The sequence below is a fragment of the Azospirillum sp. OGB3 genome, assembly GCF_014192915.1.
Lineage (GTDB): Bacteria > Pseudomonadota > Alphaproteobacteria > Azospirillales > Azospirillaceae > Azospirillum.
Genome location: NZ_JACHYN010000018.1, coordinates 8,261 through 58,992 on the forward strand (window position 1 = coordinate 8,261; position 50,732 = coordinate 58,992).

Annotated in this window: 77 protein-coding genes and 3 pseudogenes; 58 read left to right on the top strand and 22 right to left on the bottom strand. The window is 63.3% G+C overall.

From position 1 onward, the window contains the following. Positions 1-1,393: 1,393 nt before the first annotated feature. Positions 1,394-1,822 carry a transposase gene (locus FHW79_RS33370; protein ID WP_282184032.1) on the bottom strand — a complete coding sequence of 143 codons (429 nt, stop codon included), beginning with the start codon at positions 1,820-1,822 and terminating at the stop codon, positions 1,394-1,396. Between the two features lie 53 nt (positions 1,823-1,875). Between FHW79_RS33370 and FHW79_RS26280 the strand changes: the two genes are divergently transcribed. The 9 genes and pseudogenes from FHW79_RS26280 to FHW79_RS26320 form a co-directional block, all read left to right on the top strand. After that, on the top strand, positions 1,876-2,190 hold the full coding sequence (locus FHW79_RS26280; RefSeq protein ID WP_282184033.1) for a transposase: 315 nt from the start codon (positions 1,876-1,878) through the stop codon (positions 2,188-2,190). A 621-nt stretch (positions 2,191-2,811) separates the two neighbouring features. After that, a pseudogene (locus tag FHW79_RS26285) lies at positions 2,812-3,043 on the top strand (transposase domain-containing protein); the annotation flags it as partial. A gap of 998 nt (positions 3,044-4,041) precedes the next feature. After that, a complete protein-coding gene (locus tag FHW79_RS26290) occupies positions 4,042-4,581 on the top strand; it encodes a transglycosylase SLT domain-containing protein (RefSeq protein ID WP_183181639.1) in 540 nt (179 codons plus the stop codon). Between the two features lie 3 nt (positions 4,582-4,584). Continuing rightward, positions 4,585-4,872 carry a flagellar transcriptional regulator FlhD gene (locus tag FHW79_RS26295; protein ID WP_183181640.1) on the top strand — a complete coding sequence of 96 codons (288 nt, stop codon included), beginning with the start codon at positions 4,585-4,587 and terminating at the stop codon, positions 4,870-4,872. Between the two features lie 11 nt (positions 4,873-4,883). Further along, positions 4,884-5,531, top strand: a complete 648-nt coding sequence (locus FHW79_RS26300) for a FlhC family transcriptional regulator (RefSeq protein ID WP_183181641.1) — start codon at positions 4,884-4,886, stop codon at positions 5,529-5,531. Between the two features lie 157 nt (positions 5,532-5,688). Further along, a complete protein-coding gene (locus FHW79_RS26305; protein WP_348984279.1) occupies positions 5,689-6,096 on the top strand; it encodes a transposase in 408 nt (135 codons plus the stop codon). Beyond that, positions 6,093-6,257 carry an IS66 family insertion sequence element accessory protein TnpB gene (tnpB, locus tag FHW79_RS26310; protein WP_348984280.1) on the top strand — a complete coding sequence of 55 codons (165 nt, stop codon included), beginning with the start codon at positions 6,093-6,095 and terminating at the stop codon, positions 6,255-6,257. Before FHW79_RS26305 ends, tnpB begins: the two co-directional genes overlap by 4 nt. A gap of 111 nt (positions 6,258-6,368) precedes the next feature. Then, positions 6,369-6,705: pseudogene (locus tag FHW79_RS26315) on the top strand (IS21 family transposase); the annotation flags it as partial. Positions 6,706-6,715: 10 nt separating this feature from the next. Further along, positions 6,716-7,156: pseudogene (locus FHW79_RS26320) on the top strand (ATP-binding protein); the annotation flags it as partial. 719 nt (positions 7,157-7,875) lie between these two features. Here the strand turns inward: FHW79_RS26320 and FHW79_RS26325 are convergent. Continuing rightward, positions 7,876-8,871 (bottom strand): ParM/StbA family protein, encoded by a 996-nt coding sequence (locus FHW79_RS26325; RefSeq protein WP_183181643.1) that lies wholly within the window; start codon positions 8,869-8,871, stop codon positions 7,876-7,878. A gap of 814 nt (positions 8,872-9,685) precedes the next feature. Here FHW79_RS26325 and mobI point away from each other — a divergent pair. From mobI to FHW79_RS26420, 19 genes are all read left to right on the top strand, one after another. Further along, on the top strand, positions 9,686-10,195 hold the full coding sequence (mobI, locus tag FHW79_RS26330) for a conjugative transfer protein MobI(A/C) (protein WP_183181644.1): 510 nt from the start codon (positions 9,686-9,688) through the stop codon (positions 10,193-10,195). A 101-nt stretch (positions 10,196-10,296) separates the two neighbouring features. Then, entirely contained in the window at positions 10,297-10,593 is a 297-nt protein-coding gene (locus tag FHW79_RS26335; protein WP_183181645.1) for a hypothetical protein, read from the top strand. A 39-nt stretch (positions 10,594-10,632) separates the two neighbouring features. Then, positions 10,633-11,103 carry a hypothetical protein gene (locus tag FHW79_RS26340; protein ID WP_183181646.1) on the top strand — a complete coding sequence of 157 codons (471 nt, stop codon included), beginning with the start codon at positions 10,633-10,635 and terminating at the stop codon, positions 11,101-11,103. A gap of 119 nt (positions 11,104-11,222) precedes the next feature. Beyond that, on the top strand, positions 11,223-11,474 hold the full coding sequence (locus FHW79_RS26345; protein WP_183181647.1) for a hypothetical protein: 252 nt from the start codon (positions 11,223-11,225) through the stop codon (positions 11,472-11,474). A gap of 265 nt (positions 11,475-11,739) precedes the next feature. Further along, a complete protein-coding gene (locus FHW79_RS26350; RefSeq protein ID WP_183181648.1) occupies positions 11,740-12,306 on the top strand; it encodes a hypothetical protein in 567 nt (188 codons plus the stop codon). A gap of 73 nt (positions 12,307-12,379) precedes the next feature. Beyond that, positions 12,380-13,372 carry a hypothetical protein gene (locus tag FHW79_RS26355; RefSeq protein ID WP_183181649.1) on the top strand — a complete coding sequence of 331 codons (993 nt, stop codon included), beginning with the start codon at positions 12,380-12,382 and terminating at the stop codon, positions 13,370-13,372. An 866-nt stretch (positions 13,373-14,238) separates the two neighbouring features. Next, a complete protein-coding gene (locus FHW79_RS26360) occupies positions 14,239-14,964 on the top strand; it encodes a hypothetical protein (protein WP_183181650.1) in 726 nt (241 codons plus the stop codon). Between the two features lie 86 nt (positions 14,965-15,050). Next, on the top strand, positions 15,051-15,857 hold the full coding sequence (locus FHW79_RS26365) for a hypothetical protein (protein ID WP_183181651.1): 807 nt from the start codon (positions 15,051-15,053) through the stop codon (positions 15,855-15,857). A 98-nt stretch (positions 15,858-15,955) separates the two neighbouring features. Further along, a complete protein-coding gene (locus FHW79_RS26370; protein ID WP_183181652.1) occupies positions 15,956-16,327 on the top strand; it encodes a hypothetical protein in 372 nt (123 codons plus the stop codon). 438 nt (positions 16,328-16,765) lie between these two features. Beyond that, positions 16,766-17,050 (top strand): ribbon-helix-helix domain-containing protein, encoded by a 285-nt coding sequence (locus FHW79_RS26375; protein ID WP_183181653.1) that lies wholly within the window; start codon positions 16,766-16,768, stop codon positions 17,048-17,050. 239 nt (positions 17,051-17,289) lie between these two features. Beyond that, positions 17,290-17,967 (top strand): VWA domain-containing protein, encoded by a 678-nt coding sequence (locus FHW79_RS26380; protein WP_183181654.1) that lies wholly within the window; start codon positions 17,290-17,292, stop codon positions 17,965-17,967. A 5-nt stretch (positions 17,968-17,972) separates the two neighbouring features. Then, positions 17,973-18,767: a PP2C family serine/threonine-protein phosphatase gene (locus FHW79_RS26385; protein ID WP_183181655.1), complete on the top strand. Its 795-nt coding sequence runs from the start codon at positions 17,973-17,975 to the stop codon at positions 18,765-18,767. Beyond that, on the top strand, positions 18,767-20,668 hold the full coding sequence (locus FHW79_RS26390; protein WP_183181656.1) for a hypothetical protein: 1,902 nt from the start codon (positions 18,767-18,769) through the stop codon (positions 20,666-20,668). Before FHW79_RS26385 ends, FHW79_RS26390 begins: the two co-directional genes overlap by 1 nt. Before the next feature lie 363 nt (positions 20,669-21,031). Further along, positions 21,032-22,543 (top strand): DNA cytosine methyltransferase, encoded by a 1,512-nt coding sequence (locus tag FHW79_RS26395; protein ID WP_183181657.1) that lies wholly within the window; start codon positions 21,032-21,034, stop codon positions 22,541-22,543. A gap of 11 nt (positions 22,544-22,554) precedes the next feature. Further along, positions 22,555-23,064: a hypothetical protein gene (locus FHW79_RS26400; protein ID WP_183181658.1), complete on the top strand. Its 510-nt coding sequence runs from the start codon at positions 22,555-22,557 to the stop codon at positions 23,062-23,064. Positions 23,065-23,075: 11 nt separating this feature from the next. Next, the gene (locus FHW79_RS26405) at positions 23,076-24,275 is read left to right on the top strand and encodes a site-specific DNA-methyltransferase (RefSeq protein WP_183181659.1); all 1,200 of its coding nucleotides are present in this window, start codon (positions 23,076-23,078) and stop codon (positions 24,273-24,275) included. A gap of 230 nt (positions 24,276-24,505) precedes the next feature. Continuing rightward, a complete protein-coding gene (locus tag FHW79_RS26410; protein WP_183181660.1) occupies positions 24,506-24,925 on the top strand; it encodes a DUF4258 domain-containing protein in 420 nt (139 codons plus the stop codon). A gap of 134 nt (positions 24,926-25,059) precedes the next feature. After that, entirely contained in the window at positions 25,060-25,692 is a 633-nt protein-coding gene (locus FHW79_RS26415) for an HD domain-containing phosphohydrolase (RefSeq protein ID WP_183181661.1), read from the top strand. 88 nt (positions 25,693-25,780) lie between these two features. Continuing rightward, the gene (locus FHW79_RS26420) at positions 25,781-26,560 is read left to right on the top strand and encodes a hypothetical protein (protein WP_183181662.1); all 780 of its coding nucleotides are present in this window, start codon (positions 25,781-25,783) and stop codon (positions 26,558-26,560) included. Positions 26,561-26,939: 379 nt separating this feature from the next. Here FHW79_RS26420 and FHW79_RS26425 read toward each other — a convergent pair whose 3' ends face one another. From FHW79_RS26425 to FHW79_RS26510, 18 genes are all read right to left on the bottom strand, one after another. After that, positions 26,940-27,134, bottom strand: a complete 195-nt coding sequence (locus FHW79_RS26425; protein ID WP_183181663.1) for a hypothetical protein — start codon at positions 27,132-27,134, stop codon at positions 26,940-26,942. 34 nt (positions 27,135-27,168) lie between these two features. Continuing rightward, a complete protein-coding gene (locus FHW79_RS26430; RefSeq protein ID WP_183181664.1) occupies positions 27,169-27,378 on the bottom strand; it encodes a hypothetical protein in 210 nt (69 codons plus the stop codon). Continuing rightward, positions 27,375-27,899, bottom strand: a complete 525-nt coding sequence (locus tag FHW79_RS26435; RefSeq protein WP_183181665.1) for a hypothetical protein — start codon at positions 27,897-27,899, stop codon at positions 27,375-27,377. Before FHW79_RS26435 ends, FHW79_RS26430 begins: the two co-directional genes overlap by 4 nt. An 88-nt stretch (positions 27,900-27,987) precedes the next feature. Then, complete coding sequence (locus FHW79_RS26440) at positions 27,988-28,623, bottom strand: hypothetical protein (RefSeq protein ID WP_183181666.1); 636 nt, start codon at positions 28,621-28,623, stop codon at positions 27,988-27,990. A gap of 26 nt (positions 28,624-28,649) precedes the next feature. Beyond that, positions 28,650-28,904 carry a hypothetical protein gene (locus FHW79_RS26445; RefSeq protein ID WP_183181667.1) on the bottom strand — a complete coding sequence of 85 codons (255 nt, stop codon included), beginning with the start codon at positions 28,902-28,904 and terminating at the stop codon, positions 28,650-28,652. Between the two features lie 37 nt (positions 28,905-28,941). Continuing rightward, on the bottom strand, positions 28,942-30,021 hold the full coding sequence (locus tag FHW79_RS26450; RefSeq protein ID WP_183181668.1) for a hypothetical protein: 1,080 nt from the start codon (positions 30,019-30,021) through the stop codon (positions 28,942-28,944). Between the two features lie 144 nt (positions 30,022-30,165). Beyond that, positions 30,166-30,885: a hypothetical protein gene (locus FHW79_RS26455; RefSeq protein WP_183181669.1), complete on the bottom strand. Its 720-nt coding sequence runs from the start codon at positions 30,883-30,885 to the stop codon at positions 30,166-30,168. A 42-nt stretch (positions 30,886-30,927) separates the two neighbouring features. Beyond that, positions 30,928-31,188: a hypothetical protein gene (locus FHW79_RS26460; RefSeq protein WP_183181670.1), complete on the bottom strand. Its 261-nt coding sequence runs from the start codon at positions 31,186-31,188 to the stop codon at positions 30,928-30,930. Between the two features lie 52 nt (positions 31,189-31,240). Next, positions 31,241-31,480: a hypothetical protein gene (locus tag FHW79_RS26465; protein WP_183181671.1), complete on the bottom strand. Its 240-nt coding sequence runs from the start codon at positions 31,478-31,480 to the stop codon at positions 31,241-31,243. Between the two features lie 23 nt (positions 31,481-31,503). Then, on the bottom strand, positions 31,504-31,821 hold the full coding sequence (locus FHW79_RS26470) for a hypothetical protein (protein WP_183181672.1): 318 nt from the start codon (positions 31,819-31,821) through the stop codon (positions 31,504-31,506). Between the two features lie 40 nt (positions 31,822-31,861). After that, a complete protein-coding gene (locus FHW79_RS26475) occupies positions 31,862-32,083 on the bottom strand; it encodes a hypothetical protein (RefSeq protein WP_183181673.1) in 222 nt (73 codons plus the stop codon). A 100-nt stretch (positions 32,084-32,183) separates the two neighbouring features. Beyond that, the gene (locus FHW79_RS26480; protein ID WP_183181674.1) at positions 32,184-32,456 is read right to left on the bottom strand and encodes a hypothetical protein; all 273 of its coding nucleotides are present in this window, start codon (positions 32,454-32,456) and stop codon (positions 32,184-32,186) included. 39 nt (positions 32,457-32,495) lie between these two features. Then, positions 32,496-32,777 (bottom strand): hypothetical protein, encoded by a 282-nt coding sequence (locus tag FHW79_RS26485; RefSeq protein ID WP_183181675.1) that lies wholly within the window; start codon positions 32,775-32,777, stop codon positions 32,496-32,498. 33 nt (positions 32,778-32,810) lie between these two features. Continuing rightward, on the bottom strand, positions 32,811-33,305 hold the full coding sequence (locus FHW79_RS26490) for a hypothetical protein (RefSeq protein ID WP_183181676.1): 495 nt from the start codon (positions 33,303-33,305) through the stop codon (positions 32,811-32,813). A gap of 38 nt (positions 33,306-33,343) precedes the next feature. Next, positions 33,344-33,544, bottom strand: coding sequence for a hypothetical protein (locus tag FHW79_RS26495; protein ID WP_183181677.1), 201 nt, complete (start codon positions 33,542-33,544; stop codon positions 33,344-33,346). A 44-nt stretch (positions 33,545-33,588) separates the two neighbouring features. Continuing rightward, the gene (locus tag FHW79_RS26500) at positions 33,589-34,008 is read right to left on the bottom strand and encodes a hypothetical protein (protein ID WP_183181678.1); all 420 of its coding nucleotides are present in this window, start codon (positions 34,006-34,008) and stop codon (positions 33,589-33,591) included. 40 nt (positions 34,009-34,048) lie between these two features. After that, positions 34,049-34,228 (bottom strand): hypothetical protein, encoded by a 180-nt coding sequence (locus FHW79_RS26505; protein WP_183181679.1) that lies wholly within the window; start codon positions 34,226-34,228, stop codon positions 34,049-34,051. A gap of 22 nt (positions 34,229-34,250) precedes the next feature. Then, the gene (locus FHW79_RS26510) at positions 34,251-34,397 is read right to left on the bottom strand and encodes a hypothetical protein (protein WP_183181680.1); all 147 of its coding nucleotides are present in this window, start codon (positions 34,395-34,397) and stop codon (positions 34,251-34,253) included. A 196-nt stretch (positions 34,398-34,593) separates the two neighbouring features. Here FHW79_RS26510 and FHW79_RS26515 point away from each other — a divergent pair, with 196 nt between their 5' ends. The 5 genes from FHW79_RS26515 to FHW79_RS26535 are packed head-to-tail and all read left to right on the top strand — an operon-like array spanning position 34,594 to position 36,579. Then, positions 34,594-35,151, top strand: coding sequence for a hypothetical protein (locus FHW79_RS26515; protein WP_183181681.1), 558 nt, complete (start codon positions 34,594-34,596; stop codon positions 35,149-35,151). Between the two features lie 12 nt (positions 35,152-35,163). After that, positions 35,164-35,442: a hypothetical protein gene (locus FHW79_RS26520; RefSeq protein ID WP_183181682.1), complete on the top strand. Its 279-nt coding sequence runs from the start codon at positions 35,164-35,166 to the stop codon at positions 35,440-35,442. A 24-nt stretch (positions 35,443-35,466) separates the two neighbouring features. Beyond that, positions 35,467-35,742: a hypothetical protein gene (locus FHW79_RS26525; protein WP_183181683.1), complete on the top strand. Its 276-nt coding sequence runs from the start codon at positions 35,467-35,469 to the stop codon at positions 35,740-35,742. Positions 35,743-35,754: 12 nt separating this feature from the next. Continuing rightward, a complete protein-coding gene (locus FHW79_RS26530) occupies positions 35,755-36,174 on the top strand; it encodes a hypothetical protein (protein ID WP_183181684.1) in 420 nt (139 codons plus the stop codon). Positions 36,175-36,195: 21 nt separating this feature from the next. Further along, entirely contained in the window at positions 36,196-36,579 is a 384-nt protein-coding gene (locus tag FHW79_RS26535; protein WP_183181685.1) for a hypothetical protein, read from the top strand. On the opposite strand, the gene FHW79_RS26540 is transcribed toward FHW79_RS26535, so the two are convergent. Next, positions 36,533-36,814, bottom strand: coding sequence for a hypothetical protein (locus FHW79_RS26540; protein WP_183181686.1), 282 nt, complete (start codon positions 36,812-36,814; stop codon positions 36,533-36,535). The two genes, FHW79_RS26535 and FHW79_RS26540, sit on opposite strands and share 47 nt — an antisense overlap. Before the next feature lie 17 nt (positions 36,815-36,831). Between FHW79_RS26540 and FHW79_RS26545 the strand changes: the two genes are divergently transcribed. The 25 genes from FHW79_RS26545 (at position 36,832) to FHW79_RS26670 (ending at position 49,965) form a co-directional block, all read left to right on the top strand. Continuing rightward, the gene (locus FHW79_RS26545) at positions 36,832-37,110 is read left to right on the top strand and encodes a hypothetical protein (protein WP_183181687.1); all 279 of its coding nucleotides are present in this window, start codon (positions 36,832-36,834) and stop codon (positions 37,108-37,110) included. Between the two features lie 27 nt (positions 37,111-37,137). Next, a complete protein-coding gene (locus FHW79_RS26550) occupies positions 37,138-37,509 on the top strand; it encodes a hypothetical protein (protein WP_183181688.1) in 372 nt (123 codons plus the stop codon). A 16-nt stretch (positions 37,510-37,525) separates the two neighbouring features. Next, positions 37,526-37,777 carry a hypothetical protein gene (locus tag FHW79_RS26555; RefSeq protein ID WP_183181689.1) on the top strand — a complete coding sequence of 84 codons (252 nt, stop codon included), beginning with the start codon at positions 37,526-37,528 and terminating at the stop codon, positions 37,775-37,777. A gap of 93 nt (positions 37,778-37,870) precedes the next feature. After that, positions 37,871-38,197 carry a hypothetical protein gene (locus FHW79_RS26560; RefSeq protein WP_183181690.1) on the top strand — a complete coding sequence of 109 codons (327 nt, stop codon included), beginning with the start codon at positions 37,871-37,873 and terminating at the stop codon, positions 38,195-38,197. A 30-nt stretch (positions 38,198-38,227) separates the two neighbouring features. Continuing rightward, positions 38,228-38,647, top strand: a complete 420-nt coding sequence (locus FHW79_RS26565) for a hypothetical protein (protein WP_183181691.1) — start codon at positions 38,228-38,230, stop codon at positions 38,645-38,647. 62 nt (positions 38,648-38,709) lie between these two features. After that, a complete protein-coding gene (locus tag FHW79_RS26570; RefSeq protein WP_183181692.1) occupies positions 38,710-38,961 on the top strand; it encodes a hypothetical protein in 252 nt (83 codons plus the stop codon). A 51-nt stretch (positions 38,962-39,012) separates the two neighbouring features. Continuing rightward, complete coding sequence (locus FHW79_RS26575) at positions 39,013-39,201, top strand: hypothetical protein (RefSeq protein WP_183181693.1); 189 nt, start codon at positions 39,013-39,015, stop codon at positions 39,199-39,201. Positions 39,202-39,206: 5 nt separating this feature from the next. Beyond that, on the top strand, positions 39,207-39,527 hold the full coding sequence (locus tag FHW79_RS26580) for a hypothetical protein (protein ID WP_183181694.1): 321 nt from the start codon (positions 39,207-39,209) through the stop codon (positions 39,525-39,527). 43 nt (positions 39,528-39,570) lie between these two features. Next, positions 39,571-39,825 carry a hypothetical protein gene (locus FHW79_RS26585; protein WP_183181695.1) on the top strand — a complete coding sequence of 85 codons (255 nt, stop codon included), beginning with the start codon at positions 39,571-39,573 and terminating at the stop codon, positions 39,823-39,825. A gap of 16 nt (positions 39,826-39,841) precedes the next feature. Continuing rightward, a complete protein-coding gene (locus FHW79_RS26590; protein WP_183181696.1) occupies positions 39,842-40,243 on the top strand; it encodes a hypothetical protein in 402 nt (133 codons plus the stop codon). A gap of 22 nt (positions 40,244-40,265) precedes the next feature. Then, the gene (locus tag FHW79_RS26595) at positions 40,266-40,520 is read left to right on the top strand and encodes a hypothetical protein (protein ID WP_183181697.1); all 255 of its coding nucleotides are present in this window, start codon (positions 40,266-40,268) and stop codon (positions 40,518-40,520) included. Positions 40,521-40,851: 331 nt separating this feature from the next. Beyond that, entirely contained in the window at positions 40,852-41,298 is a 447-nt protein-coding gene (locus FHW79_RS26600; RefSeq protein ID WP_183181698.1) for a hypothetical protein, read from the top strand. A gap of 26 nt (positions 41,299-41,324) precedes the next feature. Then, positions 41,325-41,861 (top strand): hypothetical protein, encoded by a 537-nt coding sequence (locus tag FHW79_RS26605; protein WP_183181699.1) that lies wholly within the window; start codon positions 41,325-41,327, stop codon positions 41,859-41,861. Positions 41,862-42,861: 1,000 nt separating this feature from the next. Then, positions 42,862-43,677 carry an EcsC family protein gene (locus FHW79_RS26615; RefSeq protein ID WP_183181701.1) on the top strand — a complete coding sequence of 272 codons (816 nt, stop codon included), beginning with the start codon at positions 42,862-42,864 and terminating at the stop codon, positions 43,675-43,677. Between the two features lie 295 nt (positions 43,678-43,972). Beyond that, positions 43,973-44,284: a hypothetical protein gene (locus FHW79_RS26620; RefSeq protein WP_183181702.1), complete on the top strand. Its 312-nt coding sequence runs from the start codon at positions 43,973-43,975 to the stop codon at positions 44,282-44,284. A gap of 331 nt (positions 44,285-44,615) precedes the next feature. After that, complete coding sequence (locus FHW79_RS26625) at positions 44,616-45,092, top strand: hypothetical protein (RefSeq protein ID WP_183181703.1); 477 nt, start codon at positions 44,616-44,618, stop codon at positions 45,090-45,092. 112 nt (positions 45,093-45,204) lie between these two features. Beyond that, a complete protein-coding gene (locus FHW79_RS26630) occupies positions 45,205-45,783 on the top strand; it encodes a hypothetical protein (RefSeq protein WP_183181704.1) in 579 nt (192 codons plus the stop codon). Positions 45,784-45,860: 77 nt separating this feature from the next. Beyond that, positions 45,861-46,487: a hypothetical protein gene (locus tag FHW79_RS26635; RefSeq protein ID WP_183181705.1), complete on the top strand. Its 627-nt coding sequence runs from the start codon at positions 45,861-45,863 to the stop codon at positions 46,485-46,487. Further along, a complete protein-coding gene (locus tag FHW79_RS26640) occupies positions 46,471-46,731 on the top strand; it encodes a hypothetical protein (RefSeq protein ID WP_183181706.1) in 261 nt (86 codons plus the stop codon). Before FHW79_RS26635 ends, FHW79_RS26640 begins: the two co-directional genes overlap by 17 nt. Positions 46,732-46,827: 96 nt before the next feature. After that, the gene (locus tag FHW79_RS26645; protein WP_183181707.1) at positions 46,828-47,715 is read left to right on the top strand and encodes a hypothetical protein; all 888 of its coding nucleotides are present in this window, start codon (positions 46,828-46,830) and stop codon (positions 47,713-47,715) included. A gap of 93 nt (positions 47,716-47,808) precedes the next feature. Next, on the top strand, positions 47,809-48,306 hold the full coding sequence (locus FHW79_RS26650) for a hypothetical protein (RefSeq protein WP_183181708.1): 498 nt from the start codon (positions 47,809-47,811) through the stop codon (positions 48,304-48,306). An 81-nt stretch (positions 48,307-48,387) separates the two neighbouring features. After that, on the top strand, positions 48,388-48,579 hold the full coding sequence (locus tag FHW79_RS26655; protein WP_183181709.1) for a hypothetical protein: 192 nt from the start codon (positions 48,388-48,390) through the stop codon (positions 48,577-48,579). Positions 48,580-48,594: 15 nt separating this feature from the next. Beyond that, the gene (locus tag FHW79_RS26660; RefSeq protein ID WP_183181763.1) at positions 48,595-48,987 is read left to right on the top strand and encodes a zinc-finger-containing protein; all 393 of its coding nucleotides are present in this window, start codon (positions 48,595-48,597) and stop codon (positions 48,985-48,987) included. An 84-nt stretch (positions 48,988-49,071) separates the two neighbouring features. Beyond that, positions 49,072-49,338, top strand: coding sequence for a hypothetical protein (locus FHW79_RS26665; RefSeq protein ID WP_183181710.1), 267 nt, complete (start codon positions 49,072-49,074; stop codon positions 49,336-49,338). Between the two features lie 78 nt (positions 49,339-49,416). Further along, complete coding sequence (locus FHW79_RS26670) at positions 49,417-49,965, top strand: hypothetical protein (protein ID WP_183181711.1); 549 nt, start codon at positions 49,417-49,419, stop codon at positions 49,963-49,965. Between the two features lie 19 nt (positions 49,966-49,984). Here the strand turns inward: FHW79_RS26670 and FHW79_RS26675 are convergent, their stop codons facing one another. Then, positions 49,985-50,719, bottom strand: a complete 735-nt coding sequence (locus FHW79_RS26675; RefSeq protein ID WP_183181712.1) for a Crp/Fnr family transcriptional regulator — start codon at positions 50,717-50,719, stop codon at positions 49,985-49,987. Positions 50,720-50,732 lie beyond the last annotated feature (13 nt).

A 50,732-nucleotide genomic window follows, 5' to 3' on the forward strand; every position in this document is an offset into this window, starting at 1 on the left:
GGCTGCGGCCGCAGCGCCAGTTGAGCCGGTTCGCGGCGCACCTGCGCCTGTGGCATCGCGCCCGATCGACAACCTGACGCAGGGGAACGGCGCCTTCGTTCCGGCGGCGGCTTCCGTCACGGCTGGTCATCCGGCACAAGGCGGTGCTGCGGCCGCAGCGCCAGTTGAGCCGGTTCGCGGCGCACCTGCGCCTGTGGCATCGCGCCCGATCGACAACCTGACGCAGGGGAACGGCGCCTTTGTCCCGGAGGCGGCTTCCGTCACGGCCGGTCATCCAGCGCAAGGCGATGCTGGAGCCGCGCCGCTGCGCGAGCCGATCAGCTTGACGGTCACGCCTGCGGCATCTCTCCCAGCTGACATCCTGACACAGGGGGGTGGCGCCGATGTTCCGCCAGCGGCTCCCCTCACAGCCGGCAATCCGGCACAAAGCGATGCGGGAACCGCGCCGCTGGGTGAGCCTGTCAGCTTTACGGCTACGCCTGCGGCGTCCCTGTCGGTTGACATCCTGACACAGGGCCGCGGCGCCGATGTTCCGCCGGTAGGCCCACTCACGTGCGGTAATCAGGCGCAGGGTGGCGGCGCAACGGTTCCGACGCTTGATCCTTTCATGTTTGACAGCCAGACGCAGAGTGGCGGCGGAGCGAAAGATCTTTCTGAGTCGTCTCGGGCAGTTCCAAGTGCGCGGACGCCGGCCAGCCTCATTCAAGGTCCGCGACGCTGACCAAAATGCTATTCATGCCCGGCGTCGCGTTGCGACTGCCGGGCGCTTCTTGAAAAACTATGACGAGGCGGAAAAAGTAATGGTAACTCTGGTCATTCGCAGACGCTGCACAGCAGAGAGCGTCGCTTTTGGACGCGGGGAGGGGTTGCGTTCTCGACTTCTTGATGTAGGGTTGTCTTAGGCCGACATGATCGGCCCCTCGCTGTAGTACTCGGACGATAACTATGATGGATTTTTTAAGCAATATCAGACCCCTAGAGGTGCTCGTGCTGGGCCACTTCGCGGTAGCCATTGTTATGAGTGTAGCCTCCTGGTTCCGGCGCGGACGTAAGGCTCGTTCCCATAGCAAGGCTGAGTTTGCGAGCCAGATGCCGGTGGGCATAGACCACGCCTCTCCGTTGCCGACGGAGAATTTTGGCTATCAAGCCACGGGTGGTCGTCTGAGCCGTAGCCTTCTGGATTGAGCTACGGCCTGAGACCAACCTGCCCAAAGCCTAGCGCAAGGGCTGTTTGACGCAGGCGCACCGGACCTCTGCTCTGGCCGGCGCGCCAGAATCGCCCTTGTCAGGCGCGCTTGCCATGTCGGTCAGCAGCGACACGCCACTTCGGTTGGTCTGTGCTGTCAGTGCCGGTTGAATACTGGTTCTCCCGCACTTTGCATGAAGGCAGCGTTCACGCTGCATCGAGTGTACGGCTGCGCAGGAGCTCGAAGCCGGCTCGGCCGTACATAGTGCGCTTGACGGTCTTCAGTCGGTTGATCCTCCCTTCGATCGGGCCGGCCGACCAGGGCGTCTCCAGCGCCGCCCGCACGGCCGCCAAGTCCTTCTGGAGCCCTGAGGCGAAGCCCTCCAGCCATGTCCTGGCGGTGGCCGCCATCCAATCATCAAGAGTGCCCGTCCCCTGCTTGCGCACCAGCGCGGCGAAGCGGCGCGCGAGATCACGCATGGCCAGCAGTGTGTCCACGAACACCCAGTCAGCCTCCGCTAGCTCCGTCCGGTCGGCCTGCAGAAGGCGCGCCACGCCCCAGATGGACGTACGGCTCCGGTGAGAGCCGCCCTGGCGAGGTAGGGATCGGCGTCTGAGATTTGTGTGGCGCGTCATCGCGCGGACGCAAACGAGTTGTAAAAGTCACGGCTTCTCAGCGGGTCGAGGTTTTGACGGGGACGGAGCGGCGGCAGAGTTACACGCCGGCGGAGAAGGAGCAGATGATCGAGGAGGCTTTCCGCCCCGGCGTGTTGGTGACGGAGGTGGTGCGACGGCTGGGCGTGCACGAAAGCCTGCTGTATCGCTGGCTGGGGCTGATGAAGGCCACGGGAATCGCCGGAGCCGAACCGTCCAGCTTCGTCGCGGTGACCATCACGCCGGAGCCGACTGAAACCGAAACGCCGGTCGCGGAGCCCCCTGGACCATTGCCTCCTCCGGTCCGGAGGCGTCCGGCGCTGGCTCGTGGCCTACGCACGCACCGATGATCGGCGGCCGGCGAAACCCGGGCTGCCAATCTCGCGCCACAGCGCGGTGGCGTTTCGCTGACCGTCGCCCCAGCGGTGCTCCAGGTGCCGGGGCAGCCGTCGCGCAGCCACGCCCGCACCGTCTTGCGATTCAGGGCGCAGTTCCGGGCGATCGCGATGAACGTAGCGCCAGCGTCCGCCAGCCGTCCGACCTCCGCGTAGTGGGCGTAACAGGGAGCATGCGTGGCCGCCTTCCTCACATCCCGTGCCGACGGCTTCGCAGGCGTTAAGGCGAACGTCGGCCCGATCGCAAACAATCACCTCCACCCCAGGATGCGAGCAGCGATGCGGCGAAATTGGAGACGTTCCGATCCGGTAGCAGTTCCACCACGATGCCACGCTTGAGGTCGACCAGGGTGGTCCCGTAGCGATAGCCCTTGCGCCACGCCCACTCGTCCACCCTCAGTGCCGGGCGACGATGCGCTGCTCCACGGTAGCGAGCCGCAGGAGGGTGTCGGCAGAGACCGGCATGGCGAGTCGCTGAACGATCCGCTCGCCGGCTTCGCCGCCCTGGGCGAGAGCAATGTGGCGCCGGTCAGGGAATGGGCGTCCGGACTGCGCCGCAGCCGACAGACGACGCTTAACAATGCAGCCGAACGCGGCCTGCGCGGGATCGCACTTGGGAAAGGCGTGGCTGCTCTGTGGCTCTGATCGTGGCGGCCCGCGGTCCGCCATCTTATGCGGCCTGATCACCACGACAAAGCTCAACGACATCGATCCCCAGGCATGGCTCGCCGACCTGTTTGCCCGTGTCGCCGACATGCCGCAGAACCACCTGCCCGAGTTGCTGCCCTGGAACTGGAAGGCAGCCTGACCGCAGTACTCACCGGGTGCTTACGCCGGGCAATCCGACAACGCGGCTTTTCCGGTCAGTCTCACCTCGTGCGCGATCGGGTTCAGGTCTCGCACGAGAACACGCCGGCGGCCCACTCGGCAGCGAAATCGACATGGAGGGGCCCTTCAGAGTGATTGGCTCCCCGTAGTCCGCTCGCCGTGTGCCGCCCGGTTCCGCTGCATCGGATTTTCTGAAGGGCCAGTATGCAAGCGACGCTCACACGAGGACCACAATCCTCATGGGCAGTGATGACGGTCAGCACATGTCCAAGCAGCCAGGGTATTCGTTGTGAGAGAAGTGACGGCTAGTGACACGGCAGAGCAACATTGCCGCGACCAACCCAAGATTCGTCGGCTAGGGGAGGGCGAATCCACAAGGTCACAGCACCGCCAGTGCAACGCGCCGCATCCAGAAGATGGAAATCGAGCCCCATCGTCGATGGGAGAAGATGGGCTGTTTAATGATCACTAGGACAGAAATCGCCTCTCCTGCGGGACATTGACCACGTCCAGATGACGCCATTGTTGGCGGCCCCGAGCCTGAGCGATCTGAGTGCGTTAACGCGGAATTAAGCAAAAGCCGCCCCAAGAACACGCAATCGGACATACTGGAGTGTGCATAAGGAAGCATGCGTCAAGAGATGAATGCCCGGCTGCAGTCACGATGCGATCATATGTCGCTATGATTTTCCACCTTGTCGGCCGACGCACGAGAATTCGCCTTCTCTCATGAGCGGCGTCTTGGGCTTCTTGTTCAATGTCGTACTCGGACGCTGGAGAAAACTTAGAAGTTGAAATTAATACTTGCGTAGTGCCGAAAGATGCCTGATAACGCAATCGTTCGAGGTATCGAGCGAATCCAAAAGGCGTAGCGAAACAATGTTGCTGGTTGAGCATCATGACACGACGCCCAGCGAACCGGTTTCCCGGAGTGGAAGTCGGCGCCTGAAGATGGCCGTCGCTGGGATCGCTACCGTTATGATGGTTGCGATCAGTTCACCGGCTGCTGCTTTCAGCCTTTCCGGCACCGCCTGGGAGAAGGCTGCGGCAGCCGAGGGGATTGATCCCTACCTGCTGTTTTCAGTTGCGCTGGTCGAAAGCGCCAAACACGAAAATCGCTTCGTCCGTCCTTGGCCGTGGGCGCTCACGAGCCCGAAGGGTAACTTTTATGGTGGCGACCGTCGTGAGGCGGAGCGCCATCTTCGTCGCATGGATGCGTCCGAGCTTCAGCGCACCGCAATTGGCCTGATGCAGATATATGTAGGCGCGCATGGAAAGCGCGTTTCCGATCCTGCGGAGCTTCTTGACCCGGCTTTGAATTTGCGGATGGGGGCAAGGATCCTGCGCGAGAGTATTGCGTCCAAGCCAGGGGACCTTGCCTTTGGCATCGGACGCTACAACGCGTGGCAAAATGAACCAGCGGCCCGGATGTACGGGCAGCGCGTGCTCGCCGTCTACCAGCGACTTAAGCAACTGACCGGAAGCGGTCTTTCCATTTCCTCGCTCTGGATCGATTGAACCATGTCCGACAAGCACGCTAACGACTTTCGTGATCTGAACAGGCACATGCTGCTGCTGCTTCAGAGAGTTTCTCAAGATGACTTGGGTGAAGCGACAGCCCGCTTCGGCGTTACGCGTGCTGAGGCCGAATACATCCGAGATTTGAGCATCCGCGAGCTACAGGAACTTGCCTCGAAGTCCCTGTTCCTCTTCCAGCCGCGAGCCATCCTGTCTGACGTGCTTCAACAAGGCGAAGCACCGGCCAAGTCCATTGCGCTGCTGCGCTCCATTTCCATCAACCAAGCCTGAGGGCTACGATCATGAGCCGTCTGTCCCAACACGCTCAGATAAGCCTGGCGATCGATCTGATCTTGTTTGGCGTTCGCACCTCGATCGTCCAACTTCATACAGGCATCTCGGCGCCAATTCTTCGCGCACTTTATCGCGAGATCTACAACGGCGAAGCGCCGGTGTCAGGGCAGATGGCCGAATCCGACGGAGTGGTATGCACTCGTCAGGACGTGATTGAGGCCAGCCTGTTCTTAAATCTATACGTCCACATCGGGACCGCCCGGGTGTATCGAACGATCAACATCGAGGCTCTGATCCGCTCCTATAAACTGTTCCTGGAACTCCGCGCAGAGGCCGGCTTCGTTTGCCCCCCAAAGATTGGCCCCACAGAGGCATGGATCCTCGTCCGTGATCTCCGCATTCGCGACGTTGTATCCTTGCGCTCTTGCCCGTGCGGCTGCACCTACTCGGTGGTTCTCAAGCAGCGCTTGCTACCCCGTTGTCCAGCATGCGGCGCTGATAATGAGCCAACCATCAACTCCTCAGAAAGCCTGTCCCGGATCGGGCGCTCCAGCAGCACGGTTTCTCCTTCTCTCATCAGCTTCGCCGAGGAAGATGATATGCCTCTGAAGCCTCAAAGAACCAGATCGGCCAGCGGAGCCGCAAACCCATCATGATACTTGCCGAGTTCTGAACAGGCCGTGTGGGCCTGTTCGTAAGCGTCGTCTGTGGGCTGCCTTGCGGGAGGAGTGGGCCGCGTGCTGAAAGCTGGGCGTCGGCGGCATCGGATGGTGCGGCCGGCTCGGCATCGTGGCAAGCAGCGCGGTTTGCACCGTGGCGGTTCAGCGTATCGAGGTCAGCGCCGGCGGGTGGCGGACTTATTCGCCCGAGGAGAGGATCCGCTTGGTGGGCGAAGCCCAAGGCGGGCGCTCCACCGTCGCCGCGGTGGTGGGCCGCCACGGCGTATGCACCAGCCTGATCTATCGCTGGCGCCGGCAGCTCAAGAGTGGGGAACTGTCCGCCGAGGCGCCGGGCTCCGTGCCGGTTCATGTCCTGGAGGCGACACCCGCCGGCTTGCCATCTCCTGTGATGACACCGTCGGCGCCGGATCCGGCGCCCTCAGCCGAGCGCCGTTCCGCCCTGGTCGAAGTGGTGCTTTCCATCGGTTGCGTACTGCGGGTCGCTGAGGACATCGCCCCCGCCACGCTGCGCCGGCTGGTCGGCGCGTTGGATGCCCCATGATCTCGGTTCCCGCCGGCGTGCGGGTCTATTTGGCGATGGGCGCCACCGACATGCGCAAGGGCATGGACGGGTTGGCCATGCTCGCCCAGCAGGTTCTCCAGCAGGACCCCTTCGCCGGCCATTTGTTCGTCGTCCGCGGCCGGCATGGTCTCTCCGCCTAGGTCAGCGCCTGCCCGAGCTGTGGGCTGACCCAGCCGTCAACCGTGAGCACCGGAAGGCGCTGCTGCGTTGCCTGATTGAGATACTGGTGCTGAGGCGGACCGGCCGGGACCAAGCCCGCCAACCACCGGACCGTCGCCCGCTTCACCCCCCGACGCCATCCAGGCCGACTTGGCCGCCATCGGCCCGGCCGCCGCGTTGCTGTTCGCGCGCATTCTGGCCGGCGCCGATTATCCCGAACAGGCGGTGCGGGCCGGGATCGGCCTGATCCGCCTGGCGGCCACCCATGGCACCGACCGGCTGGGGCAAGCCTGCCAAGCGGCCCTGGAGGCCAAAGTCGGATCCTACCGCTACGTCCAGCGCTGGTTGGCGGCGCCCCCCGTCACGTCGGCGGACCCGGCCGGTGCCGGCGAGCACGCCAATCTGCGCGGCCCTTCCTACTATCACTGACGAAGATACGATGATGAAGCACGTCAACCACGAGCGGTTGCGCCAGTTGCGTCTGTACGGCATGGCCAAGGGGCTGGAGGCGTTGGAGCCCCTGCCAGACCGCGGCCAATTGGCCTTCGACGAGAGTTGGGCACCTTGATCGAACGCGAGGCGGCGGAGCGGGGCCAACACCGCGCTCGCCAGCCGGCTGAAACGCGCCCGGCTGCGTCAGACTGTCTGTCTGGAGGATCTCGACCTGCACACCCCGCGAGGACTCGATCGCGGTATTGTGCGCGAGATGGCCACCGGGCGTGGGGTGAAGGAGAACCGGCCGGTTCTGATCACCGGCCCGACCGGGATCGGCAAGACCTGGCTGGCCTGTGCACTCGGCAACCAGGCGGCGCGGGAAGGCCACAGCGTACTCTACACCCGGCTGACCCGCCTGCTGGACGATCTGGCCACCGCCCGCCTCACTTATGAGACTGCTTCGGAAACCAACTCGCGATTAGGGCGAAGACCGCGGCGGCAGTACCCCAACCCACTGCGCTAACCAACGTGCCAGTTAGCAAGTGGTGGAAGGCGTCCGGATCATCGAAGGGCGTCGGGACCGGCGCGGTACTCAGGAGATATGCGGCTTTGCAAAGCATCGCGGTGCAAATGGCAACACCGATGTGGAGTGCACACCGGATCGCCGAGGACATCCTTCGCATGCACGGGGGGCGCACAACGGAGGTCATGTTCGAGGTCCCTCATTTCTGCGTCTGAGGCGGATGCAAGCCATTCGGAAACTCGAGCGACTGGGGCATGCGTCCATTGTTTCGTGGATGCTCACTCCGAGGATGGTCCCACCCGTCGCCGGACTGGGACCTAACCAGGGGGAGGGGAGCGGATCATCTCAGCCGCGACACAGCCATTCGCGCGGGGCTGCTTTTCCAAATCAATCATTTTCCAAGCTCGCCAGAGCCTTGCTCTTCAAACGCCGCAGGTTCCGATCTGGTGCCGGGTCCGGTGTAGTGTGCTGGATCGGGATGGCCGGAACTCCAGCGCCCGCCAAGCCCGCGTTAATCTCACGACGTCGATATAGGCCTTGCATGGCCAGACTGCGGAGATACTCGGCGCGTTCTCTGGGAGGCACACGCTCAAGCTCCTCACCAAGCTCGGCGCAAGCGCGAGTGATGATCATGACGACTCTCATGACACTGCCGCGCTCCAGAAGCCTCGGGCGTTCGCTAAAACTGGCGCTTCGGGCAGCACGGGCCGGCTCTTGGGGAAGACGTCGCGGGCCGCCTCTTCATAGGCCTTCGCACCGCCGCCGACGATCAGCACGATGTCCACGGCTCGGTCATTGGCTCGGAGTTGCTGCTTCATTTCTTTCAGGGCTTCAACCGCTACGCGCTGTCCCGCCTTCTCCAAGTACGGCGCGAGCTCGACCGGAGTACCAAACACCGGAATCGTTGGCTTTCCCTGGCGCACTGCCTGTTCCAGCCGGTCCATGCCAGCGCTGCCACCATGGTCCTCCTGGATAAGGCCATTCATGGTTTCAATCAGGACCGACATTGCGCGCTTGGAAGTGCCGCTGCTCGCCTTGCGGATCTCGCCTTCTTCGATGGCGATCCAGTCCACGGAAAAGAAGCCGGGATCGATCACCATGATCCTCGACTCTTCGAGCGCCGCGGCGTCCTCGTAGGTGTTCAACAGGTCCAAATAGGCGCCGAAGGGCTGAGGGACGACCAGCGTTCTTTTGACCGTGATGGTCCGGCCGGCGGTGACCTGGTGCTCGCCCGTCAGACGATCCGAAAGGCGCGCTCTGAGGTCTTTGTCGAGGAACTGACTGACGGGAAGGCCAGTGATGAGCTGATCCACCGTGTCGTGCTCGCCCAGGAGAAGAGCCGCGTGGAACAGTGCGCGATAGGCATCGGAGGCCGGATAATCAGCGTGCAACTCGCGCACTGAGGTCTCGAGCCGGGCTTGGTCCACGCCGGCGACCCACTTTTCGCCGTTGACGTTGACGACCAGCGCGTCGGTGTCTCCGTCCGCTTTGCCCATCCGCAAAGGCAGATCGGACAGGCGCCCCGCACCGGCGGGCAGCACCTGCGTGACGGCCGGCTTGGGGAGACCGCTGTCCGGCACCTCTCCGTAAGCCAGCTTTAGATTGGAATAGCCAATATCAAGACCGATGGCGAACATGATGACGCAATCCTGCTGGTTGCTCTGGCAGTCCACTGTGTGAACCGGGAGAGACACGTTACCAATCTCGACCGGGGCACCGCGCCACCGAAAGGCGATGATTTTCGTCGTCTTTCGCATGTATCAGGCAGCCAATGTCACTGGCGGGCGACTGGCGGTGCACACAGCATCGGAGGCTGCTGCCTGCCGTCATGGGTATCAGGCATCCAATGTCACTGGCGGACGACTGGCGGTGCACACTCAGCATCGGAGGCTGCTGCCTGCCGTCATGGGCTTCCGTAGCGGCTGCTCGGCAGGCCCGCTCACTCTCCGGCGGGGCCACAAGCGAGGCAAGAGGACCTGGTTCCATCAACTTCACCATGGCCCCGACGGGGGTGGTCAGGGCAGTCATTACATGCCCCAACCCCCCTTTACAGGGCCATGAATCGCATCGATAGAAGCATTACCATCCATCAACTTCACCATGGCCCTGACGGGGGTGGTCGGGGCAGTCTTTATATGCCCCGACCACCCTTTATGTGTCCCACCCCCCATTACAGGGCCAGGAATCGCTTCGATAGAAGCACTACCATGGCCCTGACGGGAGGGGTCGGGGCCATCTTTATATGCCCCGACCCCCCTTTACAGGACCGTGACCATACTGGTAGAAGCATCATCGTGGCCCTGACGGGGGGGGTCGGGGCCATCTTTATATGCCCCGACCCCGCTAAGAAGATCCTTCAAGTCGCGGCGGAAAGCCTGGATTTCTTCTATGGCACAGGGGGGGTGGTCGGGGCATATGGTTAGATATATGCCCTGACGGGGGGGGGTAAAAATGGAGCTTCACGAAGAGATGGACGCACTGAGAGAGCGTTCCGGAGCATCGTTTCGTGACCTGTTGAGTGCGGTGATCGCATCGGAAGCAAAGCGGGTGGAAGCAGAAGCCCAAGCCCTGGCGGAAGAGTTCTACAAGGAGAGTGCCGACGTCCGGGCGACCATGCCGCCATCGCAGCACGCTCGCTACAGCGTGCGCGTGGAGCGGCGGGCGGCGGGAGTTTCGATCCGATGGATACTGATCCGATTTTTCGGGCCAAAGACGGATCGCAAGCGATTCGACAAAACGGTGCCTCGAGGCGGGGGCGCGACGTATCCAATGACCTCCTTCACCGAAGCACAAAGCTGGGAGAGGGCAGTCATTTCGTCGCTCGAGAAATGGTTTGGGCCGCTGCGCTCCCGGAGCAAGATGCTTGCGCAGATATCCGTGCTGGGGGCCAATTATCAGCAGACCGAGGAGAAAGCCCGGCGGGATCGGGAAGAATTTGACGCCTCTCTCCCGGATTTCTGAACACCGCCAGGGGGCACTTGCGTTCCCGGAAAAATCCGTAAGCTGGAGATAGGAGGCCGCCGCGCCTCCTGGATGGGCACTGCACGCCACAGGGGGAACGCATGTTGGACGCAGAGTTGGAGTTGTACGGCGACCTGTTCGTGGCGTGTCGCTTCCACGAGGCGGGGCTGACGTTCGAGCAGTTCCTGCGCCACCCCATGAAAGCGATTGCTTCGTTGGAGAATAGCCCCGCAGTGCAGCGGTGGGCTCGGATGCGGGCGGTGTCCGCGACCAAGCTGGCCAAGAGTGCCTGCGGCGGTCCGCCTCCGGCACTAGCCAACGAGGCTCGTCGTCAAGCGGGCATCGCAGAGCACGAACGGTTCGATGCTGAGGTGCGCCGCTTCCTCGCAGCGGGCTAGCGCCCCCTTGGATAGGTCCCCCTGGATAGGAGAGCCGCGATGGTACGCTTGGAGGTTGGTAAGGTACGGGACCGGGTGCGGGAGCGTGAGGACGCGGACCGCCTGCTGTGGCTCCGTCGCGAGAACATGCCCGCTGAGTTGGCCCGTGGCCGCTTGGTCCTATCGGAGGAGGAGGTCCGCACCAACCTCCCCGTGCCGCTGCTCGGGCGGCCCGATCAGGTGTTCATGTCGGACGCGGGTCTTCTGGTGCCGGTAGACACGAAGACCCGGCGGCTGCCACGGGTGTTCCTGTCGGACATTGTGCAGCTGTCGGTCTACGGGACGATCCTGAACTTCACGACAGACCCACGGGTCGCGGGCCAGGATGTGGCCGCCTATGGCTACATCCGGATGCCGACGCTCTATGGTGTGGTCTGGGCGCGTGTGGCATTGTTGAAGCCATCGGCGGTGGTCGAGCTTTGGGCGGACCACTGGCGGCGCAACGAGGCCCCAACGGCTCAAGCAGCTTGACGCCGTGAGCGGGTCCAACAACCTCCCTCCGTTCCGGTTCTGGGGCGCTGGGTGCGGAGGAGCGTGTGCTGGGCCTATTTGACAACTTTCCCCGTCTCCGCCGTTTAGCCCAGACAACGATGTTGGTGATCGGCGTGATCGGCGTGTGCGGTTTCGGGCTGCGGATTGCGCAGCAGGCGGGCATCGTCACGATCAATCTCGACACCGATCAGAAAACCGCCGACTGCGTTCTTCTGGAGCAGGCCTTCGAAGCGGCACGGGTGGACGCTCTCGAGTTCATTATGGCTGGCTGCCCGTCGGCGCGCTTGCGCGAGGTGCTGGTGCGTCGCGTTCAGGCTGGCCAACAGACGGTGCAGCACAGACTGCCCTGACCGAGCGCTTTGGCGCTGCTTTTGTCCGTTCGACTGTGACGGTGAGCGCTCCCGCGGATAAGTCCTTGTTCGTTATCGACAGCCTGTGCTTTATGTCCTTGGCTGCTTCGGCATCGAAGGATATGCAAAGGATTACCGCGTTGTAACGTATTCCCTCTCCCTGTTTCCGGGCGTTGGGTGTAGTGTTTTGCCAAGCCCGCTGTTTTCGCGAAGCTCTAACGGTTCAGCAACCAGCGGCGGCGCATGGGCGCACGAAGGCAACCCATTGACTAAAGACGACGAGATGCTCAAGGAGTTCCGGAAAGCGACCAGCTCTGATGCCTCTAAGGGCGTCAGAGAGATACTCGACTTGGTGAAGATGGACTGGCCTGGGGCGGCGAAGGCGATGGACCGATTGGGTAAGTTCCTGGGCGGTACCGTGACGGTCCCCGGCACCGAGGGCGAGAAGCCCTTGGCCTTCGCCGCTTACGAAAAGGCACTGACTGCCTATCAGGAAGCGCTGGGACAAGACGATCCGGTTCGGCTGGCGGCCCTCGTCGAAACCTTGCTCGCCGAGGCGGCCGAGGGGCTGACGAAGGTTGAAGTCGTCGATGCGATGGGCCGGGTGTGGAATCCGACTGAAGGCAAGTCGGTGTCCGAGTGGAACAAGGACGGAAGCAAGGTCGAGGTGCGAGAGGGCACTCAGCCGATGTCGAAGGAGGACCTCTACGACATCCTGATGACCGTGACGACCGATGGCACGACCCGGCAGACCATCGCCGAAGCCAAGACCTGCTATCCCGACGAAACGGTGCCGGCCCCCTTTCCAAAGGCGCCGACCTCCCTGCACTGAGCCCGGCGCACCAACCATCCTTCCGCGGCCGGAGCCTTCAGGCTTCCGGCCTTCTTTATGCCTGGAGTTCGGCATGAGCCACCGTGCGTCCTGCGGCTTTGTCTACCTGCTCGCGGAGGCTGGTGACGTCCTCCCGGCAGCCGTGAAGATTGGCAAGGCGTGGTGGCAGCGCGGCGAGAGGAGGGCCTTGGCCAGCGGACGCACCAACGCTGCTCTGGCACCACTGGCGCGCCGGCACTCATGCCTCCAGTCGTGCAATCCGCGCCGTCTGGTGCTGCTTGGCGCCTGGACGTCCAGTGACGAGCTGGTGGACCATCTGGCAGCAACAGCCGCGGCATCGTTGGTGAGAACCGTCGAGCGGCTTCAGAAGAGGCCCAATGGCAAGGCTGCGGACCGTGAAGCCCTTCGGCGCGAGGCGGCGAACACACTCTGGGAGGCGGATATCCACGCCATTCTGACGCCCCACCGGGAGACGGCCCTGGACGCCGGGGAGTGCATCGGCGGGAGCGAGTGGTTTCCCGGTCCCGGCTCACCCTCGTGTCCGGTATCCCTGTTCGACATCGAGGCGGCCATCTCGCGGTTGCCGGGGGTTGCGCGGCTGCCTGGGGTGGAAGGGACGCTGGCGGAGAAGGGCGGCTACGAGACCGAGCCCGGTCTGTCATCGTGGAAGACCGGTGGCTCCTTCGATCTCTTCCTCCTCCTGGATGGGCCATTCTGCAAGATGGTTGGCACCGCGTATGATTACCGGGCCGACGCAGTGGCTGGCTGGTACAACACCGGCAATCCGCGTCGGGTGACCGCGAGGCGTTTCCGCCTGCCCGGCGCGGATCGTTCCGCTGCCTACGCCCGAGCGGCGGCGCTGATCGAGGATCTGCGTACCCACTTCTGTGACGCCGGGCTCGCCTATACGGACAAGCCGTTTTCAGGCAGTGGTCGTCGGACATGGACGCCATGGCTGGAGCGTGACGCCGACATTATGGCGGCGCGGCTGACCGATACCGGGTTCGTCGAGATGATGGAGGCTCCCGCGCATCGCAGAGCGCGGACTTCGCGCTGGGGCGGATGAGCACTCCAGCCGGACGCGGTGCATCCGGCCTTCCTCGACCGCCAGTCCCTGGCGCGGTATGGAGCGCGATCCCCTTATGCGATTGGCTCCTCTGGCGACCGTCCTACAGCGGCTTGGCCGCCGATCTCCTGTCCGATCCGGCACGCCCCAAGAGCGGGCGGTCTCACCGGGTGTTCCACGATCGTCTCGTCTCGTCTCGTCGCGGCCCGTGCTCCGCTGGACGCAATCCTCATGCTTCGCCACGCTTGGACGGAGCACGTCGCCTCCAGGCCGGTGACGGTCGAGGATCTGGCGCGCGTCGCCCTCGGCTGCGTTGGGCTGCAGGTGGTCATGAGCTGGGGATCTCGCTTCTTCTGCGCCACGAGCCAGTTGGTGGATTCGCTGGTGGCTTGCTCACGCGGTCGCGGTGGGAGACGGTCAGGAGGTGGGCGGGGAGCCGCACCTCCGCGCTGGGACAGCCAGCCGCCTTGACGCCCCGCGTCCGCCTTGAACGCTGCGGGCAGCTCAATTAGAGTTGGCTCACTTCTGATGCCCCGCGCGTCATAGTGGACCGTCTGCGTGATGCGGCGGTTCTTCGAGCGGCAAGGTTCGCCTGGTCGCTCGCTCCGGCGTTCAGCCGGCAGGATGAGCTTTGGTCCTGGCCCATGTGGGTGAAGCAGCCTTGGCCTTCGGGCCTCGTCGTGGTGTTGGGCTTTGCCCTACCACACCATGCCGTAGGGTTCAGCCCTGCGGCCACGTCCAGCCCGGCGGACTTTAGCCGAGCGCGACACCCTCATCTTGCTCAGATCAACCCCGCTGGGGAAGGCCTCCTTCCCCTCAGGGGAGGTGTGTCTTCTGCCAGCCTATTTGCGATAGGAGTTCACACCATGGCTGACGCCAAGACCTACACCGCCGAGTGCAGCAGCTCGAACGAGCATGCCGCCATTCCTGCGGTGGTCGCTTTCAGCATCGACGAGGCCAAGGCGCGCGAGATCATCAATCTGGCCGGCTTGGTCAAGGAGCACGATCTGCTCCGGGTGAAGAAGTTTGATTACGCCGCCGACTGGCTCAAGACTGATCCTGCGGAGTCTGACGAGGACGCCAAGGACAGCGATGAAACCAGTGACGACGATGACGACGGGCCTCGCACCGAGTGCGATTGCCTCAATGTGTCGGAAGACGGTTTCTGGTTCAGCTGCATCCTGAAGCACACGGACACGGAAGTCTGTGGCGCCCAGCTGTCGATCCGGGAGCTGGCCGAGCACTTCGGCCTGGAGTTCTCGCCGCAATCTCAGCCCAACCGGATTGAGGCGCTGTGGCAGAACCACACGATGGTGGCCGACTTCGTCAACAGCTACTGCTGTGGCGCGGCCCCGGCTGGCATCGTACTGGCCGCCGACAAGGCGCTGATCATCGCCACGGAGGATCGCCGGGTGTTCTACCGGGTGTCCGAGGTGAACGGTGACGTGTGCGCCACGAAGACCCATGACCTGATCAACCTCGCCGATCCGGAAGCGGAGAGCGAATTGGTCGGGACTTACAGTGGGGAAGATGCGGCCGTTCAGGCGTTCTCGGCGATCTGCCGGGCGCAAGGCTGGACCGCGGTCCTCTAACTAATAACCACCCCTTGGGGAGCACGTCTCCCCATCAGGGGGCGTGTCTCCGCCAAGGGCATCATGCTCAATGTCGGAGACGAACAATGACCTACATTTCCAGAAGCCACGGTGTTTTGATCCCCGGAACGGGATTTGTCGCCGGTGGCGGGTTCAGCGGCATTACCCGCGATCTCGACGAGCTGGTCGAGGAGGCGGCGGCGCTGCTGCAAGATGCCTACGGCGCCGTGACCATTCGCTTCAACAGCGACCGCCGTTCCGGCGGGGCCTGGCTGGTCACCAGCACTGGTGGCGGCATTGGCTCGGATGCGGACATCGGCATCAGCGTGTCGCTGTTCAGCGTCACGCGCCTTACCCAGACCTTCATCAAGCTCTGGGGCGAGGCGGAGGGCCGCAGTAAGGTCCGCCAGCACATCATCGACAACCTCGGTGGTGATCCTGACGGGCCGGACGAGTTCACGGCCATCTACGCGCACATCGGCAACAGCGCTCTGCGCTCGCTGTCGGACGCGAACAACAGAACGGACGATCCGTGGCGGTGCTACCTGCACAAGCGCATGGGGTTGATCCGCGAGGCGCTGGACTTCGTTTGGGAGCACGCCCTGCACCCGCGCGAGTTCCCGCAGGCCTCGTTCAGCGAGCCCATGACCATCGGCAAGCACGAATGGCGCCTGCGGTTCGAACCCGGCGGCACCATCGCATACGAATGGCGCCGCCTCGGCAATGCCGATTGGCAGGGTCAGCGGCAGTGGCCGTCGTACGACCTGAACAACGGTTTGACGTTGGGGCTGCCTGCCAGCCTGAAGAAGCTGTGGGAGCGCGAGCGTGAGCGCGTCGCTGCCCACAAGAACCGCACCCCGCTGACCAGCGGGCAGGTGCCGCTGCTGGCGTAACCGTCGGCGATCACTCTCATCCCTGGCGGGGAGCACACCTCCCTAGCAGGGGAGCGTGGCGTCCTCGTCCAGACGAACAACTGGAAAAGGAATGACCGATGTCCAAGCGGCCGACCACCATCACGCTGACCTGGCGCGATGAGAACTACGGCTCCATCCACAGAGCCTCGGCGTTTCGCGTCGCGGCGGAACCGGTTCTCACCGGCGCCGCCCGAAAGAAGCTCGTGCAGATGTTTCAGCAGCACTTCTTCTCGTTCCACACCCGCCGCAACGCCTGGATCGCGGAAGGCTGCCCGGACAATGCTCCAGGTGACCTTTCCGGTGCGCTGGCTGCGGCCGGATACACGGTGGCCCACGCTGGATGCGTCCCACCCCCAGACCTTCGTCATGAACATGGCCATCCACACCTCCCTGCCTGGCTTGATTTTGCCCAGCTTGCCGCAGCCTCGGCAGGGATGACCAGCAGCTGAAGATGCGCCGTCGGGAGATCAGGCAGGCGGCTCAACACCAAAGGAGAACGATTGAAGAACAAGCGCTCATCGGTTTATATTCCCAGCCTTGCGAAACGGGCGTCGGAGACAGACGGTGGGGAGCAAAAGGCTGGACTGTCTCGGCAATTATGCCCGTCATTCATGGCCGGTGATCGTGGCCTGCCGGCGCTGCCACCATCATGCGGATCTGGATGCGGCGAAGCTGCTTATGCGCCATGGCTGGGGAGCACGTCCGGAAGATCTCCGGTTTCGGTGTGCATCCTGTGGCGCTGGCGGTCGCGATATCGCCGTCGGGCGAGAGGCTCTGCACCTCGCCTTGGACAGGAAGATTCCACCCTGAATCGGCTGTGAACCGGTTCACATGGTGGGGATTTCATATCGGGGTATTTTCCGGCAGCTCATCACCGGAGAACATCAATGCCAGCACCCACCGTGTTCATCGTGAACGGCCGGCGCACATCGTTGAGCCTTGAAGCGCCATTCCTCGATGCCCTGCGCGACATCGCCTGTCGGCAGGAACTCTCCGATGAAGCTCTGGTGTCGGCCATCGAAACGGCGAACCTGAAAGCTGGTAAGCCATTCAACCTGTGCAGCGCGGTACGGGTTTTTGTTACCTGCTACTACCGCGACGCGATGATGAATGCTGAACGCCGGCGGCGCCCGCCCCAGCTCCGCCTGGTCCACTCAGCACGCTTTGGCTAACCCGCTTCCAGCTTTGACGCTGGGGGAGAATGTCGAAGTGCGATGCCGCTCCACGGCACCATCACCGTTGCGCCCTGAACACCCAGCCACACCCCTCCACTCGCGAGCCAGTCATACCCGCGAAAGACGATGATTTTCATCGTCTTTCGGAGGCGCGTCCAAAAAGCCGACCACGCTATGGTCTCCCCGAAGCGCGCCGCACCTTGCATCCCAGGCGGTCCGCACTCTGGAGAAATGGCATGACCGGCATTCCCGGACTTGAGGCTCAGCTCGAGGAAAACACGTCTCAGCGCACCCCCTGCGTCCTTGTTCTGGATGCATCCAGCTCCATGGACGGAAAGCGGATTCAGTCGCTGAACGAAGGGCTTCAGGCGTTCGAGGAGGCTCTGAAGGCAGACCCGGTGGCGCGTAACCGGGTTGCCGTCAGCGTCATCTGCATCGGACGCGACAACCTCGCCCAGGTGATGACGCCGTGGACCGACGCCATGCACTTCCAAGCTCCGACCATCTACGCAAACGGCTCGACCCCGCTGGGGGCCGGCGCCCGCTTGGCCCTTTCCGAACTGGAGAGCTACAAGTCCAGCCTCCGGAACATGGGCATTCCGTACACCCGGCCATGGGTGCTGATCGTGTCCGACGGTGAGCCGACCGACGCGGATTGGGAAGACGCCGCGGCAGAGATGCGGCAAGCCGCCGTGGATAAGAAAGCCATCGTGTTCCCCCTCGCCGTCGAGGGTGCCAGCACAGGAACACTCGCGGCCTTCAACGCCCCGGACAAGGGCGTTTTGCGGCTGCACGGCCTCGCCTTCCGCGAACTGTTCGTCTGGCTGTCGGCGAGCGTCAGCAGCGCAAGCCAAGCCGCTGCAGGCACCAGGATGCAGATCGAAGCGCCCCGCATGATCTCCATCGAGACCTGACCACGATGGCCAGCCCCACACCGGCCCATCGGGTCACCGGGACGGAGAGGCCACCTTGGCGCGTCGTTGGCGCCTCGGTGGTCGGGCCGTCCCATGTCCATTCCGGACTCCCGAACCAGGACGCCTATGCGTTCGAGATCGTGGACGGATCGCTGGCCGTCGTGGTCTGCGACGGAGCCGGCAGCGCCGCAGCAGCCGAGGTGGGGGCGGGGCTCATGGCTCACGCCCTGCTGGACAACTTGCGGAGCATGTCCAAGCCGGCCGGCGGGGCGCCGGCGATGCGGGCGGCTAAAGCCGTTCGTGACGCGCGGCGACGCCTGGAGATCGAAGCAGCCTGTGCTGGGCGGCCCCTCGCCGATTATCACACCACCGTCGTCGCGGTCATCCTCAACCCTGAGGGCGAGGGCTTTGCGCTCCACATCGGCGATGGCGCTCTCGCCGCCAGCACGGGCCTCGCCGTCGACGGCGCCGCGGAGTGGAGGGGTGCGTCCGTTTCGGGACCAGAAAACGGGGAGTTCGCCAACGAGACGTTTTTCGTCACCCAAGACGTCTGGGCCGATCATCTGCGTGTGACGGCGCTGAGCGGCGTCACCAGCATCCTACTCATGACCGATGGTGCGGCCGGCTTCGCCCTTCATGCGGACGGGAGCCTGAAGGCGGGCTTCTGCGAAGTGGTGGATCGTCACCTGCGCGAGGTCACTCCCACCGACGGGGCTCAAGCGCTGGCGGTTTCTCTGTCCTCGGAAAAGGCAACCCTGAATCCAGACGATAAGACGCTGGTTTGGGCGCGGAGGTCCTGATGCAGCTGTTTCTCCATGACGGCTCTGGATCTCCCCAGCAGCCCGTCACGGTGCAGACCGGCCAGATCGGGGCGGGCGGCGCTGGGAGCGTCCGTCGTGTCGTCGGCGACGATCGCCATGTCGTCAAGCTCTATCACAAGCCGAACGACGAGATTGCGGGCAAAGTCGCCGCGATGCTAGACGCGGCGCCAAAGCAGGCCGTCGTACAGCACAACGGCGCCGATGTAGTGGAGCTGGCCTGGCCCAACGCCCTTGTGAGAGACAGTGCAGGGCGGTTCGTTGGCTACCGTATGCGCCGTGTGGACTTGGCCAGCGCCACCACGCTCGAAGAGCTTCTCACCCGTGCGGCGCGCAACCAAGCCGGCCACCGCGATGACCTTGGCTTCCGGCTTTTCGTTGCCCGTAACCTCGCTTCCGTCGCCGCCGAGATCCATGCCGCCGGCCACGCCATCATCGACCTGAAGCCGCCCAACGTCCTGGTCTATCGCGACAGCGGGTTCATCGGCTTGATCGATTGCGACGGATTTTCCATCCGCAGCCGCACCGACACCTATCCCGCCGAGATGTTCACCATCGAATATCTCGCACCGGAGGGACATTCATCCACACCCGGGCGGCTCGGTGTCGAGCAGGATGCATTCGCGTTCGCCGTGATCGCGTTCCAGCTCCTGAACGAAGGCATCCACCCGTTCCAGGGCAGACCGGGACCCGCGGCGCGTGAGAGCGACCCGACCGACATCGCCGGGGCCATTGTCGCCGGAATCTACCCGTACCGGAACGATCATCCCGAAACCCGGAAGGTGCCCACCGTCCAGAGCATACACCGGGGGTTTCCGCCAGCGCTTCAAGCCGCCTTCGACAGAGCCTTCATCAAGCGGTCGACGGACCGACCGAGCATGGCCGAATGGAGCGACTTGCTCGACGCGCTCACCAGTCAGGTGAAGACCTGCTCCGTCAATCCGGAACATCAATACCTTGGCGACAACTGCGCCTACTGCGCGCGGGAGCGGGAACGCACGGCCGAGAAGTCACGGCAACGCGCCGCTCCGCCCCCACCGGTCAGCAAGCCATCCAAACCGCCGCGCCCCCAGCCCGCAGTCCAACCAGCATCCGTCTTCGCAGCGCCGACCGGCGGCGCGGCCCGGACACGTCCGGGCACGAACCCCAGGCCATTCGTCGTGGTGAGCAACCAGACGCCACCCGCCACGGGGTCCATCAGCGCATTGATTGTGCTGGGTGGCGCGGGCATGTTCGTTCTTTTCGGGCTTGGATTTTATTATGCTTCTACTGATCGCTCCTCACCCTCCAACGACACGCATGTTCCGCGCTCCCGGCAGGTCATGACGGCGTTTGGAGGAGCGACGGTCCATTCGCCCGACAGCGGCGAGGTGCTGAGCACGCTATCCGGGGGAAAGCTCGTCCCTATCGCCGATGGCCGGTTCTGCGGCCTTCCGGCTGACAAGCCGGTGGGCATCCGGCTTCCTGATGGACGCGTGGGCGTCGTCTCGCTGGACTCGTTGTCCACCCGGGACGCCCGGCGACTGACCAGCTATTGCCTCAACTCTCCGACCGACGCGCGGCGCTCCCCGAAGAATATGCAATCGGCCGACATGGTTGAGAACGAAGCTGCCCCTGCAAAGCCCGCCCAGGAACGACGGCGTGGCATGCAGGTTCTGGTCGAGGCCGGAGTGGCCCCGGTCTTTGATGCGAACCGCCAGACCGTGATAGCGCGCCTGCCAGGGAACACCTTGGTGGACTTGGCCGATGAGAAGGCTTGCGGATACAGATGGAGCTCGTCCGTCTCGGTCGCCAAGGTACGGCTGGCCGACGGGCGAGAGGGCTTCCTGTCTTATGACTCGATGTCGTCCCGCGACCGATCCCGCCTGTCCACTTGCACCTGACAACGCGGCGGGGCGGAAGCAGGGCAGGCGACCACCTTTTATGCCCCACAAGGCATCGGTGCTGCATGCCGTGATCTCGCAGATTCGGTCCAGTGAGACCAGATAGGCCCAGGCAAACCGCCGCGGCGCGACGCGACCACAGGCGGCTCCTCCAAATCGTCACGTGCGATCTGGTGGCTCAGGCCACCATAGCCAAGATCGTCATGGTGAGGACCCGGTGCCGTCCTGACGAGGGCAGCGCGCCGGTGCCTTTGGCAACACACTCTTCGTCATGCTTCGACATCAAGGAGTACAGCAAGGCAATCCGAAAACATGCGCCCTGTACGATATTAAGTGTTGATGCGCCCTGTACGATATGACAGGATGGGAAGCATCCCCACACTGCATCGGTTCCCCAACATGCACATCGCCCACGCCCGCATAGGCATCACCAAGGGTAAGCCCCGGCTTTGGCTTGAAGGACCGCGCCTGTCGCTCGTCGCCTTTGAACCCGGTTCCCGTTTTCACCTCCGCACCGACGCCGCAGCCCGCAAACTCATCCTCGAACTGCGTCCGGATGGGGAGCGCACGGTCAGCAGCCGCACCCGTCGCTTCGGCGGCGTCATCCGACCCATCATTGACCTTGCCGGGGCCATTCTGGACCGTGTGTTCGGCGGCGCGGAGAAGGTGCGCGTCATCTACCGCGAGCGCGAGATCGAGGTGACACTGCCGCCGCTTGCGGTGGCTCAGGCCGAGCGTGAACAGGATCTGCGCGAGCGCCTGAGCGCTGGCCGCCCGCTGTCCGTCGGGACCCTGTGCATCGGTGCCGGCATCATCGACCATGCCATCCACACCGGTCTGCACGAGGCGGGCATCGCGACCGAAACGGCGCTGGCCGTGGACATCGACCCCGAAGGCCTCGACGTGGCCGTCACCGCCAACCCGGCGACCAGGGGCTGCCGGATGAGCATTGAAGCGAGCCTCGACGAGATCGAGCCCGAGATCATGCCGAAGCTTTCCGTCCTCCTGGCCGGGCTGCCTTGCACAGCGGCGAGTGTCGCCGGACGGGCGCGCAAGCGCCTTACCATGCCGGAAGCGGACGAGCAGGCAGGGCACCTTTGCCACGCATACCTCACGCTTCTGCGCGCATCCGCTGCCGCGGTCACCGCGATCGAGAATGTGCCGCAATACTCCTCCACCGCTTCCGCCGCGATTATCCGCACGCAGCTTAAGCGCCTGGGGTACCGGGTTTTTGAAGTCCCGCTTTTCGGGCTGGATTTTGGAGCCATCGAAGCCCGTCGGCGTTGGACGCTGATCGGCATCAGTGAGGGGCTGGCGCCGGAGGCCTTCGTGGTGCCGGCGGAACCCGGTCCGGCCCGCCGGCTGGGGGACATCCTTGAAGATGTGCCCCCAGGCGACCCGCGCTGGCAGGATCATGCCTATCTGGACCGGCACGCCGAGGCACAGGCCGCCAAGGGGAACAGCTTCAAACGCAACATCGTGACCGTCGACAATGCCACCGTCGGTACGATCGGGCGGTCATACTGGAAACACAGAACCAGCGAACCGTCCATCCGAGCACCTCACGACCCGGCGCTGTCCCGATTGCTCACCCCGGCGGAGCACGCTGCGGTCAAGTCCATCCCCGACGATCTCGCCGCCGCCATCATCGAGGGCCGCTCCGCCACCGCCGCTCACGAACTGCTGGGGCAGGGCGCCGTTTGGAGTTGCTTCCGCGCTCTTGGCCGGGCTCTCGGAAAGGTGCTCGCACCGCTGGCCACGGCCAACTTAGTGCCTCTCACGCCCAGGCTCCAGGCGCCGCGCTCACCGCTTCGCCGCACGGCTCGCCCCACCAAGCCGGCTGCCGACTGCGGCCAGCTTGCGCTCGCTCTGTGAGGGAGAGGATCATGCCGTTTTCTCCGAATTCCATCTCCGACGCCGGCTGGAAGACCGTTGAAGAAGCCCGGGCAAAGCTCGGGCTCCCCGACGCCGACGCGCTCTACAAGCAACTCGAGCGCTCCGTGCACCGCCTTCAGGCGCTGCTTGACGGCGCCGGCGGGCGCCGCTTCACCCTCACCCTTCCATGGCCGGGGGAAAGTCGCTGGTACATCTTCATGGGCTTCTGCGACCCAATGGTGCCCGCAAGCGAGATGGTGTCGGTGACGCTGGACGATTTGCTGGAGCCGCGCACCAAACTCGTCGAGCACCTTGTGGCTCTTGGCGAAGCCATCCTGCAGGCCACTCAGGTCGCTCCGGCTTCTCAGACATCCATCCCGCCGGCCAAAGCCGCATCCGCGCCCCAGAGGGCCTCGCAGCGCGCGCAAGCCAACATCAAGCCGGTGTCGCGTCCGATCGCTGCGGTGGAGCCTTCCGTGGCGTCGATGATGAACACCAGCCAGTTCGCTCTTGCTCTGTGAGGAATCGACCCATGAAAAGCCGCACCACGCAGAGCCAGCTTTTGCTTCCCCTGCTTGAAGTCCTTGAGGATGCCCCCAGAGGCATGACCGCGGCACAGGCCGTGAGCGCTGTCGCCGACCATCTGAACCTGTCCGAGGAGCGCCGCCGGGAAACCATCGAACTGCCCTCCGGCACCTACCGCTCGCTCGACCGGGATATCCGATGGTGCCGTCAGAAGGCCGTCCTCGCCGGGCACGTGGACGGGTCGGTCAGGAACCTCTGGCGTCTCACGCCGAAGGGCAAACGAGACCTTCGCTTCGCCATGCCCGGCATCGTGGTCACGGTCTTCGAAACGGCGAATGGCGCGGCGGTCTGGGCACAGGCCGAAAGCGCGTTCGGCCACATCGAGGATCGATCCCTCAATTTGATCTGTACGAGCCCACCGTATCCGATCCGCACGGTCAAGGACTACCAGACGGTAGACGATGTCGGCTCGTATCTGGATTGGCTGACCGGGCTTGCCCGCGAGTTCCATCGCTGCCTCACACCCGATGGCTCGCTGATCCTGAACCTCGGGGATGCATGGCAACCGGGTAGGCCGACGCTCAGCCTTTATCAGGAGCGCCTCATCCTGAAGCTAGTGGACGATCTCGGCTTCCACGTCGCCCAGCGCTGCCATTGGCATAACCCGGCGGCCCTGCCATCGCCAGCGCAGTGGGTCACGGTCAAGCGGGTCCGGCTGGCGCAGAAGGTGGAAAGCCTCTGGTGGCTGTCCCGGTCGGACTCCCCGAAGGCCAACAACCGACACTGCCTCCAGCCGTACAGCGAAGCCATGCAGAACCGCTTGGCGAAGGGGGGCGAGAAGGGAGCCGCGCGGCCGTCCGGGCACGTCCTGGCTCAAGGCGCCTTCGGGGCCGACAACGGGGGAAGCATCATGTCAAACCTCGTCATCGCCCCCAACACCGCCTCGAACAGCCCCTACCAGCGCTACTGCCGCGACCATGGGCTGCCCGCTCATCCTGCGCGCTTCCCCGACGCGATCGTCGAGCCGTTCATCAAGCTCACCACGGATCCAGGGGACACGGTGTGCGACCCCTTTGCGGGCAGCCTCACGACGGCGGCCGTCGCAGAGCGCCTGCAGCGCCGGTGGATCGCCATCGAGCAGAGCCTGACCTACCTGCGGGGTGGCGCTGGCCGGTTCGAGCCCGATGGGCTCCACGTCGCCGCATGATACGGAGGGAACCATGAAGGCCCGTGGCATTCTCAACGGTCCGCGCTCTCGAGTGTCTGTTTCTGACGCCGGAGCGCAATGTCCCTCCTTCCCATGGCGTCTAACCTGCACCGGCTTTGGCGGGAACTTGAAGCGCCGCTTTGCCAATCCCGTCGCCGCGGTGGAGCGCGCCCGCCGAGTGGCGCGCACCCTGCGTGCCGATGGTGCCTCTGTCCTCGTGGAGATCGCCGATGCTGCCCGCTCGTAACGTCCACTCCCAGACGACCGCAACCAGCTTCGTTCCGCCGCAGCCGCCGCAGCCGTCGGCGCTGGCGCAGGTCCTCCCATTCCGCCGACCGATCCGCTGGTCTGCGCCGCGCCTTGACGATCTTGCCCGCCTCGCCCTCGATCTGGCCCGGGAGGACAAGGTAACCTTCACCGCCCACGCCTTCAGTGACCGCATGTCGGAGCGCGACATCGGTGAAGTCGAGGCTCTGGAGATCATCCTCAGGGGCACTCCCTACAAGTTTGAGGCCGGCGCCGCCGCCGGCGAATGGCGGGTGAACTTCAGCCGCCGGGTCGGTGGCCGCGACGCCGCGGTGGCTGTGAGCCTGGCGCAGGGACGTCTTCAAGCCAAGGTGGTCACAGTCATGTGGCTCGACCGCCGATAGCCCACCCCCTGGTTAGGCCATTCCGCGCCCGATCGCGGTGACGCACCGAAAGACGGTGAAAAGCATTGCCTTTCAGCGGCGCGGCGGCGGAGGCGACGCTGCTAGATTCCCCCCGGAAAACAGACGGGGGCTCCATGCGTTCGGGATCAACACTCCGCAGCGTCGACGTCGCAGAGCGGGCATTTCCGACGGACCTGCGGCAGACGATCGCCGAGGCGGAGGAGCGCTTCGGAAAGGACACCGCGGACGTGGGGGCCTACACCGAGCGCGTCGGCATGCTGGTCGAGGCCTTCGGCGTTCATGCCGGATTGGATCATGCGACGGTCACCCGTTGGGCCCACGCTGCATGTCTGCATGACGTCGGCAAGCTGTGGCTTCCTGCCGATATCCTCCTGAAGACCGGCCCTTTGTCGGAGGGTGAGCGCCAGGTGCTTCAGCACCACACCATGCTGGGCTATCTGCGGCTCCGCCGTGTGAGTGATCTGGCCGCCTCCATGGCGCTGACACACCATGAGAACTTCGACGGCAGCGGTTACCCTCGGCACCTCGCCGGCTCGGACATCCCGCTGGCCGGTCGCCTTGTGCGCCTCCTGGACGTGTACGATGCGCTGCGATCGCAGCGGCCTTACAAGCCCGCTCTGAGCCATGACGAGACCGTCTCAATCATGCTGCAAGGCGATGGGCAGGTGCAGCCCACGATGTTTGACCCGAAGCTGCTGAACATTTTCGTCCATCACCACCGCTCGATCGAGGCCAGCTACGGCTGAGGTGGCGGACCTGACCTGTCCAAAGGCCTGCGAGAAACCTGAACCTTTTAGGCAATTTCCTTGCCCTGTATATTGATGAGGATGTGACATGGAATCGAAAGAGGCGATTTTAGCGGCCTATACGCGGCTCCAGACCCAGTTCGACCTGGGCGATCTCGCGATCATGAGCCAGTCCATCACCTTCGACAAGGTACAGACGCTGTTCACCACCTTGATGGTGCTGTCGGCAGTCTGTGCTTTCCTCAGCGCCAGCTCCGAACCCAACCCGCGCCGCAATTCCTTCAACTTCTTCGGACTGAATGTTTGGCACGCCCTGACGCTCGCCCTGCTGCTGGTCACCGGCTTCGGGCACTATCAGATCTCGTGGGGGCTCATTCTGTTACCTTCGGCCATCTGGTTCGCAGTCGGCTTCGGTTATCTCACGGGCAGCGCGCTCGCAGCCATGTGCGGTCACCGGGAAGAGCACCTCGCCGAGGCCGTGGCCGCCGGCATCAAGATGGCGCATTTCGAAGAGCAGCGCGACCATCTGCCCGAGCTGGAACAGCAACTGGTGAAGGCGCGGGCCACTTGGGCGAAGCACAGCCCCTTGGTCCTCCTGGCTGACCCTGAAAAGCCCACAGGCGTCGAGCGCTTGTACCGTTCCTGGAAGAAGCTGGAGAGCTGGAAGCGGTTGGCCATCGCTCTGATCGCCCTCGGCTTGGCAGCCATGAACGTCATCGACGGCCATGAGGAGTCGGTCATCGTCATGCTCATCGTGGTGGGCGTCCTGGTTGCCGCTACGGTCGCTGGCGGTTCCATTACCCGGAAGGCCGATGCGGTTCGGGCCTTCCGGGCTGCCGGGTCGCAAGCCTCCGCAGCGGCCGGGTAATGATCAATGCCAGCGGGGAACGTCTATCCGCTGAACGCTATGAGGCGGACCATCCATGGTCCGCCTCGGCTCGTCAGCAAAGTATCTGTCACGAACGATATCTTCTCTTTGTCCGTTTGGGACCGAACTAACAGTGATTAGCAAGCTAATTTTTACCGTTCAACCCGCGCTCAGCCGGGAACTTGCTGAGACTGGCCCTTGTTGCTCTGGTTCGCCGTGCCGGCTCTGGCTCCAGCGATCAACCCGCGCTCGGGACGCGCCGGTTCGTCTTCCAAGCCAGCTGCGATGCGCCTCCCGGCCACGGTGGCGGTGAACCAAGGCATGGGCATCGTCATAAACGTTCTCCAGTGTTTCCCAGCAGCGGGCGTTGGTTGGACGATCAGGCGCCCGGCTGGGCGGTGGTGGTCACAGTGGGCCAGCACGCCTTGCAACGCATCCGATCGGTGATGTTGGCTTCGTTGACTTTCTCGGCGAACGTTGCTGCGCCACGAAGGTAGCGGCACGCAGGGTCGCGGTGAAGCTTGGCGGTACCGAGCTGCTGGCGGAGACTAATGGTGTGGTGGACGGTCAGCATGGCGGCTCTCGGGGCGTCGGGGGTATTTCGGAGATCAGGCGATCAGCTCAGCGCTGATGCGGCCGGAGCGGGGTTTGATCTTCGAGTTCGGCAGGTTGATGGCATAGGCGATGGCGTCGGCGGCCGACCGCTCGGACGGAACGCGAACCATCTCGGACCCGCCGTCTCCATCGTTGATCAGCCAGAGGCTGTAGCCTCCCCAGGCGGCTGGGTCGGGTTTCGGGGCGAGCAGATTGAGGCTCATGGGAGCGATCCTTCGGGCGATCTCTTCAACCATGACTTATTCCTAATGTAGTCTCTCTCTAAACTAACAGCCGCAAGATGTTCAGAGATATCATCAGACAATTCCTTGCTAAGTACAGCAAGTTGGCCCAGAACATTATAATCTATTGGCGGCAAATCATTGCCATGAGCCGCTATAACAAACTTGGTTGGAGATCCAGGATCAATCGGCTTTGATGCATCAATTACAAACAGCCCATGGGCAATTTGGTTTCTAACCTGTGTCAATGCTATTGCGCGTCTAAATAAATCATGCAGCTTTGCGTATATATTTTTTAGAACATCATGCTCTGCGCTATTAGAATGTCGTTCATTCAGTCCATTGCATAATTGTTCGAGGCGTTTAGCAAGTGTCTTTTTCGTCCATGTATTCGTCAGCGGACGTTCGAGAACGTCACGCTGGCAAGAGAGCGTCATATGATCAATTTCATTCATCCGCAAAATGAACAGCCCAATTAAATAAGCGGATTTATCTCTATCCATATCGAGGTTACCTCGTTGATCAGTCAGGCGGTTACTGGATTGGTCAGGCGGATTGCCTCGCGGCGGACCAGCATGTGCTTCTGGGGCTTCAGAGGACCCCGTGCTCAACAAGGACGACCGCAATCCTTTCGGCTTGTAGTGCCTTGTGCTCCGCCAGTTCCGCGGCCAGTTCCATGATCAGGCTGAGGTAGTCAGCGAGGATGCTCCTGGCACGCTCAAGCGCTTCCGTCCTAACAGTTTCGTCCCGGAGTAACGGATTGCCGCTGCCGCACCAAGTACACCACTCGACAGCCGCCTCATCGGATACATAGCGGCCCTCAGTTCGGGCTGTTTGTAGATCGGCATCGGTGCTCGGCATCCATGGAACAGATCCTGCGTAGCCGAAATACCGTTCAATCCGTTCGCCGTCGGGGCATGGGGGAAGTCGTCCTTCTCTCACCGCCAGTTCAACAGCTGCAAAGCCGCCAAAAAACGACGCGGCCCCATTAACCCATCCGGATCGGTCTGTAGGTCGGTTACCGCCGGTTGCGTGCGCCTTGCCGAGCCATTCACCGCTTTCAGTTCGATATACCTCGCACCCGGCTGTGGTTTGGTTCAAGACCATTTCGACGATCGTATGCCCGACTTCGTGGACACATACCAGAAGTAGCTGCTGGTCACTGTCCGGGGTGACACCTTCATCGGAAACGGTGGCTGAGTTAGTGATCTGGATACTTGCGGTCATCAGGTTCCCTTTCTATTGGGCCGGGGTTATTGAGAAGCCTTTGCAGATTTCAGCGCCTCGGCGGCCTCCAGGGCAGAACGCCCCGCGGCGGTGGCCTTCCACCCGAACGAACTCTGCTGCGGTTCCTTACCATACTCAATGAAGCCGTCAGCCTTCATGGCCGTGAGCACTTCACCGCGCGCGCCTCCAGGGCGTCCATTGCCGTCCGGAAGGTGGCTTCCGGGCACCCATCCTTCGCTAGTGACGAGCACTTTGAGGATGTTCCGATAGGTTGGCTTCATTGTGCACATTTCCTGGCGACAGGCGTATTCTGGATGGTCAGGCAGATGTGGCCGGGCGCCTCGTGCGCTGCGGATCACGGAACCGGTCATCGTTGAATGCAGCGCCGATCAACTCGAAGAGCGCCGGAAACACTTCCTGGTGCACCAATACATGATCCACCTTCTCAACAAATGCATCCGGGTCGAGCGGCCAATCTGCGATCTCCAGTATGTTCCGATTTGCATCAAGAAGCGCTTGGAGGGCTACCCGGTCCCAAACGTATAGAGCCCCACTGGCAATGTGAGAGGCAGGGGGGGCATCAACAACACGCCAAGCCAAACCGCGAACCTCGGCTTCGGCGATGGCATCCGCAAGCGGCATGCCGCAGGTCTTGGTAATGGTCTGGATCGGCAGGTAGCCTATTGGTTTGGCAGACCCAACATCGCGAAGGCTACGCATAAGCTGATCAGGAGTTTTGGGTGAAGGATTGTCAGCCCAATCTTCATCCGATTCCATATCGAAGCCGAGAAAGCCGTCACGCTCGGTGTTAGCCTCCACCAGCCGGCCAATGGTGTGGGATGACAGCACGTCCGGAATATCGAGCGGCTTCACGTCCGGATAGCTGCCCCAGATCCCATCACCGATCTGCCGGGCGAAGCCAAGTCCTTCTCTGCTGGCGAGGTCGACCAGAAGACGAATGCCAGCCAGAGCATGTTCATCGACCCGTTCGGCAAGCACGTCGCGGGCAATGTTGAAGCGGACCGTTCGCGGTGTGAAGCCGAGAAGCTCCAGGATGGCATCGCAGCCGACAACACCGTCCTGACGGCTCAAGCACATAGAAGGGGCAACGCCGAGTTCGACGGCCGTCACCTGGATGTTCAATCCAGGTACAGACGGCAGACGGGCGTTATGGCCAGCCGCGATGTCTGCCGGAGTGATGCCGCCAACTTCAAGCTTGCCGAGAAGACTGTGAACCCAGACACCATAGGCCACGTTAACGGTTCGTTCGATGCGATCTGCGAAATGGCGCGCGAACGCAGACTCCGTTTCGTGGCCGAAGTCGGCGAGGATCGCCAGCCCTGTTCCAGAGGGAAACCAAGGAGCAAGGCCATTCCTGATTTTAAACTCGGTGTCCATTTAGTATTGATCCCTCGTGACGAAGATAGGGTAATGGCTGACGTCGGGTTATACCCTGGCCGTGGCTGGGTTTCGCGTGCCGCGTGCTGAGGCAGCATGCACTTCCCGCAAGCTGCTGGCCGGGGTATTTCAGACGGTTCGAGTTCAGTTCGCCTGGAAGGGCAGAATCCGATCTCGCCGTGTCTCCGGATCGTAGCGAAGGAGGCATATCTGCTCGGCCTTGGGGTTTCGGAGTTCCGTCAGCAGGGCGCGGGCAATGTGCGAAGCATTGTCGCCAGCTTTGGCCACGGCGATCGCGAGAAGGCGCGCTGCGCGCGCAAGTTGGCGATGCTGTAGCATCGCCCAGGCACGCTTAGCGACAGCCGACTCCGGGGCAATTGCGCTCAGGGAGATCCACGCCAGCAGCAGATTGCCCCGGCGCATCTGCGGGTCTTCGAAGGCGTCGAAACGGGTGAGGTCGGCGTCGTGTATGTCCAGCCAATACGGCGCCGCATCGCCGGGATAGGCCGCAATCTCGGCGGGCACTACGCGCAGATGGTCGATGAGGTTGTGCAGCAGGTCGATGTTGTGGGCGATATCCTCGGGTTGGCCCGGCTTCGCCGAAATCTGTGGCAGGCACAGCACATAGCGACGGTGCAGATGGTACAGTTCGTGAAAGACGGCATGCGGCTTAGCGTCCTCCGCAATCTCCAACTCGACCTCGGCGTCGCGGTACCGGCAGCGCGCAGGAACAGGCCGGTTGTCCAGCAGCATCGCCCGCGCCGGAACGGTCTTTACCTTGAAAGACAGATCGCGCGAAGCAAGCTCGGCCTGGAGGGGCCCGATAATCGGATCAGCGGTCAGACGCGCATTGTTCCACAGCATGCCTTGATTCTCTTCGGTTCTGTTCAGGCGGGGCTTTCTGGATCAGGCGGCGACAGCGTCGAGTTTTGCGACCTCGGCTCGTCCGGCGTCGGTGATGGTGGCGTAGCCTTCTCCCGTTCGCATGCCCATGCACATAGCTGCGCTGAGCCTCACGAGCCCCATGGCCTCGTACTCGACCATCCGCTCAAGAGCGACAGGCATGAACTCACTGCCTCCGCCCCGCTTCACCAGGGCGGCGAGTAGCTTTCGGTCGCGGTTGTCGAGGGGCTGGCCGACTTGGTCTTGTATGCTCGACTTCTTCACGGCGGTTCTCCTGGGAAGCGGTCGTTGATGATCCTGGCGTATTTGGGATTGGTCAGGCGCCGGCCGGCGACGGCGGCGCAGAAGCTGCCTGGCGGATGGTCACGTCGTACCACGCGTAGGCGTCCGGCGACTGGTCCAGTTTCATCCCCTTCGCGCCCAAGCCGCAGGCGGGGCAGGTGGTAGCCAGCATCGTTTCGGCCATCACCATGGCGTCGATCGGGAAGCTCTCCAGCGGAACGGGGACGTGCCGGTGTCCGCAGATGCACAGGGCGATGAACGGGTATTCGGCCATAGGGTCGCTCCTTCGGGCGTTTTTCAGAGATTATGAGGGCTGCCGTTTTCAAGGCGGTCGAGACGGGCGTGAGCCTGATCCATCTCATACTGAGACGGCCAGCCCAGCAGCTTACGCATGTCGTGCGCCAGTGCATTTCGACCGGCCTGCTTGCCCGAAGAGTAGCCGCTTTCCTTCGCTTCCTTCGCCAGGGTGATCACCGCGGCGATCTGATCGTTCGTCGCCATCCACGGCAGGCGGAATAGCTCACCATCCCAGTCATCATGGTGGACGATAGTGGTGTTGCCTTCGGTCGTGACGGGGTGGTTGGCAACGATACGGTCGGTGTTGGTGTCGGACATGGCGGCCCTCCGTGGCCGGGAAAGTGGGGCGGGTAGACGATCAGTCCGCCGGCCAAGTGGTGGCGTTCATCAGGTCACGCGCGGCGGTCAACTCAGCGATGACCGCGGACAGCGCGTGACGCTGCCGCGACGGATCGGCGTAGACGCCGCGGCCGTCGATGATCCGGCCGTTGAAGTCCTGCTCAAGGCGCTCGATGGCGCGCCCCATGCGCTCCTGCACCTTCTCGGTTGCGGCGGCGGCCTTGCTGGTGGTGACAGACATGGGCGGGCTCCATTCGGTGATGGCGGGGGTGGATGGACGGACGGGAACCGTCCCCTCATGCCGCCGTCCGGATCGGGCCGGGCGGCGGGTGAGGGGGCGATCAAGCGGAACGGTAGCGGCGAGCTGGGACGGGCTCGACCTCATCCGGATTGACGATCAGCACCCGGCCACCCTCGAAATCCACAATCAGCACGCCCTGCGAGCCATCGCTAGCTACGCCGCAAGAGTCGAAATCAGCAATGTCGCCGATGGTGCCGCGGGGCACGCTGTCGTCTTGCCGCGATGCCGGGCAGTCCTCAATCCGCCGCAGCGCGCGCACCTGGGTGTGCGGGGGCGTGTCCAGCCAGTCGGCGAAGGTCATCTTGCGGGCCATGGCGGCGATCCTTGGTGTATCGGGCGTTTTCAGGATGGGTCAGGCGCGCGGCGCGGTGGTGGCGGCCGGCGCCACGGGGCTTTTCATTCGACGGAGCATGACCTGGCGGAAGATGCCCCAGGTGAAGCCCGCGCCGACGACATCGCCGCGGAGCGCAGCCAGATCGGCGGAGACATCGGCACCGGCGCGGCGTTGGCGTTCCGCCTCGGTGAAACGGGAGGCGAAATCCCTCAATCTCTCGTTGGCGCGGAAGCCGCGGCCCTCGTCTAGCGCCTCGCTGTATAGGCGGGCGATCCACTGCCGATTGCTTTCGCGCGTCATGCCTTGGCCCTCCTTGGCCGGCGTATTTCAGATTCAGGCGACCATCCAGCAGGGCTGGGCCGGCTGGTCGAAGCGGCGGCGCCTCTCGGCGCGCAGCAGTTCCACCACCGCGATGTCCGGATGCGTCTGGATCAATCGCTCCAGCGCCGGCAGCGGCATGACGGCCGGATCGAAGCGTGGGCCGGCGGGACGGTGGAGAAAGGCGACGCCGGAGCGCACGCGGTGCGCCTGGTTGCGGCACTCGACCAACCGCTCGCCGATCTCCGCGCGCGTCATGCAGCGAAACGGCCCATCGCTGAGGCCGCCGTCATCGCGCAGCGACCGGCCGAAGATCCGCGCCGCTGCGTCGAGAGCCGCTGCGTCGGTGCAGGCCCGGATGTCGGAGATACGGAGCGACCAGACCAGCTTGGCGCGGCGCTCGTGCTCGGTCTTCCGGTGGCGGCTCTGGCCGCACACCGCCAGCACCAGTGCCGCCCATTCGGCAACGGTGCTCCACGATAGGGCGGTGCCGGGAACCTTGTACCGCATGGCGTTCATCCTCGCTGATCGGTCGAGCGGCTTCTGGATCAGGCGGCGCCGTGGTTGCAGGACAAGCTGCCGCACACGGGGCAGAACGGCCCCGCGTCATCCGCGTCCTGCACGGGCGCCAGGACGATGTGCGTGGTGGCGTTCGAGACGATCGCGTCGACCGTTCCCGTGCCGGTCTTGACCAGATCGGTCATGTCGGAGGTCGCGGCGATCAGGGGGGATTTCGTGTGCTGGGCCATGGAGGAAGTCTTTCGCAGTTATGGGTTTCGGGGGTATTTCAGAGTCAGGCGCCGTGCTGGCGGCACAGCGTTTCGGTGTCGTCGGCCCACCAACATCCGGACGGGCAAGCACGGTCCATGGTGCAGCCGCAGATGCGGCAGCGCCCGCGCGCCGGCACGGCGCTCGTGTCAGCCGGGGCGGCATCCAGGTGCAGGATCGTCTGTCCCAGCTCCAGGGCGCGACGGTAAACCCGGTCCACGTCGGGGCACGCCGGGAAGCGGATCACCGGCTGCTGGGCGACGAGCGCCACGGCGGCCGTTACCATGCCGCTCCCGGTGGCGATCATCAGCGTGTCGCCGAGCGGGCGCGGCAGGGGCGCCAAGTATCGGCCGACGACGCGGGCGGTCTGCCAGGTCGGACCGACCAGCACCAGCGTCTGCACGGCGCCGATGACGCTGGGCCGGACGGGTTGGAGGGTGAGCATCGTGACGGGCCTCGTGCAGGTAGGCGGCGTATTTCAGAGATCAGGCGGCGGTGTGCGGCGCGCCGGTGTCCGGGTCGTACCCGAGCGTCCAGACCGTCCCGCGGGCCTCCATCACCACCTCCTCCAGACGGGAGAGGTTGATCCCGCCCGTCTCATCTTCCTTCACGGCACCGAAGATGTTCACCAGTGCGCTGAGCAGGGCTTGTTCGCGGTCGGACATGATGGGCTCCAGGGTGGCGGGGTCAGATGGACAGGGCCGCGGCGATATTGGCAAAGAGGGTGTCGTCGGCAACCTGATCGCGGTAGACGGTGGCCAGCCGGCGTTGAAGGTCCCGGCGTCCGATATCCCAGAGCCGCGCACTGAGGGTCACGAACTCCAGGTGCTTCATCGTCTGTCTCCTGGCGTGGCGCATCGCGCCGTGTTCATTCTTGTATCGTGCATCAACCTGTGCAACAATACAACCGCAATCTGAATGATGTACGATAAAAATGGAAGCGGCGCGGGGCCAGGACAGGGGGTATATCCGGCAGGGGCGTGGCCTGCCGAGCGTGGCGGATCAAGTCGCAGCCCTTAAGGATGCCGGCGTGGTTGAGCGCTGCGTCTACACCGATCGGATGCCGGCGGTGGGCCAGCAGGTCGCGCGCCGAAAGCCATCCGACCTCACCAAGCGCGAGGCGGTCCTTGCCGACCTGCGGCGCGGGGCCCGGCTAGTGGTGGCCACCCTGAGTGTCATTGGCCTGTCCGAGCAGGACATCGGCGCCGTCGTCTGGCAGGTGCTTGCCGCCGGGTGCTCGATCTATGCCGCAGATCGTGACTTCACAATTGATGCGGAGACCGGTCGCGAAATCGTGAAGGCGGAGGTCGCGGCGGCGGCAAAGGCGCTGATGCGATTGCGGCCGGAGGACGCGCGGCGGGCACTCGCCAAGTTGGTGGACGAGGGAGCCGTCAAGGTTGGCCGGCGGCCGGCGGTGGACGCGCTCACGCCGGAGATGCGGGAAGCGGCGCGCCAAGACTGGCTGAACAACCGGGCGCTCTCCCGCGAACAGGTTGCCGAGAAATACGGCGTGTCAGCGGGGGCGCTGAAAAACGCATTTGGGAACCGCCTCATGCCGCGCAGACGGCGTGAGCGGTCCACAAAATAGGAGGGCCTGACAATGGCCGAGCACAAGTACGGTACTCCGGACCAGGAAACGGAAGAGGCGGTCGCCAAGCTGCCCCTGCCGGTGCGCATCTCCTATGAGTTCGGTTCGTGGTGCACAGCAACGCGCCTTGGGCACTGGTTGAGCATGGGCTTGACCGCGACCATGCTCGTTCATGGGATTTGGCTCGCAAGCGCGGGGATCGCGTTCGGGTGGTTCGCAATCGGCGGGGCTCTGATCCTCGGAACCGCCCTGACTGCGGGAACTATCACCGACGCCATCCGGCGCCGATAACGCACTCTGGAATAGGAGGGCATCATGCCGCGCTCGGCTGCTGAAAAAATCCGGGTCGAGATCCTGGCGTACGTTGAGAAGGTGAACAGGGCTCCTGATGGCCTGCATGACACCTCTTGGGCGTACCGCCTTATGCGGGCAGTGCCAAGATTTGGACCGTCGGCGCTGGAACGCGCCTTGGTCGATCTTCTTGAGATTGTGATCGAACAGGGGCGTGTCGTTGGCGGTTCAGGTCCGATCAATATTCCTGATGAGCTTTTGGCGCGTATACGCAACGCCGAGACGAAGAGTGCAAAATAGGAGGGGGCATCAGTGCCTGAGCGCAAGTTTGAGTACGGCTCGGCGGAGCTTTGGGCTTTTGTCGAGGGGCTTGGCCAGCGGCCGAGCCGCCTGGGCGGTACGGAGAAGTCGCGGATCGCTAAGGTCGAGGCGGGTGGGCGAATCGTGTCCCGCTGGCCGGTCGAGGAATACGTTGACGGAGGCATCGCCGGAGTGCGCCCAAAGGGGCTGCGCCCGGATGCAGTGCTGCTCGAAAAGCTGTCCTCTGCACTCCGAACGGGCCGGGCCACTCGGGGAGAGGTGCATCACGTTCTGGGAAGTATGTTCGGCGAGGACGTGAGGCACGCCTGGGACGGCATCGTTGACGTCTTCGAGGCCGTCTACGCCGGCGGCGATCTTCCGCCTATGCGACCAGAAGTTCGCGTGACCAAGCGTCCGACGGCGAAACGCTGATCCTAGCAACGGACCCTGCACATGCTTGACCGAAAGCCCCTGTTCGTTCCGCTGGCCACCAGCCCGTACCGATGGTTTGAGAGCGGCACGAAGACCTGGGAGTTGCGGCGCGTCGGCGGCCAGTTCCAGCCGAAGCACCTTCCGGCAGGTCGGGCAGCCACGCTCTCGCGGGGCTATTCGACGCCGGACCGGATGCGGGCGACGGTCGGGCGCCATGTCGTCGGCGATCACATCCTCGATGTACTTCAGGCTGCCGGATGGAAGTCGGTGATCCCGAACGCCACTGGGCCGGAGGAGGCCATCCACCTCGCGCGCCAGATCCTGGGCGACAAACCGGGGCCGTTCATCGGCATAGAGTTCAAAGTCTCAACCTGTCGAGGATCAGCCGATGACCTGTCCGCATGAAGACATTCGGCATTGCCCACTGTACCGCGCTTCCCACGAGCCGGGCGCTGCCGGATGCGACGATGGCCAGCTCGCCGGCGGCGGGTGCGCGGTGGACCGCGGCATGTCCTATGCCGGGCAGGTCGCTGCGCTGCGCATCACGCACCCGCGGGTCGTAGCCGACGCTGAATGGGCCGCCGATCGGGCGCGGATCGTTGACCAGGCTGCGCGCAACCGGCGCGCGGCGGGAATCCATTAAGGGAGGGCCTGACAATGGCCGAGCACAAGTACGGTACTCCGGACCAGGAAACGGAAGAGGCGGTCGCTAAACTGCCCCTGCTGGTGCGCATCTCCTATGAGTTCGGTTCGTGGTGCACAGCAACGCGCCTTGGGCACTGGTTGAGCATGGGCTTGACCGCGACCATGCTCGTTCATGGGATTTGGCTCGCAAGCGCGGGGATGGCGTTCGGGTGGTTCGCAATCGGCGGGGCTCTGATCCTCGGAACCGCCCTGACTGCGGGAACTATCACCGACGCCATCCGGCGCCGATAACGCACTCTGGAAAAGGAGGGATGCACATTGACTGTGAACAAGAAGCCTGATCCCCTTGGCGGCGGTTATTGGCATTCGCTCACCGACGGGCAGCTACGCTTCCTTGGGGCATTGCCGGTTGATTATCGACCTCTCCGCGCTGTGCTCGATCAGGTGGAGGCCAACGCCGCCAAGATCGGTGGTCAGGTGAATTGGGAGAAGCTCGCGATCATCGAAGCGCTGGAGGTGGACTTCACACGCCGCGACGACGTCTATGTTCGGCGCGGTCGGCAGTGGCAGTCCCTCTGGGATCGCTATGGGCTCAGTGTCACCAACAGCGAGACCTTCATCAATGACCTAGCCGCCGAGCTTGGCCCCCTCCTCGCAGAGGTTGGTCGAAGTCATCCCACGTCCAAATAGGGAGGACCTGAATCCGATGGGCAAATCTGTGCGTCTGCGGCGCATGCAGGCGATTGGAAGGACACTCCGTGTCGTCGTTCAGCTCGGCGTTGTTGCCAGCGTGGTCTTGATGTGTCTGGCTGTCTATCAGGCGGCGACCCTGCATCCAGCCAATTCCGTTACTGGCGGTCAGTTCTTTGACCTGATGACGACGGCGGTGGTCTGGGGCGCGTTCGCCGCGGTCCTGGTCGTTGTCGACTACTGGCTCGGGCGGCCGTTTCGCGATTGAACGACCGCCGGACGTAAAGCGCCCAGCTTTGCGTTTAGACGGCCCGCATTTTCACCGCCGTCCAGGTAAGGTCGATCAGAGGAGGCGAAAACCATGGGTGATCTTGATCCTCGCGGAGATGATAAACTCCGCGCAGAGTTGATGGCGGATGTGGCGGACAAGCGCGGCAGTTGGGCGGTCCGGTCCGGCGGATATCTGCTGGTCATCATGATCGCCGTCTTCGCCGGCCGCCACCTGCTCGCGCCGTTGGTCCCAGCCACCTGGGCGGCCCCCATGTGGGCGCTGGTGCTGGTTGTGCTCAGCGCGCTCGCCATGACCATCTTCTGCGCCGTCAAACGGCAACCGATTTTGGGCATTGCAACCCTAGCCGCGGCTTTGTTCATCGCCCCGGCGATGGCCGATATGGCCGCACGCTGGTAACGAGCTGGCAATCTGAAAAGGGAGCAGTAAATGCCCGACATCCTGCAACTTCAAGAGTACGTAGCAGCCTTTCGCGCGCGCCTTGATGCCGGCCGCGACCAGCTCCCCCAGGATGCGTGTTCGAATTTTCCCACCGGGTGCTGCGGGACTGTGAGCGAGGTTCTGGCAGAAGCTTTGCGCCGGGATCTCGGAGTGGCAGCAGCCTATGTCTGCGGCCGCCGGTACGACGACAATGGTACATCGACCCATGCATGGATCGAGGCGGGTGACATCATAATCGACGTCACTGCGGACCAGTTTGGCCAGCCGGCGGTGATCGTTACGCGAGATCGCAGCTGGCATGATACTTGGCCCAACCAAGAGCACCGCGCGTATATCGATCCGAACACCGATCCGGCATGGTGGGCTCGGTATGGTACTCGCGTCCTTACGGTTGGAACGGGCAAGTGAATAGACGGGTAAGTCTAATTAGAGAGCCTACCCGTGGATCGAACTGAGGAAGGAGAATGAACGTGAAGGATCATACCGAACAGAACAACCCGTCTGGCAAGGCCTCTCGTAACATCGTGGGGAACCTGCTGCTGGTCGCCACGAGCCTGTCTGGGGCATGCATCATGGCGAATCCGGTCCTGTCGTCCACCGCCGTCAGCACCTGGGAATGGGTGGTCTTCGGCCTTCTGCTCGCCGCCTTCGGCTTCTGGCGCTTCTTCGTCCTGTGGCCCACGGATGAGGATCTCGCCGCTCTCGAACGCAACGCCGATTGACGCGCGGGCCGGTGTCCGCAAACCAAGCCGTCTGAAAAGGGAGCGCCAACCATGAAGGAACAGGGATACTACTGGGTCCGCCCGCGGCTTGTCGGCGGAGAACTCGGCGATTGGGATCTGATGTGGTGTGACGGCGCCGGGCTCTGGACGGAGTTTGAAGGGGGCGACCCCATCAAGGAATCCGACCTCCCCAACTACTTCCCGGTGATCGGCCCACGCGCCGAACCGCCATCTATCTGAGGAGCATGAACGAGACCATGAGTGAAGTTGCTCCATATATCGCAAGCGCGGCTTTGCTACTCGCTGTTCTGGGAGCCAGCTCCCACTGCATGAACTGGAGCCGCCGGCGATGGCCCAACGCTCGGGTCTGGCGTCTGTCGGCTCCTCCAAAAGGCACCACGGCTTGGCGTTTTGGCCGCTGGAACTGGCACGTTGGTATGCTCGGCGGCGCGATCGCTATCTTGACCCTACCGGCATGGGACACCGTGCCCGCACTCCGGTCATTCGCGGTCATTCCGGGAATTTGCCTGCTGATCGACTATGCCTTTGTTCGTCGCCGCAAATAAGTCCACGTGTACTGACCTGTCCAAGAATGGAGGATCATTTCCCATGGACGACCTGCCTGATCCCGTCAAGGATATCGCTGAAGAAGTCGGCGGAAGTCCGGGCAGTCACCGATGGGAACTCATTACTGCTATTTTCGGCTGGGGAGCCGTATTTTGCCTGCTAGGACTGCTGGTAGCTAACATGCTGGGCTTTGATAAAATCACCACCTACGCTACGGCTGGCTTTAGCACTCTGCTTGGCATCGCGTTCAAGCGTGACATCAAGAAGTTGCTCACCAGAAGCCGACCGGCAAAATAAGAAGGGAAGTTCAATAATGGCGTCCTTGATCACCAATCAGTCGAAGGCAAGCATCTCGGAGTGGCTGTTCGGCGCTCCCATGGGCTCCATCGTCACGATGGGCATCGTCTCCGTGCCCCTGGGCATCGTTGCCCTGCTGCCGCAAGGACCTTGGACGCTGGACGACAGTGACAAGCTCTTTCTCTTCTATGGCACCATGTGCACCCTGGTCGGCTTGGTCGGCGACATCATGGCCTACCTACACGCGCACCACGCCGAACGTAGAGGGCACTGGTCCTCGCGCATCGAGGAGATGCGCATCGCCTTCCGTTTCCTGCTGGCCGGCCCGCTCGTTGTGATCGCGGCGAAGTTCTTCGGATCGTACGTCGACGCCGCGATCTATGCTGTGCCCGCGGCCCTCGGCATCGTCGGCAACTGATCCGAAAAGGGGAGCGCCCTGCATGTCCTTTAGCGCCATGGCCGTGAACATGATCGGCCTGTTTCGGGAGCGGCATCCAGAGCCAAAGCCCGGCACGACAGAAGCTGGAACGATCTCAGGCCATCGGGCGTCGGTCACCGAACTGGAGCCTCAGCCTGGGGAAACGCGCCGATTTTGCGTGAAACTGACCGATGGACGCTTCAGCACTGACGAGCAGGTTTGGGCAATCCGTGGAACCAAGATCGGCACCGTCGATCCATCACAGCCGTCTGAATAAGGAGCCAAAACGAAAGAATGCCGGCACATCGACGCATAGCGGCGGGGCTCATCATGGCCATCCTCGGGGCACACGCCGTGTGGACGGTCGGGGGCCTGCTCTGGGGCAGCGACGCAGTGGCCACCGGCGAATTGAACCCCAAGCTGGTGGCGGTCCCCTTCATGCCGGCTTCCTGTGACCGCTGGGCCGACAGCTTCGTTTTGGTGAAACTCCGGTCCGACGGGACGGCCCTCTTCCGCTGCGGGCCGGGCTTCGGATATGTCCGGGCTTGGCCTTTTACCGATACCTGGGCCGGTCCCTGGCCATTCGACCACGTAAGGAGCCTTGCGCGATGACCTCAGTAGCTGTGGATTTCTTCTCCAACCTCTTCCACCAGATGCTGCCGGTGGCCTTGCTTTGTGGTGCGCTTGGCATGGCCCTACTCGCCGTCCTGCGAAACGCACCGCGGCATGGCATGACGTCCCGCCCGGCGCCGACAACGCTGGCCGCCACACCCGCCCGCGAGCCGATAGCGGTGGAACGAAACGGCCGCACCGTGCTGGTGTGGCCGCATCCGATCCATGGAGTGGGCACCCGGCCGGCGTCGTTCACCGCGGGAGACGACAACCGGCGTGTCGAGGTCGCTCCCCCGCCCACAGCGCATAGTGGCTCCGATGGGTTTCTGCCATTCGCCACCGGCCTGATCCTGGGAAGCTCGGGCGGCACCGCCTCCACGTCAACGTCGCACTCCGGCGAAGCCTGCCCAGCCCAGGCGCCAGACAACGCGGCCAACACCTGACTTTCTGGAAAAGGAGCCCAGCGCCCATGATGCAGTGCCAATCAGACACCGCGGAGTTCGATCGCTGGATGACACTGGAGCGCATCGCGCGCAGCGACTTCATGGGACTGCTGTTCGATGGCCTCAAATCGCGCGCCTGGGAGCCGGACACGCTGCAGGAGCTTGCTGTAGCGGCGCTGTGTGGCTTCGGGAATGGTTGCTGCTACTTCCTGGCCAGTGCGGTTGCCACGCCGGCTGGCATGCCAATCGTCGGCTTCCGCCGGCTCGACGGCTCGCTGGTTCATGCTGCCGTGGTAGATTCCGGTACGGGCGAAGCGGCCGACGTGCTGGGGCGCCGGCCGCTGGCAGCACTGCGCACGGAGATGGAGGATGCCGCGGGACCAGTGCGCATGTCGGCGCTTACCTCCATCTGGGATGAGCTGGACCCGGAGGAAGCCCGCATTCTCCAAGAGATCGCCGCCGCCATGCCGTGGATGCCGCGAACGGGTACGTCAGCACCTCCGCTGCCTCAATGGGCGCGCCTGGTGGTCGCCTACGCCACCGCTCGAACGGCACTTCAGTGATTCAGGAAAGAGCCTCCGACGGCGCCGGCCAGCAGCTGGATCGTCGGCGGCCCGGCTGGTCGAACACCGTGCAGATCCACCAAGCAGTTACAGCGGCCGATCTTGCCTCAGTACATCGCGTTATGGTCGCTGCCTGGGTTCCGGTGCCTGCCGTGGCTCCCAGTCGGTTCCTGTTGCCGCCGACGCTGTCAACCAGATATCTCCTTGCCCACTTGCGAAGGGAGGCGGCGGCGAGCGTCCGGCTACATTCGCACGACGATGCGATTCATCTGGAAAAACTGTCTGTTTTGCCGCAATTCCGAGGCTTCGGCTTGGCCCGGGGTTTGTTCAACGCGGCTGTCGCCATTGCCCGAACCAATGGCGTCCCAGCTGTTACGGCTGACGTCTATGCTCGACACCACAGGGCATGGCGACGGTGGGGCGCTCAGGTTGCTGGCGCGCCTGGCTGGGTCAACGGAGTTCCGACCGTGCCCTTGCGTTTCGATGTTCCAAACTGCCCTCTCGGCCAGACCTATGCCGAGACGGATTTTGAGGTCCCGATGCATCAGTCTCCAATTTGGTCTGTTCGTCACGTAGTGACCCGCCTACATGGATGCGATCTCGCTGTGACGTGGCGCTCGGATTTCTGGATATGGGTCGTGACCGTTGCCGGCGAGCAAGTCGCCAGCGGGAGGGCGCGCAGCCAAGCCAGTGCCCAGGATGCTGCCGTACAGGCAGCACGACGCCACGCAGACGATGGTGGCAAGGTGCAGCTCCCATTGTTCTGAGATCGGCTCAGACCAACAGCAGGATTGCCAGCGGGGCGGCGGGGCGTTGCAACTCGGCGGTCGGCGAGCCGAGCAAGTTCCCCGGCGCGCGCCTGCTCTATCAGCAGGCCCTAGACACCGTCGGCGCTAACCAGCTGTCGACTTTCTGACGGTGCTGCGCAGCTTGGAAATGGCGGAACCCGGCATAGGATCGTGTCGTTGTCCAACACCCCCGATCGCGTGGAGGATGTACGATGCCACAAGGCGCCTTGCTTGCCCGCCAGACCAACACCTGCGCTCTGCTCAACGATGATGAGTACGACGCCCTGGTCCGCGCGGCGGACGAGTATCTCGCCGCGCAGGGCGCGCTGATCACCCTGATGTCGACCCTGGGAAGCACGATCGAGCAGGGGCTCGACAGACTGCCGGAAGGCTTCAGGCAGGTGGTGACGGACAAGGTGCGGGAGGCGCTGGAATATGCGCAGCAGGCCGCGCTGAGTGGGATGGACAAGGAGGCCGGACGCGAGGCGTCGCGCCGGTGGTACGGCGCGCTGGCCGCCGTGTCCGGTGGCGTCAGCGGGTTCTTCGGCTTGCCGGCGGTGCTGGTGGAACTGCCGGTCACCACGGTCACCATCCTGCGGTCGATCGCCGACGTCGCCCGCTCGAAAGGCGCAAACCTCGATGATGTCGAGGTGCAGGCCACCTGCGTGGAGGCATTCGCCTACGGGGGCCCCCTCGACGACGACGACGACGCGGACCTCGCGTTCTTCGCCACGCGGGTCGGTGCCGTCGGGCTGGCCACCCGGATGGGCACCATGGAGCTGGCCGACGTCATCACTCGTGTTGCCGTCCGCTACACCGGCGCGGTGGTGCCGAAGGTCGCGCTGCAGGCCGTTCCCATCACCGGCGCCGTCCTGGGTGCCGGGCTGAACTGGTCCTACATGCAATTCTATCAGGCGATGGCGAGCGTCCTGTTCACACTCCGCCCGATCGAGCTGAAGCACGACCGGTACCTGGTGCGATCCTGCTTCGCCTCCATCGTGCGCGAACGGAAAACGGCAAGGGCCTGAGCCGCTCGGTCGCGGTGGTGCTCTGAGCGAGCACTCGGTCCGCCGCCACGTGGATGTCGCCCCCCAGAGGCCTTGATCCGACCGCGGCCTTTACCCTAGGGCAGTAGGGAACGACTAAGCGTCTGGCTCAGCCTGGTATTTCGCCGCGCTGGCGCTGAATGCCACCGGTTTCGATCCAGGGCGAACTGCCTGGAGTGTACCGGAACCTCCCGTGCAGCACGGATGAGGGGCGAGGTCCGAGTGCCTGTCATCCGTGTTGAACACTGGCAAGCAGGCACGGGAGGCCATCATGCGAATGATCAACATCACGATCGTTGCAGCAACGCTGATGTTATCGACCGCCAGCGCTCACGCGGCCCCCATGGATGGGAGGTTTTCCGATGCCGAGCTGGTCTGCTTTCAGAACGGCCGCGTGATCGTGGCGTTGGAGTTCGTGACGGATCTCCAGGTGCAGGAGATGCCCGACGGGCGGAGGTATGTCGGCCGCTGGGCACGTAGCGCCTACGCCACGCCGGAGCACTTCCGGATCGACGTCGGGAACAGCACCACCTGCATTTCTCTCGCCACCGAAAGGGGCTTCTTTTTCAGCAGCTCGCGCCGTCAATAAACCCACTCGGCGCGGCCAAAAGACGCGGAAAAACGCCGTCATTCCGCCCTATCGCGCCCGGTGTCGGCGCGGTACATTGACCGCACTTAGCACCGCTTGCATGTTGCAGCGAGGCAAAGTGACTGGCTTCGGCTGGGGACCTAGTTGGGGTCCTTAAACAACCAGCACGCATGCTGCGGTCCAGCACCGCAGCGCCGGCGGCATCGCCGCCATCAACCCCGTCGGGGAGACTCGCTCCCCAGCCAGGGGAAAATTGCGTCTCCTCGAACGCCCCAGTAGGCCCGCTTCTGGGCCTCAACCCCTCCTATTTTCCAAAGGGAGTTGTGATACCATGTCTGCTGACAGGCTGTTCGATTATGAGAAAACGCTTCGTTCCGGCGGCGCCCCGAAAGCTGAGATTTTTACAAAGGCTATGCGGGAGTTGCTGACGGAGTTCACGCGGGAGAGGGCCGACATGGACGCTGCAGTAGCCGATCTTAGGCAGGGCGTGGACGCTTTAGACCGCAAAATGGGTGCACTGGATACTAAGGTGACCACCTTGGATACCAAGGTGAATGCCTTGGATACAAAGGTGGGAACTCTAGACACTAAGGTGACGGCTCTCGATCATAAAATTGAGATGACGGAGCATCGTGTCAACGCCCGCATTGACCTCTTGGAGGCCAAACTCACTTCCGAGATCCGTTCCATGGGACTGGACCTCATGAAGATTATGAACGGTCAGATCTGGAAAACGATCACTGTTCTCGGGGCAATGATCGGCATCATTTATGCCGTCGAGAAGTTTGTGTTTCGTATGACCTCATAGACCCAACGACTGCACAGAAACCACTACCCCGCGGGGAGGACTTCCTCTCCGCTCAGGGGATGAATCGGCCTCCTCGCTTCCTCATGTCCGATCCCGACATTGGAGAGCGACGATGCAGAGCCTGAGTACGAACCAGCTCAAGCTATATCGAACTGTGCTGAACCGCCGCCTCGGCGCTTTCGGCCGTCTCGGACCCGACGTCACCGCCCATGGATCGGTAACAACCGATCACGGTGATACCATCGCCTGGACCGTTGCCTTCGATCCCCTCACCCGGGAATGGGTGGCTACGGTCGACTGCAGCCTATCGCGTCCCTTCGTGGCCCGAAGCAAGGTCCTGAACTCCCTCCTGGAAGATTTCTGGCTGGAGCTGCACCTCGCTGAACAGGCCGTGAAGTATCATCGCGAGGAGGAGGCGGAAGCCGCTGCTTGCGCCGCCAAGCGCGCCGCCCTGGACGCGGAGATCGCTGCAATCCCCATTCTCGCGATGGACGACCTATTGGCCGGCCATGCGGCAGCGGTGTGCGCGGAGGATGCCGCCTGGGAGCATGTCCACCAGTGGGATTGGCATCCCGCCTACACCGGCGAGGATGATCCTGGAAAAGGGCATTACGAGCACTGTGCTCGTGAGGCATCCCGCCTAGCGGACGCTTACCGGTCCGAGGTGTCAGCGCGCGACACCACGCACTGACACGGCCTCGCGCCGGACTTCGTTCAAGCAACCACACCCCGCAAGGGACATCCGTCCCTGCAGGGGAGGGCTGTCCCTTGCTGCCATTGTTCAACCACAACATCAGCGAGGTCACCCTCATGAAGGCCTGCTTGGAAACCGTATTCGCCCTGGCCCGCATGGCACCGGGGTTTGATGACGCGAACAATCGTGCGGCTGTGGCGCGAGCCGAGCGCTTTGTCACATCGCACGCGGCAGAGCTGGAGCAGCTGGCCACTGGAAGGATGGGTCACCTGTCTGACTCGGCCCGCGGCTTCCAGCCGACCGTCGACACGACTGCCGCCGGTCTGGTTTATCCAGCACCAGGATACATCCGCAGCTTTCTGGACCTTTCGACATCCCACTTGGATGAAGAAGCCCGAACGTACCTGGACCAGGATGGGGAAGGGGTGGTGAGCTACCCGACGACCTACGGCTGGTTCATCTATGTGCCGACCCCCGAGAGCTTAAGGGATTATGCAGTGCCACAGACCCTGCTGAACATCCTTGATCGGGCGCGGCAGTTGGCCTGCGAATACGTGCTCCTCGACTGCGATGCGCTTGAGGACTCTGAACTGCCAACGTTTGACGACGATCCGACCACATCCAAGGACACCGGCACGCCGGCACCCCTGGAGCCCGCGCCCACCGTCGAGAAGGAGAGAACTGATGCTCTCGTTGGATGACAAAGCAGAGCCTCCCGGCTTCACTGCACAGCCCGGTTCACCGGCCTGGGAGGAAGCCTGGGCGGCCCTGATTGCAGAGTTCGGCGACCCGGTCTGCCTGGACGCCATCACCGGCGAGAGCTGGCAGTACCACGGCACCTTCGAGGGGGCTGATGGCTGGAATCATATTTTCCGCCACCGGGTCCTCCCGAGCACGCGCCAACGGACCTATCGCAAGTACCCGGCAACCGCTCCGGTCTCCTGATTGGTTCCAACCTAAGCCGGCGTGACGCGCCGGCACAAACCTCAACCCCAACCGGGAACGCTCCCGGTGGAGGCGTTCCACCTCTAGGAGGAGAACGTGAGCATTCTCAGCTTTCCTGACCGCGGCTCATGGGGCAAAGCGGCGTGGCGTGGCAACTGTTCCGGTTACGTTTATCTGGACCTGTTCCAGCGGCTTCGGCCCAAGGCTTTCGTGGATCCAATGTCGGGCAGCGGAACCTCGATCGAGGTGGCTCGAGAAATGGGGATCGAAGCCTATGGCTTGGATCTGCACTCCGGCTTCAACGCTGTGCGGCACAGCATTTTGCAAGCCGTAGGCAAGCCGGCGGATCTGGTGCTGTCGCACCCACCTTACGGGAGCATGATCGTCTACTCCGGCAACGTCTGGGGTGACGCTCCGCATCCCGACGATCTGTCGCGCTGCAGTTCCGATGACGAGTTTCACGAGAAGATGCAGCTCGTCCTTCTGAACCAGCGCGACGCCACCGCCCCCGGCGGCTACTACGGCACGATCATCGGAGACTGGCGACGGCGGGGGATGTACACCTCCTACCAAGCCGAGATGATTGCCAGAATGCCGCGGGACGAGCTGGCCGCTGTGTTGATCAAGCAACAGCACAACTGTCAGTCAGACGCAAAAGCTTATGGCCGCATGGCTTTGCCATTCATTCTGCACGAGTACATCCTTCTCTGGCAGAAGAAGGCATCATCCATCCTGGTCTTGCTTAGCAATCTCGCACACCAGCAGTATGCTCGATTGAGCGGAACCTGGAAGAATGTCGTGAAAGCGGTCCTTATGCAGCTTGGGGGGCAGGCCCCGCTGTCCAGGCTCTACGAGGCAGTGGCGCAAGCGGCGCCCGACAAGCTGTCGAAGAATCCGCACTGGCAGGCAAAAGTCCGGCAAACCCTCAACCAGAACCGCGAGCTGTTCACGCAGATCGCGGTCGGCGAATGGGCGATAGCCTGACGACGCCCCCAGCGTCTCGACAACCATCAACCCAACCGGGTGCGCTCCCCGGCGGGGGCGCACTCCGTCCCCATCGTCCGAGGAGGTATCGCGATGAAAAAGTTGACCCTGAAGGGCGTTCCCGCCTCATTGGTCATGTTCGACTACCAGGCGATCGGCGGCCCAATGCGGGCCTACTGCGCCGAGTTGTCAGCGCGGAATTGGCTCCAGGCTCACGGCTTTTGGGCTGGCCATCCTGTTCAGATCGAAGAGGTCATTGAATGGGAACGGTCACCTACAGACCGGGCGGCCGACGTGCTGTTCCGTGTTGGAACGCTGGAAGCCAAGTTCCGGGACCTGATCCGGACCGACCTGCCGGTCGGCACCGGCGGCGTCGCCGAGGCAGGGGACCTCCTGCAGCTTGAGCTTGATGGTTATTGGGCTTTCTTCGACCACTCATGCTCAAGCTGGAATGGCTTCTCGGTCACCGGCGCCGGTATGGACGGCCACCGCGGCTTCACGTTGGACCTCGACTTCGCGCGGGCTTGGCTGGATCGCGGACGATGCCGCCTCCGGCTGCACACGCAACGGCTTGCGAAGGCAGCGGCCTGACCAACCATCAGGTCCACAACACCCATTGGGGAGAATCTCCCCAATGGGGCGATCTCCCCTCCGCATCGAGAGGAGAGGAACATGGCAAAGCTCACCGTCTACCAGGACGAAGACCCCCTCGGTCGAGGGGAGTGGTTTGGCTACGTCACAGGTGCCCACGGGCACATCGTCCACAACTTCGGTCCGTTCCCGGCTGAAGAGGCTGCGTGCAGGCATGGCCGCTCCCTGATCGGCCAATCCGCGGATTTGTCCGATGTCCACGTCGAACAGTAAGGTTCCGACGGCTGGCTGCTCTGCTCGTACTGTGGAATGCCAACCGAGCTGCTCGTCGACAGCTCGGAAATTTACGGGAAGAACTACGGCCCCATTTACCGTTGCCCCTTGGGGTGCGGTTGGGTTGGGTGTCATCCCGGCACCCGCAAGGCACTCGGCCGCATTGCCAACCGGCAACTGCGGCTCGCCAAGGCGGCTGCTCACAGCGCGTTTGACGAGCTTTGGAAACGCAAGGCTGTGAGGAAGGGCGGAAGCCCCCGCCATTACGGAGCTGCACGGAAGGCAGGCTACGCCTGGCTACGCGAGCAACTTGGGATCGATCAATCGGTTTGCCACATCGGCTTCATGAACCTGCCGATGTGCCACCGCGTGATGGATCTCTGCTCCCCCTACCTGCGAAAGCGCTGACCGGTCCCGCCGGCAGCGCCCTTCAACCCCACCGGGGCGACAATGCCCCGAGGGGGCATCGTGCGCCTGCTATTGGAGGTCCCCATGCTGAATGAGGAAAACCCCCGCGCCCGTGCGTACGCCATCGTGTTTCTTTACCGCATGCATCGCATTTCATTTCTGCGCGCGATGCGGGAACTGGCTGCGCTCGGCATGCCCGAGCTGAGTGGCAAAGGCTCGTGCCCCGTGGTCGATGCCCTTTATGCGCACTCGCTGGATGCACTCCGCCGGATCATCCGGGAATACGTTCCGGAGCGTAAACCCCAACTGCCCGACACCAGCAAGCTGCTTCGCTTGGCGAAAGCGGCCTGACCATCATCATCCCAATCCCAAGGGGAGCACGCCTCCCCATCGGGAAATGGCGTGCTCTCCGTCCAAGGAGGACTTTCGATGTGCACTCCACAAGAAGCCGTCCGACGTTTCGTCACGTCTGATGGCTTCACCTGCTTCCACCTGGATGGCGTCTGGCGCGATTCGATCATGGCTCGGCTCGTCGATACGAGCTGGGACGGCGGCGACTGCGGCCCGATCGGAGACGACGGCCCGTTGCAGGGCATCCTCGATGTCGTGCAGCCAGTGCTTCACGTCACGTGGATCGACGGCCCGCGCCAAGGCCAGGTGGCGAACATCCCCATGATCGCAGTCCCGCGGTTGGTCAACATCGGTGACCGATGGATCAGCGGCTGGCGACTGGTCGCGGGCGAGGCTCCTTCGTGGGTTACCGAGGTACTCCAGTATGCCCTGAACGAAGGGTCAGCTCTGGAAGGGGCCCGCTTCATCGCCGACGAGATCGGCGACGAACTGGACCGGGGCGACGACCAGCCCAACTTAAAATTCAGGATCGATTACCTGCCGTCCAGGCCCCCTCCGAAGGTCCTGGGCAAGCAGGCAATGCAGGAGGCGCTGGCGTCGGAACAGGACGTCCTGTCAACGCCCTGAGCCTCCCATCGGCCCTTCATCACCCCTGTGGTGGTGAGGGGCCGTCCTTCCTTGCCGCGACACCGTCCACCACCCCACGAAGACCGTCCTCGTTCAGAACGGTCACATAGCCCGCGTCGTAATCGATCAGCCCCTCTGAGGCGAACGCCCGCATCGTTTTGTTCACGTACTCCCGGGTGAGCCCGAGCCTCATCCCCAAAGACGACTGATTTATGGGTTCCCGAATTCGCCGGCCGCCGTCGAAGGGAGTTCCGTTGCTGGCCATGCTCAACAGTGCCATCGCTACCCGCTGCACCCCATTCAATAGGAACATCGTTTCCATGTTGGAACTGACGTAACGGCAGCGTTCGGCCAAGACGGTGGCAAAGCGCAGGCACACCCGCGGGAACTGTTCCAGGTAGCGCAGGAAGTCGTCCCGAAGCACGAGGAACAACTCCGCCTTGGTGTGGGCGCGCACCGTTGCCGTGCGCTCCTTCCCATCCATAACCGCGATGTCGCCGATCACCGATCCGCGCCGAAGGACGTTCAACATGAGGACGTTGCCGTCCCGACCGTTCGCGTACACGCCGAGTTCGCCATCCAGGACGACGTAGAGGCCGTCCGGCAAATCACCGGAATTGAACAGGGTTTCGCCCCGCTTCTTCCGTACGACGGATCCGATCTCGGCCAACGACTGCAGGCTCTGTTCATCCAGCACGGAGAACACGTCGGTCCGGCGCAGCGTCGCCATCTGCATGCCGCTCAGACTGGTCACATCGACTCCTGCT

What these genes read in the sequence shown, in the direction of transcription:
- FHW79_RS26415 (WP_183181661.1), top strand. Translation starts at nt 25,060, where the DNA reads ATGCGTTCGGGATCAACACTCCGCAGCGTCGACGTCGCAGAGCGGGCA.
- FHW79_RS26290 (WP_183181639.1), top strand. Translation starts at nt 4,042, where the DNA reads ATGATGGTTGCGATCAGTTCACCGGCTGCTGCTTTCAGCCTTTCCGGC.
- FHW79_RS26380 (WP_183181654.1), top strand. Translation starts at nt 17,290, where the DNA reads ATGACCGGCATTCCCGGACTTGAGGCTCAGCTCGAGGAAAACACGTCT.
- FHW79_RS26360 (WP_183181650.1), top strand. Translation starts at nt 14,239, where the DNA reads ATGGCTGACGCCAAGACCTACACCGCCGAGTGCAGCAGCTCGAACGAG.
- FHW79_RS26505 (WP_183181679.1), bottom strand. Translation starts at nt 34,228, where the DNA reads ATGTCCGACCGCGAACAAGCCCTGCTCAGCGCACTGGTGAACATCTTC.
- FHW79_RS26365 (WP_183181651.1), top strand. Translation starts at nt 15,051, where the DNA reads ATGACCTACATTTCCAGAAGCCACGGTGTTTTGATCCCCGGAACGGGA.
- FHW79_RS26370 (WP_183181652.1), top strand. Translation starts at nt 15,956, where the DNA reads ATGTCCAAGCGGCCGACCACCATCACGCTGACCTGGCGCGATGAGAAC.
- FHW79_RS26640 (WP_183181706.1), top strand. Translation starts at nt 46,471, where the DNA reads ATGCTCTCGTTGGATGACAAAGCAGAGCCTCCCGGCTTCACTGCACAG.
- FHW79_RS26670 (WP_183181711.1), top strand. Translation starts at nt 49,417, where the DNA reads ATGTGCACTCCACAAGAAGCCGTCCGACGTTTCGTCACGTCTGATGGC.
- FHW79_RS26535 (WP_183181685.1), top strand. Translation starts at nt 36,196, where the DNA reads ATGCTTGACCGAAAGCCCCTGTTCGTTCCGCTGGCCACCAGCCCGTAC.
- tnpB (WP_348984280.1), top strand. Translation starts at nt 6,093, where the DNA reads ATGATCTCGGTTCCCGCCGGCGTGCGGGTCTATTTGGCGATGGGCGCC.
- FHW79_RS26425 (WP_183181663.1), bottom strand. Translation starts at nt 27,134, where the DNA reads ATGCTGACCGTCCACCACACCATTAGTCTCCGCCAGCAGCTCGGTACC.
- FHW79_RS26465 (WP_183181671.1), bottom strand. Translation starts at nt 31,480, where the DNA reads ATGGCCGAATACCCGTTCATCGCCCTGTGCATCTGCGGACACCGGCAC.
- FHW79_RS26665 (WP_183181710.1), top strand. Translation starts at nt 49,072, where the DNA reads ATGCTGAATGAGGAAAACCCCCGCGCCCGTGCGTACGCCATCGTGTTT.
- FHW79_RS26495 (WP_183181677.1), bottom strand. Translation starts at nt 33,544, where the DNA reads ATGGCCCAGCACACGAAATCCCCCCTGATCGCCGCGACCTCCGACATG.
- FHW79_RS26510 (WP_183181680.1), bottom strand. Translation starts at nt 34,397, where the DNA reads ATGAAGCACCTGGAGTTCGTGACCCTCAGTGCGCGGCTCTGGGATATC.
- FHW79_RS26575 (WP_183181693.1), top strand. Translation starts at nt 39,013, where the DNA reads ATGAAGGAACAGGGATACTACTGGGTCCGCCCGCGGCTTGTCGGCGGA.
- FHW79_RS26430 (WP_183181664.1), bottom strand. Translation starts at nt 27,378, where the DNA reads ATGAGCCTCAATCTGCTCGCCCCGAAACCCGACCCAGCCGCCTGGGGA.
- FHW79_RS26555 (WP_183181689.1), top strand. Translation starts at nt 37,526, where the DNA reads ATGGGCAAATCTGTGCGTCTGCGGCGCATGCAGGCGATTGGAAGGACA.
- FHW79_RS26340 (WP_183181646.1), top strand. Translation starts at nt 10,633, where the DNA reads ATGGTACGCTTGGAGGTTGGTAAGGTACGGGACCGGGTGCGGGAGCGT.
- FHW79_RS26615 (WP_183181701.1), top strand. Translation starts at nt 42,862, where the DNA reads ATGCCACAAGGCGCCTTGCTTGCCCGCCAGACCAACACCTGCGCTCTG.
- FHW79_RS26435 (WP_183181665.1), bottom strand. Translation starts at nt 27,899, where the DNA reads ATGGATAGAGATAAATCCGCTTATTTAATTGGGCTGTTCATTTTGCGG.
- mobI (WP_183181644.1), top strand. Translation starts at nt 9,686, where the DNA reads ATGGAGCTTCACGAAGAGATGGACGCACTGAGAGAGCGTTCCGGAGCA.
- FHW79_RS26540 (WP_183181686.1), bottom strand. Translation starts at nt 36,814, where the DNA reads ATGGATTCCCGCCGCGCGCCGGTTGCGCGCAGCCTGGTCAACGATCCG.
- FHW79_RS26355 (WP_183181649.1), top strand. Translation starts at nt 12,380, where the DNA reads ATGAGCCACCGTGCGTCCTGCGGCTTTGTCTACCTGCTCGCGGAGGCT.
- FHW79_RS26485 (WP_183181675.1), bottom strand. Translation starts at nt 32,777, where the DNA reads ATGACGCGCGAAAGCAATCGGCAGTGGATCGCCCGCCTATACAGCGAG.
- FHW79_RS26625 (WP_183181703.1), top strand. Translation starts at nt 44,616, where the DNA reads ATGTCTGCTGACAGGCTGTTCGATTATGAGAAAACGCTTCGTTCCGGC.
- FHW79_RS26600 (WP_183181698.1), top strand. Translation starts at nt 40,852, where the DNA reads ATGACCTCAGTAGCTGTGGATTTCTTCTCCAACCTCTTCCACCAGATG.
- FHW79_RS26590 (WP_183181696.1), top strand. Translation starts at nt 39,842, where the DNA reads ATGGCGTCCTTGATCACCAATCAGTCGAAGGCAAGCATCTCGGAGTGG.
- FHW79_RS26500 (WP_183181678.1), bottom strand. Translation starts at nt 34,008, where the DNA reads ATGCTCACCCTCCAACCCGTCCGGCCCAGCGTCATCGGCGCCGTGCAG.
- FHW79_RS26565 (WP_183181691.1), top strand. Translation starts at nt 38,228, where the DNA reads ATGCCCGACATCCTGCAACTTCAAGAGTACGTAGCAGCCTTTCGCGCG.
- FHW79_RS26300 (WP_183181641.1), top strand. Translation starts at nt 4,884, where the DNA reads ATGAGCCGTCTGTCCCAACACGCTCAGATAAGCCTGGCGATCGATCTG.
- FHW79_RS26525 (WP_183181683.1), top strand. Translation starts at nt 35,467, where the DNA reads ATGCCGCGCTCGGCTGCTGAAAAAATCCGGGTCGAGATCCTGGCGTAC.
- FHW79_RS26545 (WP_183181687.1), top strand. Translation starts at nt 36,832, where the DNA reads ATGGCCGAGCACAAGTACGGTACTCCGGACCAGGAAACGGAAGAGGCG.
- FHW79_RS26560 (WP_183181690.1), top strand. Translation starts at nt 37,871, where the DNA reads ATGGGTGATCTTGATCCTCGCGGAGATGATAAACTCCGCGCAGAGTTG.
- FHW79_RS26410 (WP_183181660.1), top strand. Translation starts at nt 24,506, where the DNA reads ATGCTGCCCGCTCGTAACGTCCACTCCCAGACGACCGCAACCAGCTTC.
- FHW79_RS26405 (WP_183181659.1), top strand. Translation starts at nt 23,076, where the DNA reads ATGAAAAGCCGCACCACGCAGAGCCAGCTTTTGCTTCCCCTGCTTGAA.
- FHW79_RS26630 (WP_183181704.1), top strand. Translation starts at nt 45,205, where the DNA reads ATGCAGAGCCTGAGTACGAACCAGCTCAAGCTATATCGAACTGTGCTG.
- FHW79_RS26450 (WP_183181668.1), bottom strand. Translation starts at nt 30,021, where the DNA reads ATGGACACCGAGTTTAAAATCAGGAATGGCCTTGCTCCTTGGTTTCCC.
- FHW79_RS26445 (WP_183181667.1), bottom strand. Translation starts at nt 28,904, where the DNA reads ATGAAGCCAACCTATCGGAACATCCTCAAAGTGCTCGTCACTAGCGAA.
- FHW79_RS26585 (WP_183181695.1), top strand. Translation starts at nt 39,571, where the DNA reads ATGGACGACCTGCCTGATCCCGTCAAGGATATCGCTGAAGAAGTCGGC.
- FHW79_RS26650 (WP_183181708.1), top strand. Translation starts at nt 47,809, where the DNA reads ATGAAAAAGTTGACCCTGAAGGGCGTTCCCGCCTCATTGGTCATGTTC.
- FHW79_RS26595 (WP_183181697.1), top strand. Translation starts at nt 40,266, where the DNA reads ATGTCCTTTAGCGCCATGGCCGTGAACATGATCGGCCTGTTTCGGGAG.
- FHW79_RS26345 (WP_183181647.1), top strand. Translation starts at nt 11,223, where the DNA reads ATGTTGGTGATCGGCGTGATCGGCGTGTGCGGTTTCGGGCTGCGGATT.
- FHW79_RS26605 (WP_183181699.1), top strand. Translation starts at nt 41,325, where the DNA reads ATGATGCAGTGCCAATCAGACACCGCGGAGTTCGATCGCTGGATGACA.
- FHW79_RS26400 (WP_183181658.1), top strand. Translation starts at nt 22,555, where the DNA reads ATGCCGTTTTCTCCGAATTCCATCTCCGACGCCGGCTGGAAGACCGTT.
- FHW79_RS26520 (WP_183181682.1), top strand. Translation starts at nt 35,164, where the DNA reads ATGGCCGAGCACAAGTACGGTACTCCGGACCAGGAAACGGAAGAGGCG.
- FHW79_RS26295 (WP_183181640.1), top strand. Translation starts at nt 4,585, where the DNA reads ATGTCCGACAAGCACGCTAACGACTTTCGTGATCTGAACAGGCACATG.
- FHW79_RS26440 (WP_183181666.1), bottom strand. Translation starts at nt 28,623, where the DNA reads ATGACCGCAAGTATCCAGATCACTAACTCAGCCACCGTTTCCGATGAA.
- FHW79_RS26490 (WP_183181676.1), bottom strand. Translation starts at nt 33,305, where the DNA reads ATGCGGTACAAGGTTCCCGGCACCGCCCTATCGTGGAGCACCGTTGCC.
- FHW79_RS26470 (WP_183181672.1), bottom strand. Translation starts at nt 31,821, where the DNA reads ATGTCCGACACCAACACCGACCGTATCGTTGCCAACCACCCCGTCACG.
- FHW79_RS26375 (WP_183181653.1), top strand. Translation starts at nt 16,766, where the DNA reads ATGCCAGCACCCACCGTGTTCATCGTGAACGGCCGGCGCACATCGTTG.
- FHW79_RS33370 (WP_282184032.1), bottom strand. Translation starts at nt 1,822, where the DNA reads ATGACGCGCCACACAAATCTCAGACGCCGATCCCTACCTCGCCAGGGC.
- FHW79_RS26420 (WP_183181662.1), top strand. Translation starts at nt 25,781, where the DNA reads ATGGAATCGAAAGAGGCGATTTTAGCGGCCTATACGCGGCTCCAGACC.
- FHW79_RS26455 (WP_183181669.1), bottom strand. Translation starts at nt 30,885, where the DNA reads ATGCTGTGGAACAATGCGCGTCTGACCGCTGATCCGATTATCGGGCCC.
- FHW79_RS26620 (WP_183181702.1), top strand. Translation starts at nt 43,973, where the DNA reads ATGATCAACATCACGATCGTTGCAGCAACGCTGATGTTATCGACCGCC.
- FHW79_RS26390 (WP_183181656.1), top strand. Translation starts at nt 18,767, where the DNA reads ATGCAGCTGTTTCTCCATGACGGCTCTGGATCTCCCCAGCAGCCCGTC.
- FHW79_RS26475 (WP_183181673.1), bottom strand. Translation starts at nt 32,083, where the DNA reads ATGTCTGTCACCACCAGCAAGGCCGCCGCCGCAACCGAGAAGGTGCAG.
- FHW79_RS26580 (WP_183181694.1), top strand. Translation starts at nt 39,207, where the DNA reads ATGAACGAGACCATGAGTGAAGTTGCTCCATATATCGCAAGCGCGGCT.
- FHW79_RS26395 (WP_183181657.1), top strand. Translation starts at nt 21,032, where the DNA reads ATGGGAAGCATCCCCACACTGCATCGGTTCCCCAACATGCACATCGCC.
- FHW79_RS26655 (WP_183181709.1), top strand. Translation starts at nt 48,388, where the DNA reads ATGGCAAAGCTCACCGTCTACCAGGACGAAGACCCCCTCGGTCGAGGG.
- FHW79_RS26480 (WP_183181674.1), bottom strand. Translation starts at nt 32,456, where the DNA reads ATGGCCCGCAAGATGACCTTCGCCGACTGGCTGGACACGCCCCCGCAC.
- FHW79_RS26325 (WP_183181643.1), bottom strand. Translation starts at nt 8,871, where the DNA reads ATGTTCGCCATCGGTCTTGATATTGGCTATTCCAATCTAAAGCTGGCT.
- FHW79_RS26385 (WP_183181655.1), top strand. Translation starts at nt 17,973, where the DNA reads ATGGCCAGCCCCACACCGGCCCATCGGGTCACCGGGACGGAGAGGCCA.
- FHW79_RS26335 (WP_183181645.1), top strand. Translation starts at nt 10,297, where the DNA reads ATGTTGGACGCAGAGTTGGAGTTGTACGGCGACCTGTTCGTGGCGTGT.